Raw genomic sequence first — 46,604 nt, forward strand, 5'->3', positions numbered from 1 at the left:
AAGATAAGATCTCTCATTCGGAAGAAGTAAGACCCCTTGAAGACGACGAGGTAGATAGGGCAGGGGTGGAAGGGCAGCAATGTCCGGAGCTGACTGTTACTAATCGGTCGAGGGCTTGACCAAAATGGTTCTAAAAGGCAGAGTGTTTTATGATATGCAGTTTTGAAGGTGCATGGTTTTTATTTTATAATGCTTTATATCGGGGTGTGGCTCAGCTTGGCTAGAGCGCTTGATTTGGGATCAAGAGGTCGCAGGTTCGAATCCTGTCACCCCGACTTTTTCCAGAGATGTTTCTTCTATTTTTATAATTAATAAAAAAATAGTAAGAGGACTCTGGTATTTTTTTTGCCTTTCAATCAAAAGGATGTATCTATTTAGGTATATGAGAGGGCGAAAAATAAAAATAAAAAATTGCTAAGAATACGCAATAAAAACATTGACAGATAAAAATATTTGCAATATAATAAGTAATTGTGACAGTATGGTTAAAAATACTTCGCCAATAGCCCCGGTGGGGTATTTGAACAATATATTTTTTAGAAAATATCTGATTGTTGGACGTTTGTTGTGATTGACGAGATCAACAGATGAAAGTGAGCTTTGATGTTTTCGGACATTTACATCAGGGAGCTAGTATTTCTTATACGATTAGATACACGAATAAGGAGGTTCACTATGAAAAGCTTTGTAGCCAGCCCGGCAACAATTGAAAGAAAATGGTATGTAGTTGACGCTGCAGATCAGACATTAGGACGTTTAACTTCACAGGTAGCAGCAATCCTGAGAGGTAAGAATAAACCAACATTTACACCAAACGTAGATACAGGTGATTATGTAATCGTAATCAATGCTGACAAGATTAAAGTAACTGGTAAGAAGATGGATCAGAAGATCTACTACAGCCACTCTGATTATGTAGGCGGTATGAAAGAAGCTACATTAAGAGAAAAAATGGCTAAGAAACCTGAAGATGTTATTACATTAGCAGTTAAGGGTATGCTTCCAAAGGGACCATTAGGAAGAGCTATGATCAAGAAGCTTCATGTATATGCAGGTCCTGAACACAACCATGCAGCTCAGAAACCAGAAGTACTTGAACTCAAGTATTAATTAATGGATTACATCGGAAGGAGAGAGAATAATGGCTTCAGTAAAATATTACGGAACAGGTAGAAGAAAAAAGAGTATTGCCAGAGTATACCTTACACCAGGTACAGGTAAGATCACAATCAACAAGAGAGATATCGATGAATATTTCGGTCTTGAAACATTAAAAGTTGTTGTTAGACAGCCACTTGTTGCAACAGAAACATTAGAGAAATTCGATGTATTAGTTAATGTTCACGGCGGCGGTTTCACAGGCCAGGCTGGTGCTATCAGACACGGTATCGCTCGTGCATTACTGAAAGCAGACGCTGAATTCAGACCAACTCTTAAGAAAGCTGGTTATCTGACAAGAGATCCACGTATGAAAGAACGTAAGAAGTACGGCCTCAAGGCTGCACGTCGCGCTCCGCAGTTCAGCAAGCGATAATCGACTGCTCAGACTATATCAAAATGGTTCAAAAAGCCCGGAAAATCAAGGTTTTCCGGGCTTTTGCTATATCTAAACGGGCTGATATGGTTTGACCAAATTTGGCAAAACGAGAGCCGATTTTATCCAATTTTTAGTGGTCCGCAAGTGGTTAACTGACCAAAAAGAGGGCGAAAAGAGGGGGAAGTGGTTCCCAAAGTGGTTAACCGAGAGCCGATTTTTGGGGTGCTTTTCAGCCCTCCTTTCCCTCGTTTTTTGGCTGTGGCAGTTTGGCATAGTTTGAGCTAATTTGAATAATTGAATATGAATTTGATGTAGCACACAGTATAAATGCTGGGTGCTTTTTTCATTTCAGGAACTCGTATTCCGGCGATAGAAAGAGCCGTCACTTCACTGTTAATTTTGAAGTGGCGGCTTTTTCTATTTCCAGAAGCAACAGCAATAATTAGAAATGAGGTGAAGTCAATGAACACGCAAATCATCGCCATTGCCAACCAGAAAGGCGGCGTTGGCAAGACAACGACCTGTGCCAACTTGGGAATCGGGCTGGCGCAGGCCGGAAAGAAAGTCCTGCTGATCGACGGGGACCCGCAAGGGAGCCTGACAATCAGCCTGGGAAATCCGCAACCGGACAAGTTGCCATTTACATTGTCCGATGCAATGGGCAAAATTCTGATGGATCAGCCTATACGCCCCGGAGAAGGTATTCTGCATCATGCAGAAGGCGTTGACCTGATGCCTGCGGACATCCAGTTATCCGGTATGGAGGTATCCCTGGTAAACGCCATGAGCCGTGAGACTATCTTGCGGCAATATCTGGACACGCTGAAGGGGCAATACTCCCATATCCTCATCGACTGCCAGCCCTCCCTGGGTATGCTCACAGTCAATGCGCTGGCCGCTGCGAACAGGATCATAATTCCCGTTCAGGCAGAGTATCTGCCCGCCAAAGGACTGGAACAGCTGCTCTCCACGGTAAACAAGGTAAAGCGGCAGATCAACCCCAAGCTCCAGATAGACGGTATCCTGCTGACGATGGTGGACAGCCGAACCAACTTTGCCAAAGAGATCTCCGCGCTCCTGCGTGAGACCTATGGCAGCAAGATCAAAGTATTCAGCACAGAGATCCCCCACTCTGTCCGGGCAAAGGAAATTAGCGCAGAGGGAAAAAGTATTTTCGCCCATGACCCTGGCGGCAAAGTGGCAGAGGGGTATCGAAATCTGACGAAGGAGGTGTTGAAACTTGAAAAGCAGCGCGAAAAAAATAGAGCTGGCCTCGGTAGATGATCTGTTCTCCACCGAAGAAGGCCGTCAGGATGCAAAGCTGGAAAAGATTCAGGAGATTCCGCTGTCTGAATTGCATCCCTTTAAGAACCACCCATTCAAAGTCAAGGATGACGAAGCCATGATGGAGACCGCTGACAGTATCAAGCAGTATGGCGTTCTGGTTCCGGCGATTGCTCGACCGGACCCGGAGGGTGGTTATGAGCTGGTAGCCGGACACAGGCGGCACAGAGCCAGTGAACTGGCAGACAAGGAGACCATGCCAGTCATTGTTCGGGATTTGGATGATGATGCCGCCACGATCATTATGGTTGACAGCAATTTGCAACGAGAAAGCTTGCTCCCAAGTGAAAGAGCCTTTGCCTACAAGATGAAGCTGGACGCCATGAAACATCAGGGAGAGCGAGTTGATTTAACTTCGTCCCAAGTTGGGACGAAGTTGAGAGCCGATGAAATATTGGCTCAGCAGGCTGGTTCAAGCAGAAATCAAATTCAGCGCTATATCCGTCTGACAGAGTTGATTCCCGAACTGCTGGACATGGTGGATGAAAAGAAGATTGCCCTGAACCCTGCCTATGAGCTGTCCTTTCTCAAAAAGGAGGAACAGGTAGACCTGTTGGACGCAATGGACAGCGAACAGGCTACCCCTTCTCTTTCTCAAGCCCAGCGGCTCAAGAAATACAGTCAGGAGGGGCATCTGACCCTCGATATGATGCGTGTCATCATGGGTGAGGAAAAGAAAAGCGATCTGGACCGAGTGACATTTACCTCTGACACCTTGCGGAAGTATTTCCCTAAAAGCTATACGCCCCAGCGGATGCAGGAAACCATCATCAAGCTGCTGGAGGCATGGCAGAAAAAGCGTCAGAGAGACCAGGAACGATGAAAGGAGCCGCCTATGAGGGATATTTCAGCCCGTGAGCTGAAAGGACACAACATTCTCGCCGTAGAGAGGTTTTGGGATGACACACGCTGGATGATTGAGTTTTCCGTCCTGCGTCCCAGCGCAGCTTACGGCAGTCCCGGAGAGGAAATGCGGCTGTTTTTGACCGAGGACGGGTATCAGGCCGCTCTGCAAAGCCAGCAGCGCCGGGAGATCAAGATCAAGCGTTACGCTCGTGTGATTGAGGGACATATCCTCGATTTCAAACCGGGAAAACGCCGCCGCTCATAAACCCATACAACGAAAGGAAAGGAATGACTATGTGTACGGTAAAGGAAATTCAAGAAGCAATCCGGGAAGATTGCAAATCTCAGCATGACATGGATACAACGGATATTGACCGCGTGATGCAAACACTTCCTTTCGCCCAGGAGGAGCCATTTACAGAGGCGCGTCTTCAAAAGCCGCTGTTTTGGTTCTATGCAAGAAAATTTGAAAAGTGTTGAACACCGCAATTCTTTGGAATGAGGATTGCGGTTTTTTGTACCCAAAATTCGGAAGGAGTGAGGTCGATGGCCGTTTTTCGCATTGAACGGACCCGTGATTATACCGTGATGAGCAATCATCATTTACGAAATGCAAATCTGTCGTTAAAAGCCAAGGGGCTGCTTTCCATGATGCTGTCTTTGCCAGAGGACTGGAATTACACCACCCGTGGTCTTGCAAAGATTTGTAAGGAGGGCGTGGATGCCATAGGCGCTGCGTTGCGGGAATTGGAGGCTGCCGGTTACATTGTGCGGCACAAACTGCGTGACCGCCAGGGACGCATCAGTGATACGGAGTATGTCATATATGAGCAGCCACAGCCGAAGAACCCGGATACGCCCCAGCCGGATATGGCTTCACCAGATACGGAAAACCCGTATCTGGATAAACCGGATACGGAAAAGCCCGCAGAATTAAATATAGAGAAATCAAATACAGAAAAAACAATTACTTATGGATCAAGTACCGATTCTATTCCCTTCCGGGAGCCAGCGGCAGCACAGCTGCCGGAACGGAAAGGAAGGGATGCGATGTCTGTCTCAGAGATGGAAAGTTATCGGGATTTGATTCTGGAGAACATCGAGTATGACCACCTGTGCCGGGAGTTTACCACCTACCGGGAGGACCTGGACGAGATTGTGGAGCTGATGGTGGAGACTGTCTGCGCCAAGCGGAAAACCACCCGGATCGCTGGCAGTGACTTCCCCCATGAGGTGGTGCGCTCCCGTTTTTTGAAGCTGGACAGCGAGCATATCCGGTTTGTCATGGACAGCTTACAGAAAAACACCACCGAGGTCCGCAACATGAAGCAGTATCTGCTTGCGGTGCTGTTCAACGCGCCGACCACGATCAGCAACCACTACACTGCACAAGTCAACCACGATATGTATGCAGGCGGCTGGTAAACAGCCGCTTTTCTGCTGCCCGGATACACCGGGAGAAAGGATTTTGCCATGAAACGACCCCTTGCTTACATTACGGCTCCCTGGAGCAACAGCCAGTATGAGAACGCCGAGAACGCTGCGGCCTACTGCCGTCAGGTGTACGACGCCGGGTATTCGCCCATCTGCCCGGTGCTGTTCCTGCCCACCTTCCTCAAGGACGACATTCCCCAGGAACACAAGGACGGTCTGGATATGGCGCGGGACTACCTGCGCCGTTCCCATGTGCTGGTGGTCTGCGGCCACGGCATCGACGAGACCGTGAAGAATGACATTGCCACCGCCGAGCGCCTGCGGATTACCGCCACCACCCTGGACGGCATCCTGACCGTGAAGGGCCAGGGGCGTGGGAAAGGAGGTGCGCGCCATGCCTGAGCGTAAGACTGTGGGCCAGCTGATGGAGGAAATGCGCCTCAAGGCCGGGGCGCAGAACTACCACGGCCACGAATACATGGATTTGCAACGGTTTGCCGAGGACACCCGGCACATGATTATTTTTGATGTGCTGACGAACGATTCCCCTGTTGGCTGGAAAGGCGAACGAACCCGCCTGTTCCTGTCGGATACCGGTTATGAAAAAGCACTGGATAGTCAGGAAAAGGGGCAGATTAAGATTTTGAGCCACGCAAAGGTGCGTCAGGGCAATCTGCACTATGACCGTACTGACCAGTTACGCTAAGGAGGGCGGTATGAAGCGTTATCTTCTGCGGCGGCTGGTGGTTCCGCCTTAGCAAAAATGAGATTCCCTGCAAACTTCGTGGAAAGGAGGCGTTGAAAATGCAGGAAGAAGTGGAAAACAGAACTTTGACGCTGGTTGTCAGTGGAACAAAGTTTACCGGCAGAATGTTTAAGGCTGCCATAAGCAAGTACATGGCACATCGAAAGGAAAAGAAGCTGGAAAAACAGAGAAGCCGTGATGCGCCGGTTGTTCCGCATGGAAAACAGACTGTGAAGCAGCTTGTCGGGCAGAATCAGGGAATATCCAACATTGAGATCACAGACCCCTCTATCAAGGAGTTTGAGAAAATCGCCCGGAAATATGGTGTGGATTATGCGGTGAAAAAGGACCGCAGCAGTTCTCCGCCAAAGTACCTGATTTTTTTCAAAGGCCGTGATGCAGATGCTCTGACAGCAGCTTTTACAGAGTACACCAACAAAAAAGTCAAAAAGGCAACGAAAACAGAGCGCTCGTCCGTACTGGCAAAACTTAACCAGTTCAAAGAGATGGTTAAAAATGCTGTGGTGGATCGCACCAAGCGAAAGGAGCTGGAACGATGAAAAAGACATTGGACATCAAAAAGCTCATTTTGCTGAATATGCCGTATATCCTGATGGGACTGTTTGCTACCAATTTTGGAGAGGCATGGCGAATGGCACAAGGGGCGGATGCTTCGGAAAAGTTTCTTTCGCTGATTGCGGTTCTGCCTGGGGCGCTGGAAAGTTTCTGGCCAAGCCTGCATCCATTGGACTTGTTGGTAGGGCTGTGCTGTGGAGGCAGTCTGAGGCTGGCGGTGTATCTTAAAAGCAAGAACGCCAAGAAATATCGACATGGTTTGGAATATGGTTCGGCCCGCTGGGGAACCCGTGAGGATATTGCACCTTACGTTGATCCTGTATTTCAGAACAATGTGATTCTGACGAAAACGGAGAGCCTGACCATGAACAGCCGCCCCAAGGACCCAAAGACTGCCAGAAACAAAAATGTACTGGTGATTGGCGGCTCCGGTTCCGGTAAGACCCGCTTCTGGCTCAAACCGAATCTGATGCAGATGCACAGCTCCTATGTTGTGACGGACCCGAAGGGAACAATTCTGGTGGAGTGCGGAAAAATGCTCCAAAGGGGTGCGCCCAAGCTGGGGAAGGACGGGAAGCCAGTAAAAGATAAAAATGGCAAAGTCATTTATGAACCGTATCGTATCAAAGTGTTGAACACCATCAATTTCAAAAAATCCATGCACTATAATCCATTTGCGTATATTCACAGCGAAAAGGATATTTTGAAGCTGGTGACAACGCTGATCGCCAATACCAAAGGCGAGGGAAAAGCCGGGGACGATTTCTGGGTCAAGGCAGAAACGCTTCTGTACTGTGCCCTTATCGGATATATCCATTATGAGGCTCCGGTGGAGGAGCAAAACTTCTCCACCCTCATCGAGTTCATCAACGCCATGGAAGTCCGGGAGGATGACGAGGAGTTCAAAAACCCCGTAGACCTGATGTTTGATGCACTGGAAGCCGAGAAGCCAAATCACTTTGCGGTGCGCCAGTATAAGAAATATAAGCTGGCAGCCGGAAAAACCGCTAAGTCGATTTTGATTTCCTGCGGTGCGCGTCTTGCTGTATTTGATATTGCGGAGCTGCGCGAGGTTACATCCTACGATGAGTTGGAACTGGATACGCTGGGAGACAGAAAAACGGCTCTGTTCCTCATTATGAGTGATACAGATGACAGTTTTAACTTTCTCATTTCCATGTGCTACACCCAGTTATTCAACCTGCTTTGTGAAAAGGCCGACGATGTGTATGGCGGCAGGCTTCCGGTTCATGTGCGCTGTCTGATTGATGAGTGTGCCAACATCGGGCAGATTCCGAAGCTGGAAAAGCTGGTGGCCACCATCCGAAGCCGTGAAATCTCTGCCTGTCTGGTGTTGCAGGCACAGAGCCAGCTCAAGGCAATTTACAAAGATAATGCCGATACCATCATCGGTAACATGGATACTTCCATCTTCCTGGGAGGTAAAGAGCCAACAACGCTGAAAGAGCTGGCGGCTGTTCTGGGAAAGGAGACCATAGACACTTACAACACCGGAGAGAGCCGGGGACGGGAGACTTCCCACTCGCTCAACTATCAGAAATTGGGAAAAGAGCTGATGAGCCAGGACGAGCTGGCAGTTATGGATGGCGGCAAGTGCATCTTGCAGTTGCGCGGTGTGCGTCCGTTTCTTTCAGACAAGTATGACATTACCAGACACCCTAATTTCAAATACACAGCTGATGCAGACAAGCGAAATACCTTTGATATTGAAGCATTTTTGTCTGCCAGACTAAAACTCAAGCCTGATGAGGTCTGCGATGTATATGAAGTAGACACAAAGGGCGCTTAATTTGTTCCGCTTTAGAAGGGAGTGATCTTATCTATTTGCCGCACCTGCCCTCTATGGGCCATTGGCGTACAAAGCGGACAATCGCAAGAAAAATAATGAAAAAGGAGGACAGCCGGAATCATGCTCCCGGAAACCGGGCGGCAGATTGTTCCGGCTTTTGTATGCCTATGAAACATGACAAACCTATTTTTTAATCAGATTCCGGCTAACAAACTATATGGCATTTTTTGAACAGGCAATTACCGTTCTTCAGACTCTCGTTATCGCTCTGGGCGCTGGTCTTGGTATCTGGGGTGTCATCAACCTGTTGGAAGGTTACGGCAACGACAACCCTGGCGCCAAATCTCAGGGCATGAAGCAGCTCATGGCTGGCGCTGGTGTAGCCGTTGTTGGTATGGTTCTTGTACCTCTGCTCTCCGGGCTGTTCTCTGTCTAAGCGTTCCTGCATGAAATCCTTGCCGCTCCCGCAGCTCTGCGGGGGCGGCGGAAAGGAGGTTGACACCGTATGGATTTCTTACTTGAAGCCCTGACAAATTGGCTGAAAGAAATGCTGGTGGGCGGTATTATGAGCAACCTTTCGGGGATGTTTGACAGTGTAAACCAACAGGTCGCGGATATATCCGTACAGGTAGGACAGACCCCACAGGGATGGAATGGCAGTATTTTCAATATGATTGAGAATCTGTCAAACTCCATCATGGTGCCGATTGCAGGTGTGATCCTGGCTATCGTGATGACTGTAGACCTGATCCAGATGATTGCAGACAAGAACAACCTGCATGATGTGGATACCTGGATGATTTTCAAGTGGGTATTCAAATCAGCTGCCGCCATCCTCATTGTCACAAACACATGGAATATCGTGATGGGCGTCTTTGATATGGCGCAGAGCGTGGTGGCGCAGGCGGCAGGGATTATCAATTCGGATGCGTCCATTGACATTTCCTCAGTTATGACCGATCTGGAACCGAGGCTGATGGAAATGGATTTGGGACCGCTGTTCGGACTGTGGTTCCAATCCCTCTTTATTGGCATTACCATGTGGGCGTTGTATATCTGTATCTTTATCGTTATTTATGGCCGTATGATCGAGATCTACCTTGTAACTTCGGTGGCTCCCGTTCCAATGGCTGCAATGATGGGCAAAGAATGGGGCGGTATGGGACAGAATTACCTCCGATCCCTGCTGGCACTGGGCTTTCAGGCGTTTCTCATTATCGTCTGCGTGGCAATTTATGCTGTGCTGGTGCAGAACATCGCTATGGAAGATGACATCATCATGGCAATCTGGAGCTGCGTGGGCTACACCGTACTGCTATGTTTTACGCTGTTCAAAACCGGCAGTCTCGCCAAATCAGTCTTTCAGGCGCACTAAAACGGAAGGAGGTTTCCACATTGGCTTATGTACCCGTACCCAAGGACTTAACAAAAGTCAAAACAAAGGTCATGTTCAATCTGACCAAGCGGCAGCTTATCTGCTTCACGGGCGGAGCGCTTATTGGCGTACCGCTTTTCTTTTTGCTCAGAAAACCTACCGGAAACAGTGTAGCGGCTATGTGTATGATGCTGGTTATGCTGCCCTTCTTCATGCTGGCTATGTACGAAAAGCATGGACAGCCCCTGGAAAAGATCGTGGGCAACATTCTCAAAGTAGCTGTGATCCGTCCAAAGCAGCGACCTTACCAGACCAACAACTTTTATGCCGTATTAAAGCGGCAGGAAATGCTCGATAAGGAGGTGTATGACATTGTTCACCGCAATAAAAAAATGGCTGCATCGGATGTTCGGAAAAACCGAGGAAAAAACTGTGCAGCCGGTAAAGACAAAGAAAAAACTGTCCCGCGCCGATAAGAAGCAGATCGAAGCGGCCATTGCCCGCGCTAACCGCACGGACAAAAAAGGAAAATCTGCGCAGGACAGTATCCCTTATGAACGGATGTGGCCGGACGGAATCTGCCGCGTATCGGACAGCCACTACACAAAGACCATCAAGTTTCAGGACATCAACTATCAGCTCTCCCAAAACGAAGATAAGACGGCAATCTTTGAGGGTTGGTGTGATTTCCTCAATTATTTTGACAGCTCGATTCATTTCCAGCTGTCTTTTTTGAACCTTGCGGCATCGGAGGAGACCTTTGCTAACTCCATTTCCATCCCGCCCCAGAGGGACGCCTTTGACAGTATCCGTGAGGAATACACCACAATGCTGCAAAATCAGCTGGCCAGAGGTAACAACGGTCTCATCAAGACCAAATATCTGACCTTTGGTATCGACGCGGACAGCATCAAAGCCGCCAAGCCCCGTCTGGAGCGTATTGAGACCGATATACTTAATAACTTCAAGCGTCTTGGTGTAGCTGCCAGAACGCTGGACGGTAAAGAAAGGCTTTTTCAGCTTCATGCGGTATTCCACATGGATGAACAACTCCCGTTTCAGTTTGAATGGGACTGGCTGGCTCCTTCCGGTCTGTCCACAAAGGATTTTATTGCACCAAGCTCCTTTGAGTTCCGCACCGGCAAGCAGTTCCGTATGGGTAAGAAATACGGGACTGTTTCTTTTTTGCAGATTCTCGCACCGGAACTGAATGACCGTTTGCTGGCTGATTTTCTGGATATGGAAAGTTCGCTCATTGTGAGTATGCACATTCAGTCGGTGGATCAGGTGAAAGCCATCAAAACGGTAAAGCGGAAGATTACCGACCTGGACCGCAGCAAGATCGAGGAACAGAAAAAAGCAGTCCGTGCCGGATACGACATGGACATCATTCCATCTGACCTTGCTACCTACGGCAGTGAAGCGAAAAAACTCTTGCAGGATTTGCAGAGCCGCAACGAGAGAATGTTCCTTTTGACTTTTCTGGTGCTGAACACAGCGGACAATCCCCGTCAGCTTGGCAACAACATCTTTCAGGCAGGCTCTATTGCCCAGAAGTATAACTGTCAGCTGACCAGGCTGGACTTCCAGCAGGAAGAAGGGCTGATGAGCTGTTTGCCTCTGGGTCTCAATCAGATTGAGATTCAGCGAGGACTGACCACCAGTTCCACAGCTATCTTTGTGCCCTTTACTACGCAGGAACTGTTCCAGAACGGGAAAGAAGCTCTGTATTACGGCATCAATGCTCTGTCCAACAACCTCATTATGGTGGACAGAAAGCTGCTGAAAAACCCCAACGGCCTGATTCTGGGTACGCCGGGTTCCGGTAAGTCCTTCAGCGCAAAACGAGAAATTGCCAACTGCTTTTTGCTTACCAGTGATGATGTCATTATCTGTGACCCGGAAGCGGAGTACGCACCTCTTGTTGAGCGTCTGCATGGGCAGGTCATCAAGATCTCACCTACTTCAACCAACTATATCAATCCGATGGATCTGAATCTGGACTATTCGGATGATGAAAGCCCGCTGTCACTCAAGTCTGACTTTATCCTCAGTTTGTGTGAGCTGATCGTGGGCGGTAAGGAGGGCTTGCAGCCGGTGCAGAAAACCATTATTGACCGTTGTGTACGGTTGGTTTACAACGAATATCTCAATGACCCAAAGCCGGAGAATATGCCGATTTTGGAGGACCTTTATAACCTGTTGCGGGAGCAGGAAGAAAAAGAAGCTCAGTACATTGCAACGGCATTGGAAATCTATGTAACGGGTTCTTTGAATGTGTTCAATCATCAGAGCAATGTGGACATTGATAACCGGATTGTCTGCTACGACATCAAGGAACTGGGCAAGCAGCTTAAAAAAATCGGTATGCTGGTGGTACAGGATCAGGTGTGGAACCGCGTTACCATCAACCGTGCCGCCCACAAGTCCACCCGTTACTACATCGACGAGATGCACCTGCTTTTGAAGGAGGAGCAGACCGCCGCCTATACGGTGGAAATCTGGAAGCGATTCAGAAAATGGGGCGGTATTCCGACAGGTATCACCCAGAATGTCAAAGACCTTTTGAGCAGCCGCGAGGTAGAGAACATCTTTGAAAACTCGGACTTCGTGTATATGCTTAACCAGGCAGGCGGAGACCGTCAGATTTTGGCGAAGCAACTGGGGATTTCCACACACCAATTATCTTATGTGACCCACTCCGGTGAGGGCGAGGGCCTGCTGTTTTATGGCTCTACAATCCTGCCTTTCGTGGATCACTTCCCGAAGAACACCGAGCTTTACCGCATTATGACCACCAAACCTCAAGAATTGAAAAAGGAGGATGAATGATTATGAATCTCAACATTTTGAATAAAAATCCGCTGATGTTTTTTGACAGGGCGGTAAATGCCCAGCGCAGCCAGCTGCTTACAGTCATGGCCGATGCGGTAAGTGAGTGCCGCACGGCGGCAGATCAGGCAGCCGAACTGAATGAGACCGGTCAGGTGGGGCTGCTCCGTCTGGCAGAGGTCTGGAGTGCCATCCGTGCCAAGGAAGGTATGGGCGGTCTGGTTCTGGAAGGAACAGAGGCGAAGATCCTGTCCGATGTGGTGGCACAGTTTTATGCCTACCTGTCCGGCTGTATGTTCAACGATCCTGTGGGAATGGCCATTTATGCAGAGCTGCACTACATGATGTCCTCCCTCATGCTGGGAGAATGGTTTGAATAAGGAACCGCGCCTGCGCTTTACTGATGAGGAACGGTCTGACCCTGCACTGGAAAAGCCGATCCGTAAAGCGGAGAAAGCTGCGGCCAGAGCAGATAAGGCGCAGGCCAATATCCCAAAGAAAAAGGTCAGGCAGACGGTCATTGCCCCGGATACCGGAAAAAAGACCTCGAAGCTGACCTTTGAGGACAAGAAAAAGCCACCTTCCAAAGTTTCTCAAGGAGTCAGGGAAGCTCCCGTCCATCTGGTCGCAGGCAAGCTCCACAAAGAGATCCGGGAAACAGAGCAGGACAATGTGGGCGTGGAAAGCGCCCACAAGTCCGAGGAAGCGGTGGAGACCGGCGCTTATCTGGTGCGGGAGGGCTATCGCAGCCACAAGCTGAAGCCGTACCGCAAAGCAGCCCAGGCAGAGCGTCAACTGGAAAAGGCAAATGTAAATGTTCTGTACCAGAAATCTTTGCAGGAAAATCCCCAGTTTGCCAGCAACCCTCTTTCCCGCTGGCAGCAAAAGCAGACCATTAAAAAGCAGTATGCCGCCGCCAAACACGCCGGTCAGACTGCCGGAAATACCGCCCAGGCTGCGTCCAAAACCGGAAAAGCCGCAAGGACGGTAAAAGAAAAGGCACAGCAGGCAGGGGCGTTCGTCATGCGCCACAAGAAGGGTTTCCTGATGGCAGGGGTTTTGTTCCTCATTACCTGTATGCTGATGAATACCATGTCCTCCTGCTCCATGATGGCGCAGAGTATCGGTTCCGTTCTCTCCGGCACCACTTATCCGTCGGATGACCCGGAAATGCTGGCAGTGGAGGCAGATTATGCAGCCAGAGAAGTCCAGTTACAGGAGGAAATCGACAACATTGAAAGCAGCCACCCAGGGTATGACGAGTATCGCTATGACCTTGGTATGATCGGACATGACCCTCATGAGCTGGCAGCATTTCTGTCTGCCGTCTTGCAAGGTTACACCCAGCAGAGCGCTCAGGCAGAGCTGGCGCGTGTGTTTGCAGCACAGTATCAGCTGACGCTTACTGAGGAAGTGGAGATCCGCTACCGCACGGAGACCTCCACCGACCCGGAGACCGGCGAGACCACCTCAGAAGAAGTCCCCTATGAGTATTACATTTTGAATGTGAAACTCACCAGCAAGCCCATTTCCGCTGTGGCGTCGGAGTTACTGACCCCGGAGCAGATGGAAATGTATCAGGTTTACCGGCAGACCATGGGCAATAAGCCGCTGTTGTTTGGCGGTGGTTCCCCTGACATGAGCAATTCCGAGGACTTGACCGGTGTACAGTTTGTAAATGGAACCCGTCCCGGAAATCCGCAGTTGGTGGAGCTGGCCAAGCGTCAGGTCGGCAATGTGGGCGGTTATCCTTATTGGAGCTGGTATGGTTTTGACAGCCGCGTGGAGTGGTGCGCCTGCTTTGTATCCTGGTGTTATAACCAGGCTGGAAAAAGTGAGCCGCGCTTTGCAGGCTGTGAGTGGCAGGGCGTTCCGTGGTTCCAGTCTCATGGACAATGGGGTGCAAGAGGCTATAATAATCTGGCTCCCGGAGATGCAATTTTCTTTGATTGGGATTTGGATGGGACAGCAGACCATGTGGGTATCGTGATCGGTACGGATGGCAGCCGCGTTTATACCGTGGAGGGAAATTCCGGCGATGCCTGCAAGATCAAAAGTTATGACCTGAATTATCAAAGCATTAAAGGCTATGGTCTGATGAACTGGTAACAGACTTTGTGGAAAGGAGTGAACGGTTATGGCAAAAAACAAAATTGAACGTATCGACCAGGAAATTGAGAAAACCCGTGAGAAGATTGCGGAATATCAGGAAAAGCTCAAGACCTTGGAAGCACAGAAAACGGAGGCAGAGAATCTGGAAATCGTTCAGATGGTTCGTGCGTTACGCATGACTCCAGCACAGCTGAACGCTATGCTTTCCGGTGGAATGAACCATGGCAGAGATACGACACTGCCGGAATCAAATAATCAGGAGGCTACCGCTTATGAAGAATAAAAGAATTTGCAAAACACTTTCCGCCCTTTGCCTGACAATGGTTGTGGCATTTGGATTTACGATCCCTGCTTTCGCACAGGGGTCAGAACAGGCACCGGCGGCACCGGCAGAGGATTCTACAAATGACAGCAATGTGATTGTGGAAGAAACAGAACCAGCACCGGCACTTACACCGGAGGGGAATGCGGCACTGGTGGATGATTTTGGAGGCAATAAGCAGCTCATTACCGTTACCACCAAGGCTGGCAACTATTTTTACATTTTGATCGACAGGGCGAATGAGGATAAAAAGACTGCTGTTCATTTTCTGAACCAGGTGGATGAAGCGGATTTGATGGCACTGATGGAAGATGAAAATGTCAAAGAGAAGCCGGCTGCGGTATGCAGCTGCACGACAAAATGTGAAGCAGGGGCAGTCAATACGGCTTGCCCGGTCTGCGCAACTGATAAGAGTAAATGTACGGGCAAAGCACCGGAACCTCCGGCAGAAACACCGGAACCGGAAAAAGAGAAGCCTGCCGGACTGAACCCGGCTGCGATAGTCCTTTTGCTGGCTCTGCTTGGAGGCGGTGGCGTATTTGCCTACTTGAAGCTCATTAAGAATAAGCCTAAGACCAAGGGCAATGACAGTCTGGACGATTATGATTATGGCGAGGAAGATTCCGAGGAATGGGAAACCGAGGATGAGGAGTCGGACGAACCGGACGCTGATGGGGGCAGCACAGAAGAAGATGACGAGGACAGCGTGAAATGACCCGTTTCACAGACAGTCCCTATGAACGCATGATGACACGCAGGCCGGAGGGCGGGAGGGAAACTTCCCGTCCTCATTCTTTATCCCACAACCACCCCTGCTATGGTTGCGGGAGTTATGGAAGTCCCTGCGTAGGTATCTGCCATCGTGAGATGGAACGTTGGCTCAAAGAAAGGAAACGAAAAAAATGAGTGTTCTGATTATATTTATCAAGCTGATTGCTGTTTTTGACCTGCTGGTGATCGCCGTGTATTTTGGCGGCGACATTCTTTCTACCATGTTAAACAAACTTCGGAGAAAGCCAAAGCAAGATGACCCCTTTGATTTCTCCTTAGATACCGTGACAGTTTCATTGTCCATAGATTCTATCCGTCAGCTTTATTCCGGTGATGCGGCAGAGTTTGTGGAAGAAAAGATCCTGCCAAATGCGGAGAAAACAATGGCCGTTTTGACGGAACAAGAACAGACGGCGACTCGTCTGCTCTTATCTGCTCTGATCGGTTTTCTTGCTGCAGAAGCTCCTATGGATGAACAGAGCTTTCCTTTGATGATGGAACTTCTGAACTGCATGGAAGGGGAAAAAGAAGATGGTTGCCAGGATGCAGTAGATAGTTTACTTGAAGATGCCGCCTGCAATACCCGCCGTCACGAAGAATATTACAGCAATTATCAACGCTACCAGCTGATGCAGGTGGATAAAACCCGTGTCATTTTGGCTTGCCGCATCATCATCAATGACCTGCTGGGGAAACTGTACCGCTATGATTATCGGTTTGGATATAACCTGCTTTTGGATGAGGAAAACAGCATTGAGAAAAAGCTGCACACGCCTGTGCGAGAAGAATGGGAGGATGAAGATTATGAAACTTGTAATTGCTGAAAAGCCATCAGTTGCCCAGAGTTTGGCGGCGGTGATCGGCGCAACCGTCCGTAAGGACGGGTATCTGGAGGGTAACGGCTGGCGTGTCAGCTGGTGCGTGGGTCATCTGGCCGGTCTTGCAGATGCAGACAGCTATGACCCCAAGTATGCCAAGTGGCGATATGATGACCTGCCTATCCTGCCGGAACATTGGCAGATGGTGGAGGGAAAAGATAAGAAAAAGCAGTTTGATATTCTCAAAAAGCTGATGAATGCCCCGGATGTGACGGAAGTTGTAAATGCCTGTGATGCCGGACGCGAGGGCGAGATGATCTTCCGCAGCGTCTATGAGCTGGCAGACTGTCAGAAGCCTATGAAAAGGCTCTGGATTTCTTCGATGGAGGACTCTGCCATAAGGGAAGGCTTTGCAAACCTGCGCCCCGGTGCGGATTATGACGGACTTCGGGATGCTGCCCTCTGCCGTGCCAAGGCCGACTGGCTGGTGGGGATCAATGCCACAAGGCTTTTTTCCGTGCTGTACCACCGCACCCTTAACATCGGGCGCGTGATGTCCCCAACGCTGGCGCTCATTGTCCAGCGAGAAGCTGAGATCGACACCTTTAAGCCGGTTCCTTTTTATACCGTGGCGCTGGAGCTGCCCGGTCTTACCGTATCCGGGGAGCGCATGAGTGACCGAGCAAGCGCAGAGCAGCTGAAAGAAGCCTGTCAGGGTGTAGCTGTCACAATCAAAAAGGTGGAGTGCAAGGAAAAGTCCGAAAAGCCGCCTGCCCTCTATGACCTGACTACTCTGCAAAGAGATGCCAACCGCCTGCTTGGATTTACAGCCCAGCAGACCCTGGACTATCTGCAAAGCCTGTATGAAAAGAAGCTCTGCACCTATCCCCGTACTGACAGCCGCTATCTGACCAGTGATATGGCAGACAGCCTGCCGGTGCTGGTGAACCTGGTTGCCAACGCCATGCCGTTTTGCAAAGAAATCGCCATTGCCTGTGATCCGCAGACGGTCATCAACGATAAGAAAGTAACTGACCACCACGCAGTAATCCCTACCAGAAATCTCAAGGATGCAGACCTTTCTGCCCTTCCTGCGGGAGAAAAAGCGGTGCTGGAGCTGGTGGCCCTGCGTCTGCTGTGCGCCGTAGCCCAGCCCCATATCTATTCGGAAACTGTTGTGATTGCAGCGTGTGCCGGTGGAGAGTTTACCGCCAAAGGAAAAACGGTGAAGCACCCCGGATGGAAAGCACTGGAGGACGCTTACCGTGCCAAAATGAAGGATGCAGAGCCGAAAAAAGAGGGCGCAGAGAAAGCTCTGCCGGAGCTGACCGAAGGACAGACCCTTTCGGTTGCTGCGGCAATCGTCAAAGAAGGTAAAAGCAGTCCACCTCAGCACTTTACGGAGGATACCTTGTTGTCCGCAATGGAGACTGCCGGAAAAGAGAATATGCCGGAGGAAGCCGAGCGAAAAGGTCTGGGGACACCGGCCACCCGTGCCGGTATTTTGGAAAAGCTGGTATCTGCCGGTTTTCTGGAACGAAAAAAGAGCAGGAAAACGGTGCAGCTTCTCCCTTCCCACAATGCAGTATCCCTTATCACGGTCCTGCCGGAACAACTGCAATCGCCGCTTCTGACTGCCGAGTGGGAGTACCGCCTGGGCGAGATCGAGCGCGGGCAGCTTGCCCCGGAGGAGTTTCTGGATGGGATCAGCACCATGCTGAAAGATCTGGTGGGGACTTATCAGGTCATCAAGGGAACCGAGTACCTGTTCACCCCGCCCCATGAGGTGGTGGGTAAATGCCCTCGCTGTGGCGGTGAAGTTGCAGAACTGCAAAAAGGCTTCTTTTGTCAGAATGATTCTTGCAAATTTGCAATCTGGAAAAACAACAAATGGTGGGATGCCAAGAAAAAACAGCCGACCAAGGCTGTGGTGTCTGCACTGCTGAAAGATGGCCGTGTCCGCGTAACGGGCCTATATTCGGAGAAAACCGGCAAGACCTACGATGCCACTGTGGTTTTGGAGGACGATGGACAGTACGCCAACTTCAAGCTGGAATTTGACCAGCGGAAAGGAGGCAGCCGATGAAGCTCTCTTTAGTGGAACGGGAAACCATTCTCCTCTATAACCAGGCAGAACCAATGGCTGAGGTCTACACCCACGATCCCCGTCTGATGGAGAAGCTGGAACTGCTGGCAAAAAAGCACCCCGACCAAATCACCCGAAAGGACGCCCATAACTTTACCGTTCCCAAGCGGTGTGTATCAGTCAGGGAGCCATACAGCGCCGAGCGTCGCAAAGCTGCCAGTGAGCGTGCGAAAGCTGCCGGATACCAGCCTCCTATGCGAAAGTCCGGCAGTTAAAGGCACATGGCAGAGAATGTATTTGAAGCGGTCAAGCAGTCGGTCAGCACCAGAGAAGCGGCAGAGTTTTATGGGATAAAAGTCAGGCGAAATGGCATGGCCTGCTGTCCTTTTCACGATGATAAGAACCCCAGCATGAAGGTAGACCTGCGATTCCACTGCTTTGGCTGCGGTGAAGATGGGGATGTGATCGACTTTACCGAAAAGCTCTTTGACCTCTCCCCAAAAGAAGCGGCGGAGAAACTGGCACAGGACTTTGGCCTGATCTATGACAGTCAGGCCCCGCCCCGCAGGAGATATGTCCGGCAAAAAACCGAGGCACAGAAGTTTCGGGAGGATCGACAGCGCTGTTACCGCGTACTGTCCGATTATTACCATCTGCTGAAAAAATGGGAAGCCGACCGTTCTCCCAGGACACCGGAGGAAGAACCGCACCCCCGTTTTGTGGAAGCAATCCAGAAGAAAGCCTATGTAGAATACCTGCTGGACCTTTTCCTTTATGAAAGTGAAGAAGAACAAAAGGCATGGATTGCAGAACACACAGCAGAAATCACACACTTGGAAAGGAGATTGAAAATCATGGCTGAGAACAAACCCACCAACCGAGAACGGCTAAGGGAAATCACAGATGGCATCGAGCAGGGCATCAAGGAACTGTTTGAGAGTGAAAAGTATATGCGCTATCTGTCCGTCATGTCCCGCTTCCACCGCTATTCGGTAAACAACACCATGCTCATCTATATGCAGAAGCCGGACGCCACATTGGTAGCCGGATACAATAAGTGGAAAGACCAGTTTGAGCGTCATGTAAAAAAGGGCGAGCATGGCATTACCATCATCGCTCCCACACCGTATAAGAAGAAAATCGAGGAGCAGAAGCTGGACCCAGATACCAAGGCTCCGATTCTGGATAAAGACGGAAAGATCGTCACAGAGGAAAAAGAAATCGAGATTCCCATGTTTCGCCCTGTCAAGGTCTTTGATGTGAGTCAGACCGACGGGAAACCTTTGCCGGAGCTTGCTTCCTCCCTTTCCGGCAATGTGCCAAATTATGAGGCATTCATGGAGGCCCTGCGCCGCAGCGCACCGGTGCCGATTACTTTTGAAGCAATGGCCGCTGATACGGACGGCTATTTTTCTGCTGATCATCAGAAAATTGCCATTCGTCAGGGCATGAGTGAGGTTCAGACGGTTTCAGCCACAGTACACGAGATTGCCCACAGCAAGCTCCATGACCCTAAAAAATATGAAATGCTACCGTCATGGAAGGTTGTGCAGGAGAGTGAAGGTGGAACCAAACATGATTTCAAGTTGGATTTTGCCACAGAAAAAGAAGCCGAACAGTTTGCTTCTGATATGGATTGGCGTTATGTGGACGAAAATCAGTTTGAATGGCGTCTTGCAGTTGAGGAAGATCCAACCGCAGAAAAACGGGCAATCAAAAACCGCCACACGGAGGAAGTGGAGGCTGAAAGCATCTCCTATGCGGTCTGCAAGTATTTTGGCATCGAGACCGGAGAAAACAGCTTCGGCTATATTGCAAGCTGGAGCCAGGGCAAAGAGCTGAAAGAGCTGAGAGCCAGTTTGGAGACCATCAACAAAACCTCCGGCACTTTGATCTCCGACATTGAGCGCCACTATAAGGAAATCTGCAAAGAGCGCGGAATCGACCCTCATGCAAAGGTAGAGCCGGAACCCGCCCCGATAGAGCAGCCAGAAGATGCCGCTAAGGTATCTGATAGACAGCAGAACGGCGATCTGACCTACTATGTAGCAGAGTGCATGGAATTTCCAAACCTCGGAGAATACCACGATAACCTGTCTTTGGAGGAAGCAATCCGCATTTATCAGGAGATTCCGGCAGAACGAATGAACGGGATCAAGGGCATTGGTTTTGAGCTGAAAGACGGAAGCGATTATGAAGGACCTTTTCCGATTTTGACCGGCCATACCATTGACCTGGACACCATCCAGGCAATCGACTATTACCGTGATAATCCTCTGGTGCAAAAAGCGGTAAAGGAACTGGCTGCGGCAATGCCAGAAATGGAAGTGCTGGGGGCGGACGCCAACCAGCAGGAGGCTTTGTTTCTGATTGACGATGCCACCTATCTTCATATCCAGTCCTGTGACAGCGGCTGGGACTATACCCTTTACGATGCCGCGTCCATGAAAGAGCTGGATGGTGGTCAGCTGGATATGCCGGAGATTTCCCGCATGAAGGCAGTTCTCCAGATTTGTGATGACAACGATTTGGGCAGAGACTCGGTAAAATACGCACCGTTGTCCATGATTGAGACCTTGCAGGAAGCTGCCTACCAGCAGATGCAGGCAGAGGCCAGTCAGATGGCTGCTTCTTCCCAGCTGCCGGAAGCACAGGAGCAGGCACTGGATGAATACCCCATGCCGGATGAGCAGGTCTCTACACCGGATATGCAGGAATATGGATACTCCTATGATGGGATGCTCCCTGTTACCAGAGAACGGGCGCTGGAACTGGATGCCGCCGGTTTGACCGTCTATGTGCTGCATGAGGACAATACGGAGAGTATGGTGTTTGACCCACAGGAAATCATGGATCATGGCGGCATTTTCGGTGTGGACCGTGAGGAATGGGAGAAAAGCCCTCAGTTCCACGAAAAGGTCATGGAGCGCCAGGAACATCAGCAGGAACGGGAACAGGCATTTCTTGCTCAGAACAGAGATTGCTTTGCCATCTATCAGGTGAGCCGTGACGATCCGCAGAATGTGCGCTTTATGAATCTGGACTGGCTAAAGTCCCATGACATTTCCATAGACCGTAGCGATTATGATCTCATTTACACTGCTCCGCTGAGGGAGTCTGGCACGGTACCGGAGCAGCTGGAAAAACTATATGAGCAGTTTAATCTGCAAAAACCGGCGGATTTTCACAGTCCTTCTATGAGTGTCAGTGACATCGTTGCGATCAAGCAGGATGGTAAGGTATCCTGTCATTACTGTGACAGTGTTGGTTTTACCCAGATCCCCGGATTCCTGCCGGAAAATCCGCTGAAAAATGCGGAGATGGCCGTGGAGGACGATTACGGCATGATCGACGGTATCATCAACAATGGCGCAAAAGAGCCTACGGTGGCAGAGCTGGAACAGCAGGCCCGCAGCGGTCAGTCCATTTCCCTCATGGATTTGGCTGCCGCTGCCCATCGGGAGGAACGGGAAAAGAAAAAGTCCGTCATGGAGCAGCTGAAAAGCCAGCCCAAGGCAGAACACAAAAAGACAGCGCCCAAAAAGAGTGCGGAAAGGGAGATTTGATATGGGAAACTTTACTTTTGAGGAAATGAACCTGATGTGCATTTACAATACCGGCAGCCGCACCGGACTGATCGACAGCCTGCGTGAGATGCGCGGCGAGCTGGCCCCGGAGGAAACCGAGCTGCGGGAGTTGACAGACAGCGCACTGGGCAAGCTCCAGGCCATGAGTGATGCCGAGTTTGCCGAACTGGAGCTGTACCCGGATTTTGACCAGTAAACAACATAACCGCAGGGATGGGGTGGCGATCTGCCACCCCGCCTTTTTACCCCAAAACTGAAAGGAGGACAGAACACCATGCCAACCAAAGCTGAACTATATGCACAGATGGCGGAGAAGGTGACAACGCAGCTCACGGGGAGCTGGCAGGAATGGGCAGGGTTTCTCACTACTGCTTCCCGCCTTTACAAGTACCCGTTCCACGAGCAGCTGATGATCTATGCCCAGCGACCGGACGCCACCGCCTGTGCGGAGTACGATTTGTGGAATGAAAAGATGGGCCGGTATGTAAGGCGCGGCTCCAAAGGGATTGCTCTGGTGGACGATTCCGGGGACAGACCCCGCCTGCGTTATGTCTTTGACATTTCCGACACCGGAACCCGTGAACATTCCCGCACTCCCTGGCTGTGGCAGCTGGAGGAGCGCCATCTGGATTCCGTGCAGGCCATGTTTGAGCGCACCTATGATGTTTCAGGTGATGACCTTGCCGGACAGCTCACCGAGGTAGCCGGAAAACTGGCTGAGGAATACTGGACGGAGCATCAGCAGGACTTCTTCTATATCGTTGACGGTTCCTTTTTGGAGGAATATGATGAGTTTAACATCGGAGTACAGTTCAAGGCAGCAGCCACCGTCAGCATCACTTACGCTTTGATGTCCCGCTGCGGACTGGAGCCGGAACGCTACTTCGACCACGAAGATTTCATGGCAATCTTTGATTTCAACACCCCGTCCACCATCGGGGCGCTGGGAACAGCGGTCAGCCAGATCAACCAGCAGGTGCTGCGGCAGATCGGCGTTACCGTCCGAAATGCAGAGCGCGAAGCCAACCAAGAAAGGAGCAAACAAGATGAACAATCCAATGACCTATATCCAGAACGGAGACTATCTGATTCCCGACCTGAAACTGAGCCAGCAGCCGGAGAAACCCCTGGGCAAGTACGGCAGGATGAGGAAAACCTACCTGAAAGAACACCGTCCCATCCTCTACAACCAGATGTTGCTGAGCGAGAAGCTGTACCCGCACCTCATCGAGATCGACGAGACCGCCCAGAGCAGACTGGAGCAGATGATGCCCCAGCTGGCGAAGGAAGCGGGAGCCAACGAGGAACTGAAAGCCAGCGATCCCATGAAGTGGGTGGGGCTGATGAACACCTGCAAAGCCCAGGCAGAGGAGATCCTGATGGCGGAGCTTATCAACAGCTGACCCTAAACCTGTTCCTCTCCGAAGCGGAACAGATCCAATCCATAGATGAAGCAGAGAATGTAGCGCATACATCCTCTGCTTTTTCTTTTGCCCAAAATGATATTGACCATGTGCTGCGTTTGGGAGGCAATACAGACCGTCAGAGGGAGCGTGTGGTTGCAGCATTTGAAAAGCAGAAAACCACCGCTGAGATTGCCGAGATACTGAAAACGCTGTACCACGGCGGCAACGGCCTTGGCAGCGTGAGCGCATGGTATGCCGAGGATGGTATCCATCTTTCCTACGGGAAGTCTGTCCGTTATGACAGGTCTGCCCAGGTCATTTCCTGGGAGAGCGCCGCAGAGCGTATCGGGGAACTTTTGGAGAGCGGCCAGTTTGCCTCCAATGTGGAGCTTGCAGAAACGGCAGGCTATGAACGCTCCCTCCTTGCAGAAAAGCTCTGGTATCTGTACCACGATTTCAGCGAGGAAGCCAGAGAAGCCGGATATTTGTCCTGCCTGTCAGAGATCAAAGGCAATGGGTTCCCAGAGGAGACCCGCCGCCTGACGGAGCAGCTGAGTGACCCGGCTTTCCGCCAGACACTCAAGGAAGAATACGCCGCCTTCTGGACTGCCTATCAGCAGGACCGTGACCTGTTGCGCTTTTACTACCACAGACCAAAGGAAATCTGGGAGAACCTGAAGGCCCTTGACCTGCCCCGCAGGACTTTTTCTTCAGACCTTTCCCAAGTGCCAACTGTCCAGCGCTTCATTACCGAGGATGAGATCGACGCCGCCATGACCGGCGGCAGCAGTTTTGCCGGAGGAAAAGGCCGTATCTATGCGTTCTTCATGGAAAACCATACGGATAAGGAGAAAGTAAGATTCCTCAAAGATGAGTATGGTATTGGCGGACGCTCTCATGCCCTGTCCGGCGCAACACACAGCGGCGAAGATCACGATGGGAAAGGACTGCACTATAAAAAGCAGGACTGCCCGGATGTTCACTTGAACTGGGAAAAGGTTGCCAAGCGCATTACCTCTCTTGTCCGGAAAGGCCGCTATCTTACCGAACAGGAGCAAGCGCAGTATGACAAGATCCAGGCCGAAAAGGATCTGGCAGAAGAAGATGCCATTCATGCCCAGCAGCCGGAGATAGAGGAAGAAACGCCAAAGCCTACCATTCGGGAGCAGTTTGAGCAGTATAAGCCTGTGGTAACTGCCGCCATTTTCGAGGATGCCGCATACCGCAATGCCTGCGGTCATTCTGACCGTGAAAATGCTGTCATCGAGGGTAATGCCGCTGTGCGCCGTGCAGTCCTTGGTTCTAAGGATATGGAGCTGATCCGACTCTATTCGGATGTGCCGGAGTTCCGTCAGCGTTTACACCGGGAAGTGATCGACGAGACCTATCCAAAGCTCCATGAGCTTCTGCGCCCTCTTTCTCAGGAAGATATTGATACTGCCCTTTGTGCATGGAACGGCAATATCGAGAGTAAACACGCTGTTGTCCGCTATATGAAAGACCATGCAAGAGAAAAAGATACCGCCGCATGGCTGGCTCAGGAATACGGCGGCAGTAACAGCAACAGCCTGTTCGTTGTCCGTGCCGGCAGCCCGGAGGAAACGCAGCTGCCCTGGCCGAAGGTACAGCGCCGGATTGCCCAGCTCATTCAGGAGGACCGGTTCTATACCGAAGAAGAACAGAACCGTTTTGACGACATCGACCCAATCGCCATCCGGGAAGCTCTGGAAGAAAGAGGGATCGTCAACGGCCAGGTGGCAGACCCGGAAAAACTGGACAATGATCCGTTTATCCAACAGGTGATGTCGGATGCAGAGCAGATCGCAGCTGCTGAGACAGAGCAGACTTCCGAAGTTGCTATTTCCGATGAGGAATATGATGCAGTTCGCCGCCCAACTCCGCAAAGAACATCCTATGACCCTGCTGCCCCGGTCTATGCCGTGGGCGATACCGTGTATATCGAGGATGACGCCTATCAGATCACCGAGCTGCGGGAGGACACCGTACAGCTTCTGCCCACCGGGATGGTATATCCCATCTACCGGGCAGAGCGCAAAGAACAGTTCGAGCAGCTGCTTCGGGCAGACCGCCGCAATGCTTACTATACCGAGTTTCTTCCTATTGCCCCGGACAAGGCAGATCAGGACTTACGGGATGTATTGGCTCATGGACTGATGGATGAAGCGGATAAAAAGCAGATTTCCACGCTGCTGCAATCCGGCAGGAGTAACAGCGAGATCGCCTACTGGTTGAGCAGAGCCTATTCCGGTGAGATCGAGACACTGAATCTGGAGACCGGCGATATTGCCGATTACCGTACCACGGCACAGGGCATAGAACTGGAAGTCATGGATGCAGAGGAAAAGCGTCTGGCTATGCTGTATTTCCGCTGGGATGAGGTTGCACCTTTGCTGCGCGGACTGTACGCCCGTCAGCAGGACGGTTTGAGACAGGAACAGCCCCAACCGGCTACCGAATCCCCGACCTTCCATTCCGAGACCATGGCCGTCTATCCGGGCGATAAGAACAATCTGCCTTATGATGTGGTGGTGGAACGACTGCATATCGAGGAGCCGGAGCCACCAGCCCCTGTGACAGAGCCGGAGAAAACCTTTGAGGAAGTGCTGGACGAACACCCGGTTTCCATTCAGGTCAATGGCCAGTGGCAGACCTTTCCCAATGCCAAAGCTGCCGAGGAAGCCTCCTATGAGGAATACAAGGCTAACCTGCGCCGCAATGCAAAAAACTTCCGCATTACTGATGAGCATTTGGGCGAAGGCGGTCCGAAAGCCAAGTTCCAGGCAAATGTCAATGCGATTCGTTTACTGAAAGAGCTGGAAGCTGCCGGACAGCAGGCAAGCCCCGAACAGCAGGAGGTTCTTTCTCGATATGTGGGCTGGGGCGGTCTCTCTGATGCGTTTGACCCGGAGAAACCGGTATGGGCTTTAGAGTATGCCCAGCTAAAAGAACTGCTGACCCCGGAGGAATATGCCGCCGCCAGAAGCTCTACCCTCAACGCGCACTACACCAGTCCCACGGTAATCCGGGCCATCTATGAAGCGGTGGACCGCATGGGTTTTGAGACCGGCAACATCCTGGAGCCGTCCTGCGGTGTGGGCAATTTCTTCGGTATGCTACCAGAAGAAATGCGAAACAGCCGTCTGTATGGCGTGGAGCTGGATTCCATCAGTGGACGGATTGCAAAGCAGCTCTACCCCAAGGCGGACATCACCGTGGCCGGGTTTGAGACCACCGACAGGCGAGATTTCTATGACCTTGCCATTGGTAATGTGCCTTTCGGCCAGTATCAGGTTCGAGATAAAGCCTATGACAAGCTGAATTTCAGCATCCACAACTACTTTTTTGCCAAAGCACTGGACCAGGTGCGTCCCGGCGGCGTGGTGGCCTTTGTCACCAGCCGCTATACGATGGACGCCAAGGATTCCACCGTGCGCCGGTATCTTGCTCAACGTGCCGAGCTGCTGGGAGCCATCCGTCTGCCCAATGACGCTTTCAAGAAAAACGCTGGTGCAGAGGTCGTTTCGGACATCATTTTCCTGCAAAAGCGGGACCGTCCGCTGGACATTGCACCAGAGTGGACGCAGACCGGACAAACGGAGGATGGGTTTGCCATCAACCGGTATTTTATCGACCACCCGGAAATGGTGCTGGGCAGACAGGAGCCGGTAAGCACTGCTCATGGTATGGATTACACCGTGAACCCTATCGAGGGACTGGAGCTTTCCGACCAGCTGCATGATGCTGTGAAGTACATTCATGGCACTTATCAGGAGGCAGAGCTGCCGGAGCTGGGCGAAGGCGAAGCCATTGACACCTCCATTCCTGCCGACCCAAATGTGAAGAACTATTCCTATGCCATTGTAGACGGGTAGGTGTACTATCGGGAAAACAGCCGCATGGTGCGCCCTGACCTCAACGCCACCGCCGAAGCCCGCGTGAAAGGTCTTGTGGGACTGCGTGATTGTGTGCAGGAACTGATCGACCTTCAGATGGATGCAGCGGTTCCGGACAGCACCATTCGGGAGAAGCAGGCGGAACTGAACAGCCTCTATGACAGCTTTTCTGCAAAATATGGCCTTATCAATGACCGTGCAAACCGACTGGCCTATGCAGATGATTCTTCCTATTACCTGCTCTGTGCGCTGGAAGTCATCGACGAGGACGGGAAACTGGAACGTAAGGCGGATATGTTCACCAAACGAACCATCAAGCCCCATCAGGCAGTGGCTACTGTGGATACGGCAAGCGAAGCACTGGCGGTGTCCATCTCGGAAAAAGCCTGCGTAGATATGAGCTATATGAGTCGGCTTACCGGAAAAACAAAAGAAGCACTGGCCGGAGAACTGCAAGGCGTGATCTTCCGTGTACCGGGACAGTTGGAGAAAGACGGCACACCCCATTATGTGACTGCTGATGAATACCTTTCCGGCAATGTACGCCGCAAACTGCGTCAGGCGCAGCGGGCTGCACAGCAGGACCCGGTTTATGCAGTCAATGTGGAAGCTCTTACCGCCGCCCAGCCCAAAGACCTGGATGCGTCGGAGATTGAGGTGCGTCTGGGCGCTACCTGGATCGACAAAGAGTACATCCAGCAGTTTATGTACGAGACCTTCAACACCCCGTTTTATCTCCAGCGCAGTATCGAGGTCAACTATTCGTCCTTTACCGCTGAATGGCAGATCAAGGGGAAATCTTCTGTATCCTACAACGATGTGGCAGCTTATACCACCTATGGGACCAGTCGTGCCAATGCCTACAAGATTTTGGAGGACAGCCTGAACCTGCGGGATGTCCGCATCTATGACACCATAGAGGACGCAGACGGAAAAGAGCGCCGCGTACTAAACGCCAAGGAGACCACTCTGGCTGCCCAAAAACAGCAGGCGATCCGGGAAGCCTTTAGGGACTGGATCTGGAGAGACCCGGAACGCCGCCAGACTTTGGTGCGCCAGTACAACGAAGAAATGAACGCTACCCGTCCCCGCGAGTATGATGGCAGCCATATCACTTTTGGCGGCATGAACCCGGCCATTACCCTGCGGGAACACCAGAAAAGCGCCATCGCCCATGTGCTGTATGGAGGAAATACCCTGTTGGCACATGAAGTAGGCGCAGGTAAAACCTTTGAGATGGTGGCCGCTGCGATGGAAGCCAAACGCTTGGGACTGTGCCAGAAATCTCTTTTTGTGGTTCCCAACCACCTGACCGAGCAGTGGGCGTCGGAGTTTCTGCGCCTCTATCCTTCCGCCAATATCTTAGTCACCACCAAAAAGGACTTTGAGACCCATAACCGAAAGAAGTTCTGCGCTCGTATTGCGACGGGTGATTATGATGCCATCATCATGGGACACAGCCAGTTTGAGAAAATCCCCATCAGCCGAGAGCGTCAGGAACGGCTTCTCTATGAGCAGATCGACGAGATCACCGAGGGGATTGCCGAGGTACAGGCCAGCGGCGGCGAGCGTTTTACCGTCAAGCAGCTGGAGCGTACCAGAAAGTCTCTGGAAGCCAGACTGGAAAAGCTGCAAGCCGAGGGGCGAAAAGACGATGTGGTAACTTTTGAGCAGCTGGGTGTGGACCGTTTGTTTGTGGACGAGGCCCACAACTATAAAAACCTGTTTCTATACACAAAAATGCGGAATGTGGCTGGTCTTTCCACATCGGATGCGCAGAAATCCTCCGATATGTTTGCCAAGTGCCGCTATATGGATGAGATCACCGGAAACCGTGGCGTGATTTTTGCCACCGGCACACCGGTCAGCAACTCCATGACCGAGCTTTACACCATGCAGCGTTACCTTCAGTATGAACGCCTGCAAGAACTGAACATGACCCACTTCGACTGCTGGGCTTCCCGATTTGGGGAGACCGTCACAGCATTGGAGCTGGCACCGGAGGGAACTGGCTACCGGGCAAGAACAAGATTCAGCAAGTTTTTCAACCTCCCAGAGCTGATGAACCTGTTCAAAGAAGTGGCGGACATCAAGACCGCCGACCAACTGAATCTGCCGACCCCGGAGGTGGAATACCACAATGTTGTGGCGCAGCCCACCGAACATCAGCAGGAAATGGTCAAAGCTCTTTCGGAGCGTGCATCGCTGGTACACAGCGGAACCGTTGACCCGTCTCAGGACAATATGCTCAAGATTACCTCGGATGGCCGCAAGCTGGGGCTTGACCAGAGAATCGTCAACCAGATGCTGCCGGATGAACCTGGCACAAAGGTCAATCAGTGCGTGGACAACATCATGCAGATCTGGCGGGACGGCAAAGCTGACAAGCTGACCCAGCTGGTGTTCTGCGACATTTCTACACCGCAGGCAAAAGCTCCTGCAAGCAAGGCGGCGAAAACGCTGGATAATCCACTGCTTCACGCATTGGAAGGCACTGTGCCTCTGCAGGAGCCGGCCTTTACGGTATATGACGATATTCGTCAGAAACTTATTGCCCAGGGGATGCCTGCCGACCAGATTGCTTTTATCCATGAAGCCAATACCGAAGTGCGGAAAAAGGAGCTGTTCTCTAAAGTCCGTACCGGTCAGGTTCGTGTCCTCTTAGGCAGCACCGCCAAGATGGGCGCAGGCACCAATGTGCAGGACCGTCTGGTGGCACTTCATGACCTGGACTGTCCGTGGAGACCGGGAGACCTTGCCCAGCGCAAGGGTCGTATCGAGCGTCAGGGTAACAAGAATCCTCTTGTCCATGTGTACCGCTATGTGACAGAAGGAACCTTTGATGCATACCTCTGGCAGACGGTGGAGAATAAGCAGAAATTCATCAGCCAGATCATGACTTCTAAATCGCCGGTGCGTTCCTGCGATGATGTGGATGAAACAGCCCTCAGTTTTGCCGAGATCAAGGCTCTGTGTGCTGGAGATCCCCGCATCAAGGAGCGTATGGATTTGGATGTGGAGGTATCCCGCCTGAAGCTGATGAAAGCCGACCACCAGAGCAAGCAATATCGTCTGGAGGACCAGCTGCTCAAATACTTCCCGGAGGAGATTGAAAAGCACAAAGGTTTTATCAAGGGCTTTGAATCCGATCTGGAGGTTTTGACAGCTCACCCGCACCCGGAGGACGGTTTTGCTGGTATGGAGATTCGTGGAGACCTGCTGACCGATAAGGAGAACGCCGGTGCAGCCCTTTTGGATGCCTGCAAGGAGGTCAAAACCTCCGATCCGGTGCAGATCGGCAACTACCGGGGTTATGCCATGTCCGTGGAATTTTCCGCTTGGAAACAGGAGTATACGCTCCTGCTGAAAGGACAGATGACCCACCGGGCAACCCTTGGTACAGACCCTCGCGGAAATCTTACCCGTATCGACAATGCCCTCGCCCAGATGCCCCAGCGTCTGGAGGCGGCAAAGGCCCAGCTGGATAACCTCTATCAGCAGCAGGCTGCCGCAAAGGAGGAAGTCGGAAAGCCATTCCTTTATGAAGAAGAACTGAGAAGCAAAAACGCCCGTCTGGTGGAGCTGGATACCCTGCTCAACATCGACGGAAAGGGGCAGGCACACACTGAGTCTGTTGTTGCCAAAAGCACACGGCCTTCGGTGCTGGATAACCTAAAACGCCCGGTGCAACCCCGCAGTACAGACAAGAAACCAAAACAGCATGAGGAGGTGCGGTAACATGAATACTAACGATCTGAATACAGCTCTTTATGAAAAGATGGCTGCCGAACAGGACAAGTTCCGAGACTGGCTGAAAAGCCAGCCCCCGGAAGAAGTCTTAAACCATGCCTATGAGTACACCATCCGCGAGGACATCGTGATGGCAATGGAGGAACTGGAGTTGACCGACACCCAGGCTCAGGCACTTTTGGAATCTCCCTCTCCATTGGCGGATGTGTACCGCTATTTTGAAAAGCTGGAGACCGGCTATATGGGTGTGATCCGGGACAGCATTGAAAGCCGTGCCGACGATGTGTGCAGAGCCAAAGAGGAACTGCGAACAACACCGGTCTATCCCCATTCAGCTGCCTATGCGAGAGAACATGGGGAGCTGGAGCAGTACCGAGCTTCCAACAATGTAAATCGCCAATGCAAGGAGTCTATTGAAGCGGCGGTGCGGGAGCACTTCGACGGAATGTATCTCAGCCACGATGCGGCAAAGGGTGTGATCGAGACCTATGGCATGGAGCGTGTGTCCATGGTTCTGTCTAACACGGTCCAGCTTCAGGACTGGGATGGGCGTTACTCCCGACGCAACAAAGAATGGGCCAAGACCATTCCCAACGATAATCCCGAAACTGTCCGTTGTGGTTATGCCTTAAACAGCCACCCTGCTGTGCTGGATGGTTTTATTGATCTGGTGCGTGAAGAACAGCAGCGCAGCCGTACCCAGAGAGAAAAACTGAAACCGTTCCGTCCCTCAGTATGGGATAAGCTCAAGCAGGAGCTGCCCGCCCATAAGTCTGCTGCCCCGAAAAAACGGGAGCCGGAGCGATAACCATGGCAAAGCGCAAGCGGGATGTGCCGGTTTTGTTTTGGGTGTCCGCAGAAGAACTGGAACTGATCCATCAAAAGATGCAGCAATACGGGACAGAGAATTTGAGCGCTTATCTGCGGAAAATGGCGCTGGATGGTTATGTGGTCAAACTGGATCTGCCGGAGCTGAAGGAGTTGGTTTCCCTGATGCGCCGAAGCAGCAACAACTTGAATCAGCTGACCCGCAAAGTGCATGAGACAGGGCGGGTTTATGATGCTGACTTGGAGGATATATCCCAGCGGCAGGAACAACTGTGGGAGGGTGTGAAGGAAATCCTTACCCAACTCTCCAAACTTTCATAACGGGGATAGATACTCCATTTGCGGAGGGGGGAACGGCGTTTCTTCGCCGCACCTTCCTCCGCTTTTTCTTTTTGTCTGTATCCTTGTCTTTTGCCTGTCCGTACCGGATAATATGAGTAGAATAAGAAGCATAGCAAAGGAGTGAAAACAGATGCTGACCTTTGAAAAGGTGCTGGAGATTTTTGCGGATTACCTAACCGCAGACGAGAACATAGAAGTTTATATCAGCCGCCATGGATGTGTAAGAGTTGAATTTGACCAAGATTTTCACTATTGCTCTGGCGAGGTGTGCCATACTCCCAAGGAACTGTTCAACCTCTTAGCCGATGATTACCGGACTTATCTGGAGATTGAACTGACCAAAGGAAAACGGGAAGTGACGGAAGATGATGAGAGAGAAGCGGATGCCCTATGCAAACAGTATCTGGAGCGTTGGAAGGAGGAACAGAAATGAAGATTTTGAAATGTCTGCTGATGATCGTAACTGCACCGGTCATTTTGGTGTTGACGCTTTTTGTCTGGCTCTGCACGGGGCTGATCTACATATCCGGTCTGGTGCTTGGTCTACTAAGCACGGTAATTGCTCTGCTTGGCGTGGCTGTGCTGATTACTTATTCCCCGCAGAATGGTGTGATTTTGCTGGTTATGGCATTTTTGATTAGCCCGATGGGGCTGCCGCTGGCTGCGATCTGGCTGCTGAGCAAGGTGCAGAGTTTGAAATTTGCGATCCAGGATTGGGTGTATGGGTAAATGATGTGAATATAATTTGGAATGAAAAGAAGCAGGACAATGGGAGATGAGACCCACTGCCCTGCTTCTCTGTTTATTCGGAACGAACTGTAATATATTTTTGATTGCGACTTTTAGGTTTATCGGGAATAGTCATTTCTAATTGCCCGGATTCTAAAAGCGGATTGATATGCTTCAAAGTGAAGTTTCTTAAATCTTTGAAGCCGCAAAATACTGCAAGCTCTTTCTTGGATTTTGGTGTTGTGCAAAAAGCCAAAATCTGTTTGGACACCGTTGATAGTTCAATATCTTGGTGGGTAACTTGGTGGATAACTTGGTGGGTGTCATCCTCTAAGTTGTAGTTTACATTTTTCAAGATGACCCTGAAATCTGTTGCTGTTGAGGAAAATTCAGGCTTATATGCCGCTGTATATCCAGGTAGCTTTTCGGTTTCACTGACGATTTTGCGTAGGCCACTTCCACGGCGTTCCATGTACTTCATGCGGTGGAACAGGTCAGCAATCACAGGGTTTCGCCGCATGGAACGGATACTGTAAATATCGTATTCCTGAATTGAGCCGCCGCCAAACATACCGCCAGGAGATGTGATTTCCACCCGATCATCAAACATATCAATATGGATTTCGCTGCCAAGCACAATATAATCACGATGGATAAGCGCATTGACAAGAGCCTCTGTCACAGCTCGTTCAGCATAATCCGGCTTGTCTACACGATACTGTGCCTCTTTGACAAAACGGACTTTGGAATTATTGCGAATAAATTCACTGCCGCTTTTCAGTAGATAAATCAGATTCCCTTCGTATTCTTTATCGTCCAGCGCATCATCAAAGATAGAGCCTTTTTCCAAGCCATTCCACCGGGTACAGAACATACGGGAGTTATAAACTGTGTGCTGATCGGTCATGAGCTTTCCGGCATTGGTCAAGAACCCATTTTTGTCAGCCAAACCGAAGGAGACATAATCGGATGGCTCAAAGCGGAGTCCAGTCCGTTCCAGATAGGTTGCTTCCAGAAGTGTAAAGCTGTAATCCTTTTTTACCGCATCTGTTGTTAGGGTATCAAAGGACTGATTGGTTCCCTTTAAGATCAGTTCATTCACAATGTAATCCGGTGCAATTACGCTTTCATTTCCAACACGGATGTATGCTTCCATTACTCCGTCTGCCTTGTAATAGTATGGGGTGCTGCGGCCAGGAGAAACCTCCAGAGCCAACAGGTTTTTACCATCTTCCTGCAATGGCTTTAAGATAAATTGCGGTAATGGTGTGATACGTTCTTTGATTAAGCGGCTGATCGCTTCAGCATCCTTTTGAACATCGGACAAGCCGATAGGCTCCCGGTCATCGGAGACTCCGAAAAACAGAGTGCCGCCAATTCCATTGGAAAAGGCACTGACACTTTTTAACCAGCTTTTTGGCTTTTTTATTTCGAGAGCAACCTTGAAATCACATTCCGTTGCTTCGGCAATGAGCTGTTCTATCATAAAATCCCTCCTTTGAGGTTGTAGAATGTTCTTTTTTATTATACCCAGCGGAGAAAGTTATTGCAACGATAGAAGCAAAGAGTTCAGCGAAAACAAAAATATTTATGAGAGGAGGGCCTTCTATTATGGCAACTACAAGAATCATGCCGCTTCATGTTGGCAAGGGTCGCACAGAAAGTCGGGCAATCAGTGACATCATCGACTATGTAGCAAATCCACAGAAAACAGATAACGGCAAGCTCATTACCGGCTATGCGTGTGACAGCCGAACTGCGGATGCAGAGTTCCTTCTGGCGAAGCGGCAGTATATCGCCGCCACCGGGCGGGTGCGCGGGGCGGACGATGTGATCGCTTACCATGTGCGCCAGTCATTCAAACCCGGTGAAATCACGCCGGAAGAAGCCAACCGTCTGGGTGTAGAATTTGCCAAGCGGTTTACCAAGGGCAATCATGCCTTTGTGGTCTGCACTCACATAGACAAGTCGCACATTCATAATCACATTATCTGGTCATCGGTCAGCTTAGAATATGACCGAAAATTCCGAAACTTTTGGGGCAGTACCAAGGCGGTTCGCAGGTTAAGTGATACCATCTGCATTGAAAACGGACTGTCCATTGTAGAGAATCCGAACCCTCATGGAAAGAGCTATAACAAATGGCTGGGAGATCAGGCAAAACCCTCTCACCGGGAGTTGCTTCGTGTGGCGATTGACAACGCATTATCACAAAGTCCTGCTGACTTTGAAGAACTGCTGAAACTGTTGCAAGAGTATGGTTGTGAAGTCTCAAAGCGCGGAAAATCGTATCGACTGAAGCTCTCTGGTTGGGAGAAAGCCGCCCGCATGGACAGTCTGGGCGAAGGATATGGATTGGAAGATTTGCGGGCAGTTCTCTTAGGGAAGAAAGCACATACCCCGCGAAAGAAAACAGTCACACGGGCAGAGCCGCCAAAGATCAATCTGCTGGTGGACATTCAGGCAAAATTGCAGGCTGGAAAAGGTGCTGGCTATACGCGATGGGCTAAAGTTTTCAATCTGAAGCAAATGGCGCAGACCATGAATTACCTGTCAGAGAATAACCTGCTGGAGTATGCGGTTTTGGAAGAAAAGGCTGCGGCTGCCACGGCACATCACAATGAACTTTCGGCGCAGATTAAAGCGGCTGAAAAGCGCATGGCAGAGATTGCTGTTCTGCGTACTCACATCGTAAATTATGCTAAAACCCGTGAGGTCTATGTGGCATACCGCAAGGCGGGTTACTCTAAGAAATTCCGGGGGGAACATGAGGAAGAAATTCTGCTCCACCAGGCTGCTAAGAATGCCTTTGATGAGATGGGAGTCAAGAAACTTCCCAAGGTCAAAGAGTTGCAGACGGAGTACGCGAAATTGCTGGAAGAAAAGAAAAAGACCTATGCCGAGTACCGGCGTTCCCGTGAGGAAATGCGCGAGCTTTTAACGGCAAAGGCCAATGTGGATCGAGTGCTGAAAATGGAGGTAGAACAGGATGTTGAAAAAGAAAAAGACCACGGCCAGCGGTAAGCTGGTCCTGGTCAAAAGCGTTCGCAGAACGCGCAGCCACAGAATGAAATTCTGTGTTCAAAGGGGCTTGGGGGCGCTGCCCTCAACAAGCAAGCAGAGAGGAAAATCACAAAGGGATTTTCTTCTCTGCGGGCCTGTGTGTATTAACACAGGCATTGCTTGCCAGTATTATCCCGAATCAGAATAATTTCGGAATAACCACCGTTCTCGCTATTCCGCATGATGGAGGCAGCGGGCGTCACCGAGGAACTGAAAGCCTGTGACCCTATGCGCTGGGTGGGGCTGATGAACACGCTGAAAACGCAGGTGGAGGAAGTTATTCTTACAGAGCTGATTTATCAATAGTTTTTGCAAGCGGAGGCTGCTACTCGCGGCCTCTGTTTGTTTTTTACACTTCCGACATATTTCCTGTCTTGCGTCCTTCGAGCAAATGAAATATAATGAAAAATGTTGTCGGAGGTGCGAATATGGACTACATGACACTCAAAGAGGCAAGTGAGAAATGGGGCGTTTCGTCCCGTCAAGTCAACTATTACTGCGTTGAGGGGCGTATCCCCGGCGCTGTGAAAATGGCAGGTGTTTGGCTGCTCCCCAAGGAAATAGCCAAACCCGCAGATAGACGATATAAAAAGCAGGTGAAAAACGAAAATGAAAATTCTGTTGGTTGAGGATGATTTGGAAATCAGCAAGTTATTAGTTGAATTTTTGCAGGAAAATGGATATGAAGTTTTTTGCCAATATGACGGGCTTCATGTATTGGATTGCCTGCGGGAAAATAAGATCGACTTGATTTTGCTTGATATTATGCTTCCATATCGAAATGGTGATACCGTACTTACAGCGGTAAGAGAATGTTCTACGGTTCCAATCATTGTTATTTCTGCCAAAGGAACAACGCAAAACAAAGTAGATTTACTGCGCCTCGGTGCAGATGATTATATTACAAAACCGTTTGATATGGAGGAAGTTCTGGCCAGAATTGAAAGTAATCTCCGTCGAGTTCAATTTCAAAAAGATAATCCTACCCATTTACGTCATGGCGATTTGGTTTTGGATTTGAACGATAATACCGCCTTTTTGCAGGGCAGCGAATTGACTTTAACGGCAAAAGAATTTGCAATTTTGGAGTTGCTGATGAAATACCCGGATAAAATATTCTCAAAAGCAAATTTGTTTCAAAGTGTTTGGAATACCGAGTATATCAGTGAGGATAACACATTAAATGTTCACATCAGCAATCTCCGAAACAAATTGAAAGCCGTTTGCCCGGACAAGGACTTTATAGATACTGTTTGGGGCATTGGATATCGTTTGCATAAAGCCAGGGATTAAGCCCCTGGCTTTAGATATTCTTTAGAGTTTTCTGTTTGGATTTAAGAAATTCTTTATGATCGCCTCTTACAATCAATCATAAAAGGAGGCTGATGATATGAGTCCTATCATTTTAGAGGCACACGATTTGACCAAAGAATATCGGCATACTGTTGCCTTAGACCATATTGACTTGCAAATTGAGAAAGGGAAAATCTACGGTTTTATTGGCCAGAACGGAGCAGGTAAAACTACTTTCCTGAGATTGGTTACAGGTCTGGCATTCCCGACCAGCGGCACTTTGGCCTTATGGGGAAAGAGTTCTGCAAAAGATTTGCAGGAGCAGAGAAAGCGGATCGGCTGCATGATCGAAACGCCTGCACTCTTTCCGTCCATGACAGCTTATCAAAATATGGAGATACAACGCATCCAACGCGGCATCCCCGATAAAGCAGTGATTGAAAAGACTTTGAGTATGGTTGGCTTAAAGGACACTGGCAAAAAGAGTGTTCGCAATTTTTCTTTGGGTATGAGGCAACGGCTGGGAATTGCAATCGCTCTCTTGAACACGCCAGAATTTTTAATTCTCGATGAACCGATCAACGGACTTGACCCTGCCGGGATTGTCGAAGTCAGGAATTTGCTGAAATCCTTGAACAAAGAATATGGCATGACAATTTTGGTGTCCAGCCATATTTTAGAGGAACTATACCAAACCGCAACAGAATTTATTTTAATTGACAAAGGGAAAATCATTGAAGAAATCTCCGATCAGGAATTGAATGAACGCTGTAAACGGCATATTGCAATCAAGGCTACCGACCCGCAAAAGGCGCTGCTTGTATTGGAAGAAAAACTTCATACAGAAAATTTCAAGTTGCTGCCCGATGGGACAATTCGCCTGTACGATTATCTTGATGATTTGGAAAAAGTAGCGGCTGTTTTGTCGGATGAGCATATCCTCGTTACAGGGCTTTCTGTATCCGGCGATACACTGGAAGATTACTTTTTAAGCAAGATAGGAGGTTCAGAAAATGTTAAATCTCCTAAATGCTGAGTTTTATAAATTGTTTCATAGCCGGTACTTTTGGGGGATTGTGGCGTTTAATCTTTTTTTGAGCAGTGTGCTGTTGTTAGACAGTATTGGAGAAACATCCAGTTTATTTTTTGCATCGTTATATAATGTGCCTATTCTCTATTTTCTGGCAATCGTCTTTTCCGCGTTGTTTGTTGGAAATGACTTTGGACAAAGAACACTGCAATCCTATATCAATGCAGGCCATAACCGAGGACAGATATTACTTGCAAAACTGGCAGCCTATCAAATAGCCTGTATGACGATTTTAGCTTTACCATTACTGGTACATGGATTGATTGGCGGGCTTTGCTTCAAAGAAAATTTCGTGAGTATTAGCGGCAATCTCTATACCGTTTTGCTTGTGGTTGTTTCTTTATTTGCAATGTGCCTGTTGCCATTTTTCTTTGCTTTTCTGTTTCGCGATATAGGAAAAACTTTAGCTGTCCCGATGGTTCTTTTTTTCTTGATGATTTTTTTGATGAATGGAGATCAGGCACTCTCTATTTCAAGAATGTTGCCAATGGGACAGCTCCGGCTGATTGCACTACAACAATTTACTCCGTCAATGGCGCAGTTTGTTCTCACAGATTTTTTGTGGATATTCATTTTATATTTTGGCGCTTATTGGGGATTTAGGCGTTCTGATTTGAAGTGACAGGGAGGTGTCGAAATGAGTAATCTATTAAAAATGGAAAGATATCAATTATCTCATAATTTCTTGTATTGGTGTGGCGTGGTCGGCATCTTTCTAATTGGCTTTTTTACCGCAGAAACTTATGTCCCGGAAGTTATGGGGCCAACCGGCGGGGCTGCTACTTCCCTCGCAGATATTTTCAATGGGATGGTCTATGATTCTACCTTTCTGCTCATTCTGATGTCCAGTATTTTAGCTTTGATTTTAGGACAGGAATTTTCCTGCCGGACAGTCGATCTTGAAATAACTGCGGGCCATTCCAGAAAAGCAATCTTCTTTTCAAAGGTAATTACATATTTGATTGCATTTAACGTCATGGCTCTTGTTTATCCCATTGCCGGGTGTATAAGAGAATTTTCCAGATTTGGATTTTTTGACGGAGGGAGCTTTATTTATCAAGCTGTGAAGGCAGTTTTATATTCCTTGCTTTTGAACAGCGCCACCTTTTTTATTGCAATCTGGATATGTTTTTCCCTGCGTAGTTCTGCGAAAGCGATTGCTGTTACCGCTGTTACGACTTTTGTACTTAGTCTTTATCTTGGCTATGGAATGATGCTAAAATTTCCAGTAGCTTTTTTGCCGACTTATCAAATAAGAGAAGCAGTTACCAGCCCAGCAATATTCCAGCCATTCCCGATTTTGATTGGAATTGTTTGGGTCGTTGCGCTGTTAATTTTATCATGGTGCAGCTTTCGGAAATGTGAATTAAAATAGATTTCAATTAGAAAACGGAAAGAGGGAGGTGTCTAAAATAGAGCTACTGCTACTGATTGTATTTTTGCTGTTGCTTATCTTGCTATTCAAATATCTACAAACGAAACGGCAAATCCGCAATCTATCAAAACAGATAGCTGAATTGGTAAATGGCAAATCCGAGAAAATGCTGGACATCTCTTTAATTGACAAAGATTTGGAACAACTGGCAGGAATACTAAACCAGTATATCGATAATCAAAGGCAGTTGATTGCCAGTACGCTACGCCACGAGAACTATCTGAAGGAGTCGATTGCAAATATTTCACATGACCTGCGGACACCATTGACCGTTATACTCGGACATTTACAGCTATTAAGAAAAGAAACTCTGACAGACAGGCAGGCACAGCGAATAGAAACCATTTTTCACAAAGCAGAAAGAATGAAAGAATTGGTACAGACTTTTTATGACCTGTCTATTTTGGATGCCGAGCAGATAACACCCCGGCGAGAAGATTTTAACCTGTCTAATTTGCTGATAAATCTTATCTCAGAGAATGCTCCTGCATTGGAAGCAAAAAATTTATCTCCTGAAATTGATTTGCCGTCCCATTCTATCTATCTCAATTCTGATTACAGCATGGTGGAAAGGATTTTACAAAATCTTCTGACAAATGCGATACGTTATTCATCCGGCGATATAAAAATGAGCTTAAAGCAGGCAAGAGAAAATAGGGCTATTTTCACGATTGAAAATCCGATCAATAGCAAAACCGAAATAAACCCCGCCCGCCTCTTTGAACGATTTTATACAGGGGACGCATCCAGACACAACGGTGGTACAGGAGTAGGACTTGCGGTTGTAAAGTTGCTGACGGATAAACTGGGCGGAAATGTTTCTGCTGAAATTAAATCCAATGTATTGACTGTGACACTCGAAATACAATAATTTTTCATTCATCTGCCGGACGACGGCAAAAGAAAAAAGCTGTCGTTCAGCAGGCAATCGCCATGCCCTAAACACACTTACGGCGGCTTTGACAAAATCAAGGCCGCCGTTCCTTATGCCCTCGACAAAGGAGTGACGCCCATACGCTGACACGGCGGCTTTAGGAGGGAGCCGCCGTGAAGCAAAGACCGCTTCGACATAATTCGGCAGGAATTTACCTGTCAAAAAAAGCCTGACCGTCAATCGGCCCCCATCTGCTTATGAACAGGCACTATCGTGGCTGGTCCATAAGCGTCATAAGTCCTCTTTTAGCAGCGCCAGCCGCCGTTCTTCGGATGCTGGCGCTTTTGTTTGTCGTTTTTTCGGGAATTTCCCCGAAAGGTGTCGCTCACCGCCTTCATTTCGGTTCACCCGTCAACCCGTGAATCGAAATGGAGGTACATAATGCAGAAGATCAATCTTCGGGAACTGTATCCCGATGTGTATAAAACCGATGTCTTTGTAGACGTGGCCGAGGAAGTCGTGGCCGCGATCCGGGGCCAGGAGCAGGACGATGCCGCCTATGAACGCCGGAAGTTCCGGCACAAGGCTCACTACTCTCTGAACCGGGAGGATGGCATTGAAAACGATGCCCTCAACCGGTCACTCACCCCGGAGGAAGTCCTGGAGCAGAAGCTGCTGCGGGAGGAAGTGTATGCCGCGCTGATGCAGCTGACCGCCATCCAGGCCCGGCGTATCTACGCCCGGTTTTACCTGGGCATGACGGTGGCCGAGATCGCCCGGATCGAGGGTGCTGACCGCCGCCGCGTGTGGGAGAGCATCCGGTGCGGACTGAAGAAGCTGGCGCAGTTGCTGGATACGGCCCAATAACCTGACCGCCGCATAGCGGCAAAAAGAGAGCCGGTGGGGGTTTTTATTCCTCCACCGGCTTACTTATTCTCTAAATGTTCATCTAGGTCAACCCCAGCCGTCTGCACCATCTCTTTTAGCTCATCAGTCAACGCGCGGGTCGAGTTTAACAGCACTTTTCTGGCAGCCGGAGGGCACGAAAGGTAAAGCTGCCGCATATCGTTGGCGGCTTGCTCATCTTCAGGCAGATCGAGATTCATCAGGGAATCTAAAGATAAATTCAAGACTTTGCAAAAAGCGCGCAGAACCTCAAAAGAAGGATTCTTCACCCCTCTTTCGCAGCCTTGAACGTGCTTTAGAGAAACGTGGCTCAGATCTGCGAGTTCCTGCTGCGTCAATCCTTTTTCCTTACGCGCTTTTTGTATCCTTCGTCCCAGCTCTTTTATCAGTTCCATAGGCACTATCGTCTCCTTAATTATATTTTATCGTGCCCATTTCCTTGCAGGAAGAACCTTATAAAAGGCGTTTTTGAGTACGATAGTACCTATTTTATTGTGCTTGTAAGGAGCTTGCGCTGTCCGTAGCTTCTATGAAGGGACAAGGCAAAATATTTTTTTCAAATAAATCGCAGTACAGACAGGACAAATCGCCTGTTTTTGTCATGGCTGTCAAGAAGGAGCTTTTCTTTCGCTGACCTTTGACAACTGAATACACGGCAGAACAGGTACATAACCCGCGCATGAGCGAGTGCAGGACGCCGCGAAGATGGAGCAGCCAGGAGGTGATGGACAAGCTGTTTCGGAGCGATCAACGTCCCTGTGACCCGGATGGTGGCACATCCGGCGCGATGAGGGCGCGGGGGCTTAAAGATACTTCCTCACGGCCCGCCAAAGACTTGGGGGGAACCCTGCGGCGCACGCTACGAACGACGCTGCGGAGTTATGACAGCCGCGCCAGCGGAGACCTGTTGTGTTCCCATCGTCAGGGGGCGTGGCAAATGTGACGAAAGCTGAGAAATATAAATAGGAAGCGTTTGCCGCTTTCTGTTCAAAATCAGATACCATGCGCTGGTGGTTTCGGCTGCCAGCGTATTCATGTGATTTTGAACAAACACGATGACAAATTTGACGGATTGGAGGAAATATGCTTTATGGAAAAACTTATTACGCGAAAAGAAGCAGCAGAAATCTTGGGTATCAGCATTGCAACGCTGGACGCGGCCCGTAACAATGGCCTTATTTCTTATGTGCAATATGTGCAGAATGGCTGTGTGTACTTTACCTCAGCGGGCCTTCAGGAGTATATCGCAAAATGCACCCACAGGGCAAAGCCAGCAGAAAAGAACGCAACTTATCGTAAACCTCGCAGAGCTGGAGTGTGAGCCGGTCCGTATCCTTGTCGAAATCATAATGGTCTGATAAAACATAGATACAGCGCTGGAGTATATTCTTAGGAGGTGGAGGAATTGGCAAATAGGAAAATAATGCTTCCTCAATATGGCACAGTTATGAAAAGAGGTGTCCTATATTATAGGACCAGAATCAAAGACACGAATGGTAAGCTCGTAGCTATCTACGCAAAAACACCTGAAGAACTATACAACAAAGAAACGCTTGCGTTGGAACAGATTGAGAATGCCACTTTTCATCGGAAAACGCCCACAGTTGCAGAGTATTGTGAAAAGTGGCTGCTGATGCAGTCGGTTCATGTACGAGCTACTACTTTGACGGATTACACCTCAAAGGTCAGGCGGCATATTATAGCGGAATTGGGAGATAAACGGATGGGTGAGGTTAGCCTGGATGATATTCAGCTTGCCCTTGTTCCGGTTTCCAAGAAATCTGCATCGGTTTATAAATCTGTGGTAATCCTTTACAAATCTATCTTTCGCGCAGCGATGGAAAGCAGGATCATTGACCATAACCCGACGATTTATCTCACGACAAAAGGTGGCGGTGTTCCACAAGAGGATCGTCAGGCTTTGACAGATGAACAGGCAGCACGCCTTTTGGATGCTATCCGAGATTTGCCGCCTTATGTCTTTGTCATGATTGGTTTATATGCAGGGCTGCGCCGGGAAGAAATTCTTGCTCTGCAATGGGATTCAGTATATCTGGATACGGATACTCCATATCTGACGGTAAGGCGGGCATGGCACACAGAACACAACAGACCGGTAATCTCAGACGAATTGAAAACCAAGGCTGCGGAGAGAAATATCCCTCTTCCTGTTTGCTTGGCTGAGTGTTTGAAAGCAGCAAAGGAAACATCGACTTCGGAGTATGTGGTTTCAAACCGGGACGGCGAACCGCTGTCCTACACGCAGTTTAAGCGACTTTGGCAGTATATTGTTACGAGGACGGTCAAGGAGCGGAGCTATTATCGGTATGAAGATGGAAAAAGAGTAAAGCATACTGTCACACCTGTCTTGGGAGAAAAGGCTGCTCATAACGGAAAAGTGGTTTACAGTCTGGACTTTGAAGTAACACCCCATCAGCTGCGGCATACTTACATTACCAATCTCATTCATGCATCGGTAGATCCCAAAACGGTTCAATACCTGGCAGGCCATGAAAGCAGCAAGATTACCATGGACATTTATGCAAAGGTTAAGTACAACAGACCAGATGAGCTGGTCAGATCAATGAGTTGCGCGTTTGCAAGCTGGGACGCAGCACAGTAATAATAAAATAGGAAGTAAAGCAGGAGCGAGGCAAGGATGTCTCGCTCTTTGTTTTACATCAGCCGTATCTTTGATTAAATCGAGGCTTTCTGATAAAAAGAGAGTGTAGATACGGAGACTACACATTATCAAGAAAGGACGATCAAAGATGGCAAAAAAGAAAACACAGATCCCGAAGTATGGGACCATTACATTGAAAGGAATCCAGTATTACAGAACCAGGATTACGGATGCAGATGGCAAAGAGTTGAGTTTGTATGCCGCTACTTGTGAAGAATTGTATGAGAAGCAGTTAGAGGCCCGGAAGCAGGTGGAAGAAATTATCTTTCACCGGCAGCACCCGACAGTAGCTGAGTATGGAGAGAAGTGGCTGCTGATGCAGTCGGCAAAGGTGTCTGCGTCTACACTCAGAGGTTATACGAGGGATATGACAAACTATATCATCAAACCTTTGGGAGAGATGTATATGGAAGAAGTGACTGCTGACGATATTCGGCTGGCTCTTGTTCCATTGTCAAAGAAATCGGAAGGCTTATACAATAAGGTCAATATGCTGCTCAAGTGCATTTTTTATGCGGCAGAGAGAAACCAAATTCTTGAACACAATCCCTGTGCGGGAATATCCGGTAAAGGCGGAAAACCGACAAAAAAGAAGGAGGCATTGACAGATCAGCAGGTAGCCGTGCTTCTGGATACAGTCAAGGGGCTTCCTCCATATTTGTTTATTATGCTCGGTTTGTATTCCGGTCTGCGTCGGGAAGAAATTCTTGCACTGCAATGGGATTGTGTATTTCTGGACGAGGATACACCTTATCTATCAGTGAGGCGGGCATGGCGTACAGAGCATAACAGACCCGTGGTTTCTACGGTGCTAAAGACTCCAGCGGCAAAAAGGGATATTCCGATACCGAAGTGTTTGGTAGATTGTCTGAGAGAAACGAAAGAAAATTCCATATCAGATTATGTGATCGCTGACAGCAAAGGAGAGCCACTGGCTGCCTCGCAGTTCCAAAGAGTGTGGCAGTATGTCGTTGTCCGCTCCACTAAGCCCCGGAACTATTATAAGTATGTAAATGGGGAGAGTATCAAATATACGGTTACTCCAACGCTGGGTATGACCCAGAAGAATCAACCCCAAATCAAATATACGCTGGACTTTGATGTGACACCTCATCAGCTGCGGCACACTTACATCACCAATCTTCTCTATGCGGGCGTTGATCCAAAGACAGTACAATACCTTGCCGGACACGAAAACAGCAAAACAACTATGGACATCTATGCAAAAGTGAAGTATAATAAACCAGAGGAGTTGTTTGGGGTAGTAAATGGTGCGTTTCATCAGGCTATCGCTGAATGAAAGAAGGCCGTTTTTTATGGTCCGCACACCGGATAACTGGGAAGCAGAAAGCCGGAAAAGCCCGGAATATCAAGGAAAAACAGCTCAAAAACTCGCGCAGTACGGTCTCAAAGCAGCTCGTCGCGCTCCGCAGTTCAGCAAGCGATAATCTACGCGATGGCCATGAGCCATGCGACGTCAAATATGAAAAGCTTCGCCCATGCTTGCATGAGGCGGAGCTTTTTTTCATTTGACGTCATAGGGCGAAGCCCGTGACCGAGGAAAACCGAAGGTTTTTCGAGGGAAGCAAGGCGAATGTTCCCGGAAAATCAAGGTTTTCCGGGGTTTTCTTATACCTAAACGGGTGACAAAAGTTTGCCCCCATTTGACCAAACGAGAGCCGTTTTCACCCAATTTTTAGTGGGTAAAAAATAGGATAACCAGAGAACAATTTCGGGGATATTTTTGAGGGTGATTTGGCACTCTCAGACACCGGATTTTTCGCTGGAGGGTTTGGCATAATCTGACCAAATCTGAACAATTAAATACGATTCTAATGCAGGCACTCAGTAACAAATAACTGGGTGCTTTTTGTCATGGCGAGGAGGAAAGTGACTATCGTGCTTGCACGAATAGTCATTTGACGACCGCTGATCAGTGTGAGATGCTCGAAGGGTATCTCACACTGAATTTCAGGGAAAAAGATTCCGGCATTAGAAAGGGCCGTCACTTTATGATTTTTGAAGTGAACCCCTTTTGTTAGACAAAAATGTAAGTCTAATGAAAGGGGTTATTTCTATGTCTGGAAGAAAAATTC

General features: G+C 49.4%; 45 protein-coding genes, 1 tRNA gene, 1 rRNA gene and 2 pseudogenes. 46 read left to right on the plus strand and 3 right to left on the minus strand.

Going from position 1 to position 46,604, the window contains the following annotated elements; genetic code table 11:
- From HED67_RS14745 to HED67_RS14875, 27 genes are all read left to right on the plus strand, one after another.
- Nucleotides 1-123, plus strand: a 23S ribosomal RNA gene (locus HED67_RS14745); the annotation flags it as partial.
- 77 nt (nt 124-200) lie between these two features.
- Nucleotides 201-275: transfer RNA gene (locus HED67_RS14750), tRNA-Pro, on the plus strand.
- Nucleotides 276-675: 400 nt separating this feature from the next.
- Nucleotides 676-1,110, plus strand: coding sequence for a 50S ribosomal protein L13 (gene rplM / locus HED67_RS14755; protein ID WP_015515107.1), 435 nt, complete (start codon nt 676-678; stop codon nt 1,108-1,110).
- A 31-nt stretch (nt 1,111-1,141) separates the two neighbouring features.
- The gene (gene rpsI / locus HED67_RS14760; RefSeq protein WP_015515108.1) at nt 1,142-1,534 is read left to right on the plus strand and encodes a 30S ribosomal protein S9; all 393 of its coding nucleotides are present in this window, start codon (nt 1,142-1,144) and stop codon (nt 1,532-1,534) included.
- Nucleotides 1,535-1,999: 465 nt separating this feature from the next.
- Entirely contained in the window at nt 2,000-2,821 is an 822-nt protein-coding gene (locus tag HED67_RS14765) for a ParA family protein (RefSeq protein WP_221718765.1), read from the plus strand.
- On the plus strand, nt 2,778-3,704 hold the full coding sequence (locus HED67_RS14770; protein ID WP_002592135.1) for a ParB/RepB/Spo0J family partition protein: 927 nt from the start codon (nt 2,778-2,780) through the stop codon (nt 3,702-3,704). The genes HED67_RS14765 and HED67_RS14770 overlap by 44 nt, the downstream gene beginning before the upstream one ends.
- A 12-nt stretch (nt 3,705-3,716) precedes the next feature.
- Complete coding sequence (locus HED67_RS14775; RefSeq protein WP_004797472.1) at nt 3,717-3,992, plus strand: DUF5720 family protein; 276 nt, start codon at nt 3,717-3,719, stop codon at nt 3,990-3,992.
- A 23-nt stretch (nt 3,993-4,015) separates the two neighbouring features.
- Nucleotides 4,016-4,207 (plus strand): hypothetical protein, encoded by a 192-nt coding sequence (locus HED67_RS14780; RefSeq protein ID WP_431833139.1) that lies wholly within the window; start codon nt 4,016-4,018, stop codon nt 4,205-4,207.
- Between the two features lie 66 nt (nt 4,208-4,273).
- The gene (locus HED67_RS14785) at nt 4,274-5,152 is read left to right on the plus strand and encodes a DUF6017 domain-containing protein (protein ID WP_040462775.1); all 879 of its coding nucleotides are present in this window, start codon (nt 4,274-4,276) and stop codon (nt 5,150-5,152) included.
- 48 nt (nt 5,153-5,200) lie between these two features.
- The gene (locus HED67_RS14790; RefSeq protein WP_221718766.1) at nt 5,201-5,563 is read left to right on the plus strand and encodes a DUF7768 domain-containing protein; all 363 of its coding nucleotides are present in this window, start codon (nt 5,201-5,203) and stop codon (nt 5,561-5,563) included.
- On the plus strand, nt 5,556-5,867 hold the full coding sequence (locus tag HED67_RS14795; protein WP_004797476.1) for a DUF5720 family protein: 312 nt from the start codon (nt 5,556-5,558) through the stop codon (nt 5,865-5,867). The genes HED67_RS14790 and HED67_RS14795 overlap by 8 nt, the downstream gene beginning before the upstream one ends.
- Before the next feature lie 98 nt (nt 5,868-5,965).
- Complete coding sequence (locus HED67_RS14800; protein WP_004797477.1) at nt 5,966-6,466, plus strand: PcfB family protein; 501 nt, start codon at nt 5,966-5,968, stop codon at nt 6,464-6,466.
- Nucleotides 6,463-8,292, plus strand: coding sequence for a VirD4-like conjugal transfer protein, CD1115 family (locus HED67_RS14805; protein ID WP_221718767.1), 1,830 nt, complete (start codon nt 6,463-6,465; stop codon nt 8,290-8,292). Before HED67_RS14800 ends, HED67_RS14805 begins: the two co-directional genes overlap by 4 nt.
- Nucleotides 8,293-8,509: 217 nt before the next feature.
- A complete protein-coding gene (locus tag HED67_RS14810) occupies nt 8,510-8,728 on the plus strand; it encodes a Maff2 family mobile element protein (RefSeq protein ID WP_003525154.1) in 219 nt (72 codons plus the stop codon).
- 69 nt (nt 8,729-8,797) lie between these two features.
- On the plus strand, nt 8,798-9,667 hold the full coding sequence (locus tag HED67_RS14815; RefSeq protein ID WP_005335866.1) for a VirB6/TrbL-like conjugal transfer protein, CD1112 family: 870 nt from the start codon (nt 8,798-8,800) through the stop codon (nt 9,665-9,667).
- Between the two features lie 20 nt (nt 9,668-9,687).
- Nucleotides 9,688-10,143 (plus strand): PrgI family protein, encoded by a 456-nt coding sequence (locus tag HED67_RS14820; RefSeq protein WP_005335865.1) that lies wholly within the window; start codon nt 9,688-9,690, stop codon nt 10,141-10,143.
- Entirely contained in the window at nt 10,100-12,499 is a 2,400-nt protein-coding gene (locus HED67_RS14825) for a VirB4-like conjugal transfer ATPase, CD1110 family (RefSeq protein ID WP_221718768.1), read from the plus strand. The genes HED67_RS14820 and HED67_RS14825 overlap by 44 nt, the downstream gene beginning before the upstream one ends.
- Nucleotides 12,496-12,879 carry a DUF3851 domain-containing protein gene (locus HED67_RS14830; RefSeq protein ID WP_205488514.1) on the plus strand — a complete coding sequence of 128 codons (384 nt, stop codon included), beginning with the start codon at nt 12,496-12,498 and terminating at the stop codon, nt 12,877-12,879. Before HED67_RS14825 ends, HED67_RS14830 begins: the two co-directional genes overlap by 4 nt.
- Nucleotides 12,872-14,608: a C40 family peptidase gene (locus HED67_RS14835; RefSeq protein ID WP_117539804.1), complete on the plus strand. Its 1,737-nt coding sequence runs from the start codon at nt 12,872-12,874 to the stop codon at nt 14,606-14,608. Before HED67_RS14830 ends, HED67_RS14835 begins: the two co-directional genes overlap by 8 nt.
- Nucleotides 14,609-14,636: 28 nt before the next feature.
- Entirely contained in the window at nt 14,637-14,894 is a 258-nt protein-coding gene (locus HED67_RS14840) for a DUF4315 family protein (RefSeq protein WP_221718769.1), read from the plus strand.
- Nucleotides 14,884-15,648 (plus strand): DUF4366 domain-containing protein, encoded by a 765-nt coding sequence (locus tag HED67_RS14845; protein WP_221718770.1) that lies wholly within the window; start codon nt 14,884-14,886, stop codon nt 15,646-15,648. Before HED67_RS14840 ends, HED67_RS14845 begins: the two co-directional genes overlap by 11 nt.
- A complete protein-coding gene (locus tag HED67_RS14850; RefSeq protein ID WP_003526245.1) occupies nt 15,645-15,839 on the plus strand; it encodes a hypothetical protein in 195 nt (64 codons plus the stop codon). Before HED67_RS14845 ends, HED67_RS14850 begins: the two co-directional genes overlap by 4 nt.
- Nucleotides 15,836-16,528, plus strand: a complete 693-nt coding sequence (locus HED67_RS14855) for a conjugal transfer protein TraG (protein WP_221718771.1) — start codon at nt 15,836-15,838, stop codon at nt 16,526-16,528. Before HED67_RS14850 ends, HED67_RS14855 begins: the two co-directional genes overlap by 4 nt.
- Nucleotides 16,509-18,608, plus strand: a complete 2,100-nt coding sequence (locus tag HED67_RS14860; RefSeq protein WP_330656614.1) for a type IA DNA topoisomerase — start codon at nt 16,509-16,511, stop codon at nt 18,606-18,608. The genes HED67_RS14855 and HED67_RS14860 overlap by 20 nt, the downstream gene beginning before the upstream one ends.
- Nucleotides 18,605-18,883 (plus strand): hypothetical protein, encoded by a 279-nt coding sequence (locus HED67_RS14865; RefSeq protein ID WP_055224644.1) that lies wholly within the window; start codon nt 18,605-18,607, stop codon nt 18,881-18,883. The genes HED67_RS14860 and HED67_RS14865 overlap by 4 nt, the downstream gene beginning before the upstream one ends.
- Nucleotides 18,884-18,889: 6 nt before the next feature.
- Nucleotides 18,890-22,174: a YodL domain-containing protein gene (locus tag HED67_RS14870; protein ID WP_221718773.1), complete on the plus strand. Its 3,285-nt coding sequence runs from the start codon at nt 18,890-18,892 to the stop codon at nt 22,172-22,174.
- A gap of 1 nt (nt 22,175) precedes the next feature.
- Nucleotides 22,176-22,391, plus strand: a complete 216-nt coding sequence (locus tag HED67_RS14875) for a transposon-transfer assisting family protein (RefSeq protein ID WP_002576226.1) — start codon at nt 22,176-22,178, stop codon at nt 22,389-22,391.
- A 471-nt stretch (nt 22,392-22,862) separates the two neighbouring features.
- Here the strand turns inward: HED67_RS14875 and HED67_RS17140 are convergent, their stop codons facing one another.
- A complete protein-coding gene (locus tag HED67_RS17140; RefSeq protein ID WP_246612259.1) occupies nt 22,863-23,240 on the minus strand; it encodes a hypothetical protein in 378 nt (125 codons plus the stop codon).
- A 13-nt stretch (nt 23,241-23,253) separates the two neighbouring features.
- On the opposite strand from HED67_RS17140, the gene HED67_RS17145 reads away from it, so the two are divergent.
- The 6 genes and pseudogenes from HED67_RS17145 (at nt 23,254) to HED67_RS14900 (ending at nt 33,164) form a co-directional block, all read left to right on the plus strand.
- On the plus strand, nt 23,254-23,598 hold the full coding sequence (locus tag HED67_RS17145) for a TnpV protein (RefSeq protein ID WP_456298684.1): 345 nt from the start codon (nt 23,254-23,256) through the stop codon (nt 23,596-23,598).
- Nucleotides 23,599-25,094: 1,496 nt separating this feature from the next.
- Nucleotides 25,095-31,253, plus strand: a pseudogene (locus tag HED67_RS17675) (SNF2-related protein).
- A gap of 1 nt (nt 31,254) precedes the next feature.
- Nucleotides 31,255-32,073, plus strand: a complete 819-nt coding sequence (locus tag HED67_RS14885) for a DUF3849 domain-containing protein (RefSeq protein WP_221718774.1) — start codon at nt 31,255-31,257, stop codon at nt 32,071-32,073.
- A 2-nt stretch (nt 32,074-32,075) separates the two neighbouring features.
- Nucleotides 32,076-32,414 carry a plasmid mobilization protein gene (locus tag HED67_RS14890; protein WP_008982512.1) on the plus strand — a complete coding sequence of 113 codons (339 nt, stop codon included), beginning with the start codon at nt 32,076-32,078 and terminating at the stop codon, nt 32,412-32,414.
- A gap of 151 nt (nt 32,415-32,565) precedes the next feature.
- Nucleotides 32,566-32,868: a hypothetical protein gene (locus HED67_RS14895; protein WP_221718775.1), complete on the plus strand. Its 303-nt coding sequence runs from the start codon at nt 32,566-32,568 to the stop codon at nt 32,866-32,868.
- Nucleotides 32,865-33,164 carry a CD1845 family protein gene (locus HED67_RS14900; protein ID WP_097772891.1) on the plus strand — a complete coding sequence of 100 codons (300 nt, stop codon included), beginning with the start codon at nt 32,865-32,867 and terminating at the stop codon, nt 33,162-33,164. Before HED67_RS14895 ends, HED67_RS14900 begins: the two co-directional genes overlap by 4 nt.
- 73 nt (nt 33,165-33,237) lie before the next feature.
- Here HED67_RS14900 and HED67_RS14905 read toward each other — a convergent pair whose 3' ends face one another.
- Nucleotides 33,238-34,650, minus strand: coding sequence for an ATP-binding protein (locus tag HED67_RS14905; RefSeq protein WP_110104023.1), 1,413 nt, complete (start codon nt 34,648-34,650; stop codon nt 33,238-33,240).
- A gap of 125 nt (nt 34,651-34,775) precedes the next feature.
- Between HED67_RS14905 and HED67_RS14910 the strand changes: the two genes are divergently transcribed.
- The 9 genes and pseudogenes from HED67_RS14910 to HED67_RS14950 all read left to right on the plus strand — a co-directional run bounded on the left by HED67_RS14910 (nt 34,776) and on the right by HED67_RS14950 (nt 41,786).
- Nucleotides 34,776-36,188: a relaxase/mobilization nuclease domain-containing protein gene (locus HED67_RS14910; protein ID WP_221718776.1), complete on the plus strand. Its 1,413-nt coding sequence runs from the start codon at nt 34,776-34,778 to the stop codon at nt 36,186-36,188.
- Between the two features lie 219 nt (nt 36,189-36,407).
- A pseudogene (locus HED67_RS14915) lies at nt 36,408-36,533 on the plus strand (TnpV protein); the annotation flags it as partial.
- A 122-nt stretch (nt 36,534-36,655) separates the two neighbouring features.
- On the plus strand, nt 36,656-36,856 hold the full coding sequence (locus tag HED67_RS14920) for a helix-turn-helix domain-containing protein (protein ID WP_221718777.1): 201 nt from the start codon (nt 36,656-36,658) through the stop codon (nt 36,854-36,856).
- Nucleotides 36,837-37,520: a response regulator transcription factor gene (locus HED67_RS14925; protein WP_221718778.1), complete on the plus strand. Its 684-nt coding sequence runs from the start codon at nt 36,837-36,839 to the stop codon at nt 37,518-37,520. Before HED67_RS14920 ends, HED67_RS14925 begins: the two co-directional genes overlap by 20 nt.
- Nucleotides 37,521-37,617: 97 nt before the next feature.
- Nucleotides 37,618-38,556, plus strand: coding sequence for an ABC transporter ATP-binding protein (locus HED67_RS14930; RefSeq protein WP_221718779.1), 939 nt, complete (start codon nt 37,618-37,620; stop codon nt 38,554-38,556).
- Complete coding sequence (locus HED67_RS14935) at nt 38,534-39,232, plus strand: ABC transporter permease (protein WP_118623779.1); 699 nt, start codon at nt 38,534-38,536, stop codon at nt 39,230-39,232. The genes HED67_RS14930 and HED67_RS14935 overlap by 23 nt, the downstream gene beginning before the upstream one ends.
- Before the next feature lie 15 nt (nt 39,233-39,247).
- Complete coding sequence (locus HED67_RS14940) at nt 39,248-39,985, plus strand: ABC transporter permease (protein WP_221718780.1); 738 nt, start codon at nt 39,248-39,250, stop codon at nt 39,983-39,985.
- 28 nt (nt 39,986-40,013) lie between these two features.
- On the plus strand, nt 40,014-40,916 hold the full coding sequence (locus HED67_RS14945; protein ID WP_221718781.1) for a sensor histidine kinase: 903 nt from the start codon (nt 40,014-40,016) through the stop codon (nt 40,914-40,916).
- Nucleotides 40,917-41,360: 444 nt separating this feature from the next.
- Entirely contained in the window at nt 41,361-41,786 is a 426-nt protein-coding gene (locus tag HED67_RS14950) for an RNA polymerase sigma factor (RefSeq protein WP_221718782.1), read from the plus strand.
- Nucleotides 41,787-41,845: 59 nt separating this feature from the next.
- Here the strand turns inward: HED67_RS14950 and HED67_RS14955 are convergent, their stop codons facing one another.
- On the minus strand, nt 41,846-42,220 hold the full coding sequence (locus HED67_RS14955; RefSeq protein WP_221718783.1) for a helix-turn-helix domain-containing protein: 375 nt from the start codon (nt 42,218-42,220) through the stop codon (nt 41,846-41,848).
- 695 nt (nt 42,221-42,915) lie between these two features.
- Here HED67_RS14955 and HED67_RS14960 point away from each other — a divergent pair.
- From HED67_RS14960 to HED67_RS17270, 4 genes are all read left to right on the plus strand, one after another.
- The gene (locus tag HED67_RS14960; protein WP_008728422.1) at nt 42,916-43,146 is read left to right on the plus strand and encodes a helix-turn-helix domain-containing protein; all 231 of its coding nucleotides are present in this window, start codon (nt 42,916-42,918) and stop codon (nt 43,144-43,146) included.
- A gap of 84 nt (nt 43,147-43,230) precedes the next feature.
- Nucleotides 43,231-44,448, plus strand: a complete 1,218-nt coding sequence (locus HED67_RS14965; RefSeq protein WP_055224659.1) for a tyrosine-type recombinase/integrase — start codon at nt 43,231-43,233, stop codon at nt 44,446-44,448.
- Nucleotides 44,449-44,596: 148 nt separating this feature from the next.
- A complete protein-coding gene (locus tag HED67_RS14970) occupies nt 44,597-45,808 on the plus strand; it encodes a tyrosine-type recombinase/integrase (protein WP_116704864.1) in 1,212 nt (403 codons plus the stop codon).
- A gap of 16 nt (nt 45,809-45,824) precedes the next feature.
- Entirely contained in the window at nt 45,825-45,956 is a 132-nt protein-coding gene (locus HED67_RS17270; protein WP_260702765.1) for a hypothetical protein, read from the plus strand.
- Nucleotides 45,957-46,604 lie beyond the last annotated feature (648 nt).

Origin of the sequence: Pseudocoprococcus catus (assembly GCF_019734885.1) — a bacterium.
Lineage (GTDB): Bacteria > Bacillota > Clostridia > Lachnospirales > Lachnospiraceae > Coprococcus_A > Coprococcus_A catus.

Excerpts from the sequence above, each read along its gene's own strand:
- HED67_RS14900 (WP_097772891.1), top strand. The coding sequence starts at position 32,865 with ATGAAGATTTTGAAATGTCTGCTGATGATCGTAACTGCACCGGTCATT.
- HED67_RS14780 (WP_431833139.1), top strand. The coding sequence starts at position 4,016 with ATGACTATGTGTACGGTAAAGGAAATTCAAGAAGCAATCCGGGAAGAT.
- HED67_RS14895 (WP_221718775.1), top strand. The coding sequence starts at position 32,566 with ATGCTGACCTTTGAAAAGGTGCTGGAGATTTTTGCGGATTACCTAACC.
- HED67_RS17270 (WP_260702765.1), top strand. The coding sequence starts at position 45,825 with ATGGTCCGCACACCGGATAACTGGGAAGCAGAAAGCCGGAAAAGCCCG.
- HED67_RS14830 (WP_205488514.1), top strand. The coding sequence starts at position 12,496 with ATGATTATGAATCTCAACATTTTGAATAAAAATCCGCTGATGTTTTTT.
- HED67_RS14890 (WP_008982512.1), top strand. The coding sequence starts at position 32,076 with ATGGCAAAGCGCAAGCGGGATGTGCCGGTTTTGTTTTGGGTGTCCGCA.
- HED67_RS14865 (WP_055224644.1), top strand. The coding sequence starts at position 18,605 with ATGAAGCTCTCTTTAGTGGAACGGGAAACCATTCTCCTCTATAACCAG.
- HED67_RS14815 (WP_005335866.1), top strand. The coding sequence starts at position 8,798 with ATGGATTTCTTACTTGAAGCCCTGACAAATTGGCTGAAAGAAATGCTG.
- HED67_RS14810 (WP_003525154.1), top strand. The coding sequence starts at position 8,510 with ATGGCATTTTTTGAACAGGCAATTACCGTTCTTCAGACTCTCGTTATC.
- HED67_RS14790 (WP_221718766.1), top strand. The coding sequence starts at position 5,201 with ATGAAACGACCCCTTGCTTACATTACGGCTCCCTGGAGCAACAGCCAG.
- rplM (WP_015515107.1), top strand. The coding sequence starts at position 676 with ATGAAAAGCTTTGTAGCCAGCCCGGCAACAATTGAAAGAAAATGGTAT.
- HED67_RS14970 (WP_116704864.1), top strand. The coding sequence starts at position 44,597 with ATGGCAAAAAAGAAAACACAGATCCCGAAGTATGGGACCATTACATTG.
- HED67_RS14860 (WP_330656614.1), top strand. The coding sequence starts at position 16,509 with ATGAAACTTGTAATTGCTGAAAAGCCATCAGTTGCCCAGAGTTTGGCG.
- rpsI (WP_015515108.1), top strand. The coding sequence starts at position 1,142 with ATGGCTTCAGTAAAATATTACGGAACAGGTAGAAGAAAAAAGAGTATT.
- HED67_RS14800 (WP_004797477.1), top strand. The coding sequence starts at position 5,966 with ATGCAGGAAGAAGTGGAAAACAGAACTTTGACGCTGGTTGTCAGTGGA.
- HED67_RS17145 (WP_456298684.1), top strand. The coding sequence starts at position 23,254 with ATGACCTATATCCAGAACGGAGACTATCTGATTCCCGACCTGAAACTG.
- HED67_RS14920 (WP_221718777.1), top strand. The coding sequence starts at position 36,656 with ATGGACTACATGACACTCAAAGAGGCAAGTGAGAAATGGGGCGTTTCG.
- HED67_RS14855 (WP_221718771.1), top strand. The coding sequence starts at position 15,836 with ATGAGTGTTCTGATTATATTTATCAAGCTGATTGCTGTTTTTGACCTG.
- HED67_RS14795 (WP_004797476.1), top strand. The coding sequence starts at position 5,556 with ATGCCTGAGCGTAAGACTGTGGGCCAGCTGATGGAGGAAATGCGCCTC.
- HED67_RS14950 (WP_221718782.1), top strand. The coding sequence starts at position 41,361 with ATGCAGAAGATCAATCTTCGGGAACTGTATCCCGATGTGTATAAAACC.
- HED67_RS14885 (WP_221718774.1), top strand. The coding sequence starts at position 31,255 with ATGAATACTAACGATCTGAATACAGCTCTTTATGAAAAGATGGCTGCC.
- HED67_RS14940 (WP_221718780.1), top strand. The coding sequence starts at position 39,248 with ATGAGTAATCTATTAAAAATGGAAAGATATCAATTATCTCATAATTTC.
- HED67_RS14875 (WP_002576226.1), top strand. The coding sequence starts at position 22,176 with ATGGGAAACTTTACTTTTGAGGAAATGAACCTGATGTGCATTTACAAT.
- HED67_RS14910 (WP_221718776.1), top strand. The coding sequence starts at position 34,776 with ATGGCAACTACAAGAATCATGCCGCTTCATGTTGGCAAGGGTCGCACA.
- HED67_RS14870 (WP_221718773.1), top strand. The coding sequence starts at position 18,890 with ATGGCAGAGAATGTATTTGAAGCGGTCAAGCAGTCGGTCAGCACCAGA.
- HED67_RS14925 (WP_221718778.1), top strand. The coding sequence starts at position 36,837 with ATGAAAATTCTGTTGGTTGAGGATGATTTGGAAATCAGCAAGTTATTA.
- HED67_RS14785 (WP_040462775.1), top strand. The coding sequence starts at position 4,274 with ATGGCCGTTTTTCGCATTGAACGGACCCGTGATTATACCGTGATGAGC.
- HED67_RS14905 (WP_110104023.1), bottom strand. The coding sequence starts at position 34,650 with ATGATAGAACAGCTCATTGCCGAAGCAACGGAATGTGATTTCAAGGTT.
- HED67_RS14845 (WP_221718770.1), top strand. The coding sequence starts at position 14,884 with ATGAAGAATAAAAGAATTTGCAAAACACTTTCCGCCCTTTGCCTGACA.
- HED67_RS14935 (WP_118623779.1), top strand. The coding sequence starts at position 38,534 with ATGTTAAATCTCCTAAATGCTGAGTTTTATAAATTGTTTCATAGCCGG.
- HED67_RS14775 (WP_004797472.1), top strand. The coding sequence starts at position 3,717 with ATGAGGGATATTTCAGCCCGTGAGCTGAAAGGACACAACATTCTCGCC.
- HED67_RS14960 (WP_008728422.1), top strand. The coding sequence starts at position 42,916 with ATGGAAAAACTTATTACGCGAAAAGAAGCAGCAGAAATCTTGGGTATC.
- HED67_RS14805 (WP_221718767.1), top strand. The coding sequence starts at position 6,463 with ATGAAAAAGACATTGGACATCAAAAAGCTCATTTTGCTGAATATGCCG.
- HED67_RS14850 (WP_003526245.1), top strand. The coding sequence starts at position 15,645 with ATGACCCGTTTCACAGACAGTCCCTATGAACGCATGATGACACGCAGG.
- HED67_RS14765 (WP_221718765.1), top strand. The coding sequence starts at position 2,000 with ATGAACACGCAAATCATCGCCATTGCCAACCAGAAAGGCGGCGTTGGC.
- HED67_RS14955 (WP_221718783.1), bottom strand. The coding sequence starts at position 42,220 with ATGGAACTGATAAAAGAGCTGGGACGAAGGATACAAAAAGCGCGTAAG.
- HED67_RS14840 (WP_221718769.1), top strand. The coding sequence starts at position 14,637 with ATGGCAAAAAACAAAATTGAACGTATCGACCAGGAAATTGAGAAAACC.
- HED67_RS14930 (WP_221718779.1), top strand. The coding sequence starts at position 37,618 with ATGAGTCCTATCATTTTAGAGGCACACGATTTGACCAAAGAATATCGG.